This is a genomic window from Sporomusa sphaeroides DSM 2875, from assembly GCF_001941975.2.
GTDB classification, from domain to species: Bacteria; Bacillota; Negativicutes; order Sporomusales; family Sporomusaceae; genus Sporomusa; species Sporomusa sphaeroides.
The window spans coordinates 3,438,700-3,496,370 of the sequence record NZ_CP146991.1 but is presented as its reverse complement, the minus strand read 5'-3'; the positions used below and the strand labels follow the sequence as shown (position 1 = coordinate 3,496,370).

59 protein-coding genes (2 of these 59 only partly in view) are annotated in these 57,671 nt (G+C 42.2%); 53 read left to right on the top strand and 6 right to left on the bottom strand.

Going from position 1 to position 57,671, the window contains the following annotated elements; all coding sequences use genetic code 11:
• Window positions 1-857, top strand: partial view of a lipopolysaccharide heptosyltransferase II gene (gene waaF / locus SPSPH_RS16405; protein ID WP_075757168.1) — the 3' portion only. The gene continues 151 nt to the left of window position 1, outside the view; 857 of the gene's 1,008 nt are visible here — the last part of the coding sequence; its start codon lies beyond the left edge, outside the window; its stop codon occupies window positions 855-857.
• Here waaF and SPSPH_RS16400 read toward each other — a convergent pair.
• On the bottom strand, window positions 848-2,029 hold the full coding sequence (locus SPSPH_RS16400) for a glycosyltransferase family 4 protein (protein ID WP_075757169.1): 1,182 nt from the start codon (window positions 2,027-2,029) through the stop codon (window positions 848-850). The two genes, waaF and SPSPH_RS16400, sit on opposite strands and share 10 nt — an antisense overlap.
• Window positions 2,019-3,443, bottom strand: coding sequence for a DUF7402 domain-containing protein (locus tag SPSPH_RS16395; RefSeq protein WP_075757170.1), 1,425 nt, complete (start codon window positions 3,441-3,443; stop codon window positions 2,019-2,021). Before SPSPH_RS16395 ends, SPSPH_RS16400 begins: the two co-directional genes overlap by 11 nt.
• A 353-nt stretch (window positions 3,444-3,796) precedes the next feature.
• Between SPSPH_RS16395 and SPSPH_RS16390 the strand changes: the two genes are divergently transcribed.
• The 20 genes from SPSPH_RS16390 to SPSPH_RS16295 all read left to right on the top strand — a co-directional run bounded on the left by SPSPH_RS16390 (window position 3,797) and on the right by SPSPH_RS16295 (window position 25,135).
• Entirely contained in the window at window positions 3,797-5,155 is a 1,359-nt protein-coding gene (locus SPSPH_RS16390) for a sugar transferase (RefSeq protein WP_233139153.1), read from the top strand.
• A gap of 76 nt (window positions 5,156-5,231) precedes the next feature.
• Window positions 5,232-6,083, top strand: a complete 852-nt coding sequence (locus tag SPSPH_RS16385) for an ABC transporter permease (protein ID WP_075757172.1) — start codon at window positions 5,232-5,234, stop codon at window positions 6,081-6,083.
• 14 nt (window positions 6,084-6,097) lie between these two features.
• Entirely contained in the window at window positions 6,098-7,402 is a 1,305-nt protein-coding gene (locus tag SPSPH_RS16380) for an ABC transporter ATP-binding protein (RefSeq protein ID WP_075757173.1), read from the top strand.
• Window positions 7,403-7,409: 7 nt separating this feature from the next.
• Entirely contained in the window at window positions 7,410-8,084 is a 675-nt protein-coding gene (locus SPSPH_RS16375; RefSeq protein ID WP_075757174.1) for an FkbM family methyltransferase, read from the top strand.
• Window positions 8,085-8,116: 32 nt separating this feature from the next.
• Window positions 8,117-8,908, top strand: a complete 792-nt coding sequence (locus SPSPH_RS16370; protein WP_075757175.1) for a DUF268 domain-containing protein — start codon at window positions 8,117-8,119, stop codon at window positions 8,906-8,908.
• Window positions 8,908-9,606 (top strand): class I SAM-dependent methyltransferase, encoded by a 699-nt coding sequence (locus tag SPSPH_RS16365; protein ID WP_075757176.1) that lies wholly within the window; start codon window positions 8,908-8,910, stop codon window positions 9,604-9,606. The genes SPSPH_RS16370 and SPSPH_RS16365 overlap by 1 nt, the downstream gene beginning before the upstream one ends.
• 3 nt (window positions 9,607-9,609) lie before the next feature.
• Entirely contained in the window at window positions 9,610-10,488 is an 879-nt protein-coding gene (locus SPSPH_RS16360; protein ID WP_075757177.1) for an alpha-1,2-fucosyltransferase, read from the top strand.
• Window positions 10,489-12,342: an asparagine synthase (glutamine-hydrolyzing) gene (asnB, locus tag SPSPH_RS16355; RefSeq protein ID WP_075757178.1), complete on the top strand. Its 1,854-nt coding sequence runs from the start codon at window positions 10,489-10,491 to the stop codon at window positions 12,340-12,342.
• Window positions 12,343-12,427: 85 nt separating this feature from the next.
• Complete coding sequence (locus SPSPH_RS16350; RefSeq protein WP_075757179.1) at window positions 12,428-13,465, top strand: glycosyltransferase family 2 protein; 1,038 nt, start codon at window positions 12,428-12,430, stop codon at window positions 13,463-13,465.
• A 15-nt stretch (window positions 13,466-13,480) separates the two neighbouring features.
• Entirely contained in the window at window positions 13,481-14,383 is a 903-nt protein-coding gene (locus SPSPH_RS16345; RefSeq protein WP_075757180.1) for a glycosyltransferase family 2 protein, read from the top strand.
• A 78-nt stretch (window positions 14,384-14,461) separates the two neighbouring features.
• Window positions 14,462-15,625, top strand: coding sequence for a glycosyltransferase (locus SPSPH_RS16340; RefSeq protein ID WP_075757181.1), 1,164 nt, complete (start codon window positions 14,462-14,464; stop codon window positions 15,623-15,625).
• Between the two features lie 31 nt (window positions 15,626-15,656).
• Window positions 15,657-16,502, top strand: a complete 846-nt coding sequence (locus tag SPSPH_RS16335) for a glycosyltransferase family 2 protein (protein ID WP_075757182.1) — start codon at window positions 15,657-15,659, stop codon at window positions 16,500-16,502.
• Window positions 16,495-17,085 (top strand): glycosyltransferase family 2 protein, encoded by a 591-nt coding sequence (locus SPSPH_RS16330; protein WP_338735920.1) that lies wholly within the window; start codon window positions 16,495-16,497, stop codon window positions 17,083-17,085. The genes SPSPH_RS16335 and SPSPH_RS16330 overlap by 8 nt, the downstream gene beginning before the upstream one ends.
• A 257-nt stretch (window positions 17,086-17,342) precedes the next feature.
• On the top strand, window positions 17,343-18,365 hold the full coding sequence (locus SPSPH_RS16325) for a glycosyltransferase (RefSeq protein WP_075757184.1): 1,023 nt from the start codon (window positions 17,343-17,345) through the stop codon (window positions 18,363-18,365).
• A 17-nt stretch (window positions 18,366-18,382) separates the two neighbouring features.
• Complete coding sequence (locus SPSPH_RS16320; RefSeq protein ID WP_075757185.1) at window positions 18,383-19,552, top strand: glycosyltransferase; 1,170 nt, start codon at window positions 18,383-18,385, stop codon at window positions 19,550-19,552.
• Window positions 19,553-19,606: 54 nt separating this feature from the next.
• Window positions 19,607-20,365, top strand: coding sequence for a glycosyltransferase family 2 protein (locus tag SPSPH_RS16315; protein WP_075757186.1), 759 nt, complete (start codon window positions 19,607-19,609; stop codon window positions 20,363-20,365).
• A 265-nt stretch (window positions 20,366-20,630) separates the two neighbouring features.
• The gene (gmd, locus tag SPSPH_RS16310; RefSeq protein ID WP_075757187.1) at window positions 20,631-21,719 is read left to right on the top strand and encodes a GDP-mannose 4,6-dehydratase; all 1,089 of its coding nucleotides are present in this window, start codon (window positions 20,631-20,633) and stop codon (window positions 21,717-21,719) included.
• Between the two features lie 16 nt (window positions 21,720-21,735).
• On the top strand, window positions 21,736-22,680 hold the full coding sequence (gene fcl / locus SPSPH_RS16305; protein WP_075757188.1) for a GDP-L-fucose synthase: 945 nt from the start codon (window positions 21,736-21,738) through the stop codon (window positions 22,678-22,680).
• A 69-nt stretch (window positions 22,681-22,749) separates the two neighbouring features.
• Window positions 22,750-24,066 (top strand): UDP-glucose dehydrogenase family protein, encoded by a 1,317-nt coding sequence (locus tag SPSPH_RS16300; RefSeq protein ID WP_075757189.1) that lies wholly within the window; start codon window positions 22,750-22,752, stop codon window positions 24,064-24,066.
• A 25-nt stretch (window positions 24,067-24,091) separates the two neighbouring features.
• Window positions 24,092-25,135 (top strand): GDP-mannose 4,6-dehydratase, encoded by a 1,044-nt coding sequence (locus SPSPH_RS16295; RefSeq protein ID WP_075757190.1) that lies wholly within the window; start codon window positions 24,092-24,094, stop codon window positions 25,133-25,135.
• A gap of 36 nt (window positions 25,136-25,171) precedes the next feature.
• On the opposite strand, the gene SPSPH_RS16290 is transcribed toward SPSPH_RS16295, so the two are convergent.
• A complete protein-coding gene (locus SPSPH_RS16290) occupies window positions 25,172-25,837 on the bottom strand; it encodes a hypothetical protein (protein ID WP_075757191.1) in 666 nt (221 codons plus the stop codon).
• Between the two features lie 175 nt (window positions 25,838-26,012).
• Here SPSPH_RS16290 and SPSPH_RS16285 point away from each other — a divergent pair, with 175 nt between their 5' ends.
• The 6 genes from SPSPH_RS16285 to SPSPH_RS16260 all read left to right on the top strand — a co-directional run bounded on the left by SPSPH_RS16285 (window position 26,013) and on the right by SPSPH_RS16260 (window position 32,585).
• Window positions 26,013-27,395, top strand: a complete 1,383-nt coding sequence (locus SPSPH_RS16285) for a mannose-1-phosphate guanylyltransferase/mannose-6-phosphate isomerase (RefSeq protein ID WP_075757192.1) — start codon at window positions 26,013-26,015, stop codon at window positions 27,393-27,395.
• Between the two features lie 108 nt (window positions 27,396-27,503).
• The gene (locus SPSPH_RS16280; RefSeq protein WP_075757193.1) at window positions 27,504-28,862 is read left to right on the top strand and encodes a phosphomannomutase; all 1,359 of its coding nucleotides are present in this window, start codon (window positions 27,504-27,506) and stop codon (window positions 28,860-28,862) included.
• A gap of 15 nt (window positions 28,863-28,877) precedes the next feature.
• Window positions 28,878-29,798, top strand: a complete 921-nt coding sequence (gene galU, locus SPSPH_RS16275; RefSeq protein ID WP_075757194.1) for a UTP--glucose-1-phosphate uridylyltransferase GalU — start codon at window positions 28,878-28,880, stop codon at window positions 29,796-29,798.
• Between the two features lie 36 nt (window positions 29,799-29,834).
• A complete protein-coding gene (locus tag SPSPH_RS16270; RefSeq protein ID WP_422396912.1) occupies window positions 29,835-31,307 on the top strand; it encodes a glucose-6-phosphate isomerase in 1,473 nt (490 codons plus the stop codon).
• A 55-nt stretch (window positions 31,308-31,362) separates the two neighbouring features.
• Complete coding sequence (locus SPSPH_RS16265; protein ID WP_075757196.1) at window positions 31,363-32,037, top strand: response regulator; 675 nt, start codon at window positions 31,363-31,365, stop codon at window positions 32,035-32,037.
• 65 nt (window positions 32,038-32,102) lie between these two features.
• The gene (locus SPSPH_RS16260) at window positions 32,103-32,585 is read left to right on the top strand and encodes a hypothetical protein (protein ID WP_075757197.1); all 483 of its coding nucleotides are present in this window, start codon (window positions 32,103-32,105) and stop codon (window positions 32,583-32,585) included.
• 33 nt (window positions 32,586-32,618) lie between these two features.
• On the opposite strand, the gene SPSPH_RS16255 is transcribed toward SPSPH_RS16260, so the two are convergent.
• Window positions 32,619-33,248 carry a hypothetical protein gene (locus SPSPH_RS16255; RefSeq protein WP_075757198.1) on the bottom strand — a complete coding sequence of 210 codons (630 nt, stop codon included), beginning with the start codon at window positions 33,246-33,248 and terminating at the stop codon, window positions 32,619-32,621.
• A 171-nt stretch (window positions 33,249-33,419) separates the two neighbouring features.
• Here SPSPH_RS16255 and SPSPH_RS16250 point away from each other — a divergent pair, with 171 nt between their 5' ends.
• The 4 genes from SPSPH_RS16250 (at window position 33,420) to SPSPH_RS16235 (ending at window position 36,964) form a co-directional block, all read left to right on the top strand.
• On the top strand, window positions 33,420-35,339 hold the full coding sequence (locus SPSPH_RS16250; RefSeq protein WP_075757199.1) for an ABC-F family ATP-binding cassette domain-containing protein: 1,920 nt from the start codon (window positions 33,420-33,422) through the stop codon (window positions 35,337-35,339).
• A gap of 495 nt (window positions 35,340-35,834) precedes the next feature.
• A complete protein-coding gene (locus tag SPSPH_RS16245) occupies window positions 35,835-36,431 on the top strand; it encodes an RNA polymerase sigma factor (protein WP_075757200.1) in 597 nt (198 codons plus the stop codon).
• Window positions 36,432-36,477: 46 nt separating this feature from the next.
• Window positions 36,478-36,702 (top strand): DUF1659 domain-containing protein, encoded by a 225-nt coding sequence (locus tag SPSPH_RS16240; RefSeq protein ID WP_075757201.1) that lies wholly within the window; start codon window positions 36,478-36,480, stop codon window positions 36,700-36,702.
• Between the two features lie 49 nt (window positions 36,703-36,751).
• Window positions 36,752-36,964 (top strand): DUF2922 domain-containing protein, encoded by a 213-nt coding sequence (locus tag SPSPH_RS16235; protein WP_075757202.1) that lies wholly within the window; start codon window positions 36,752-36,754, stop codon window positions 36,962-36,964.
• 93 nt (window positions 36,965-37,057) lie between these two features.
• Here the strand turns inward: SPSPH_RS16235 and SPSPH_RS16230 are convergent, their stop codons facing one another.
• A complete protein-coding gene (locus SPSPH_RS16230) occupies window positions 37,058-37,198 on the bottom strand; it encodes a hypothetical protein (protein ID WP_158027104.1) in 141 nt (46 codons plus the stop codon).
• Between the two features lie 179 nt (window positions 37,199-37,377).
• On the opposite strand from SPSPH_RS16230, the gene SPSPH_RS16225 reads away from it, so the two are divergent.
• A complete protein-coding gene (locus tag SPSPH_RS16225) occupies window positions 37,378-39,537 on the top strand; it encodes an ATP-dependent RecD-like DNA helicase (RefSeq protein WP_075757203.1) in 2,160 nt (719 codons plus the stop codon).
• Window positions 39,531-40,190 carry a ComF family protein gene (locus tag SPSPH_RS16220; RefSeq protein ID WP_075757204.1) on the top strand — a complete coding sequence of 220 codons (660 nt, stop codon included), beginning with the start codon at window positions 39,531-39,533 and terminating at the stop codon, window positions 40,188-40,190. The genes SPSPH_RS16225 and SPSPH_RS16220 overlap by 7 nt, the downstream gene beginning before the upstream one ends.
• Before the next feature lies 1 nt (window position 40,191).
• Here SPSPH_RS16220 and SPSPH_RS16215 read toward each other — a convergent pair whose 3' ends face one another.
• On the bottom strand, window positions 40,192-40,824 hold the full coding sequence (locus tag SPSPH_RS16215; protein WP_223226300.1) for an HD-GYP domain-containing protein: 633 nt from the start codon (window positions 40,822-40,824) through the stop codon (window positions 40,192-40,194).
• Between the two features lie 245 nt (window positions 40,825-41,069).
• Here SPSPH_RS16215 and SPSPH_RS16210 point away from each other — a divergent pair, with 245 nt between their 5' ends.
• The 20 genes from SPSPH_RS16210 to SPSPH_RS16115 all read left to right on the top strand — a co-directional run.
• A complete protein-coding gene (locus SPSPH_RS16210; protein WP_075757205.1) occupies window positions 41,070-41,468 on the top strand; it encodes a flagellar protein in 399 nt (132 codons plus the stop codon).
• A 137-nt stretch (window positions 41,469-41,605) separates the two neighbouring features.
• Window positions 41,606-41,899 carry a flagellar biosynthesis anti-sigma factor FlgM gene (gene flgM, locus SPSPH_RS16205; RefSeq protein ID WP_075757206.1) on the top strand — a complete coding sequence of 98 codons (294 nt, stop codon included), beginning with the start codon at window positions 41,606-41,608 and terminating at the stop codon, window positions 41,897-41,899.
• 27 nt (window positions 41,900-41,926) lie between these two features.
• On the top strand, window positions 41,927-42,424 hold the full coding sequence (locus tag SPSPH_RS16200) for a flagellar protein FlgN (protein WP_075757207.1): 498 nt from the start codon (window positions 41,927-41,929) through the stop codon (window positions 42,422-42,424).
• Between the two features lie 31 nt (window positions 42,425-42,455).
• The gene (gene flgK / locus SPSPH_RS16195; RefSeq protein ID WP_075757208.1) at window positions 42,456-44,360 is read left to right on the top strand and encodes a flagellar hook-associated protein FlgK; all 1,905 of its coding nucleotides are present in this window, start codon (window positions 42,456-42,458) and stop codon (window positions 44,358-44,360) included.
• 11 nt (window positions 44,361-44,371) lie between these two features.
• On the top strand, window positions 44,372-45,649 hold the full coding sequence (gene flgL, locus SPSPH_RS16190) for a flagellar hook-associated protein FlgL (protein WP_075757209.1): 1,278 nt from the start codon (window positions 44,372-44,374) through the stop codon (window positions 45,647-45,649).
• Between the two features lie 55 nt (window positions 45,650-45,704).
• Window positions 45,705-46,268, top strand: a complete 564-nt coding sequence (locus SPSPH_RS16185; protein WP_075757210.1) for a DUF6470 family protein — start codon at window positions 45,705-45,707, stop codon at window positions 46,266-46,268.
• Window positions 46,269-46,395: 127 nt separating this feature from the next.
• A complete protein-coding gene (gene fliW, locus SPSPH_RS16180) occupies window positions 46,396-46,854 on the top strand; it encodes a flagellar assembly protein FliW (RefSeq protein WP_075757211.1) in 459 nt (152 codons plus the stop codon).
• A gap of 1 nt (window position 46,855) precedes the next feature.
• Window positions 46,856-47,086 (top strand): carbon storage regulator CsrA, encoded by a 231-nt coding sequence (gene csrA, locus SPSPH_RS16175; RefSeq protein ID WP_075757212.1) that lies wholly within the window; start codon window positions 46,856-46,858, stop codon window positions 47,084-47,086.
• A gap of 90 nt (window positions 47,087-47,176) precedes the next feature.
• Window positions 47,177-47,566 carry a flagellar protein FlaG gene (locus tag SPSPH_RS16170; protein ID WP_075757213.1) on the top strand — a complete coding sequence of 130 codons (390 nt, stop codon included), beginning with the start codon at window positions 47,177-47,179 and terminating at the stop codon, window positions 47,564-47,566.
• A 43-nt stretch (window positions 47,567-47,609) separates the two neighbouring features.
• Window positions 47,610-48,005 carry a flagellar export chaperone FliS gene (gene fliS, locus SPSPH_RS16165; protein ID WP_075757214.1) on the top strand — a complete coding sequence of 132 codons (396 nt, stop codon included), beginning with the start codon at window positions 47,610-47,612 and terminating at the stop codon, window positions 48,003-48,005.
• 41 nt (window positions 48,006-48,046) lie between these two features.
• The gene (locus SPSPH_RS16160; RefSeq protein ID WP_075757215.1) at window positions 48,047-48,547 is read left to right on the top strand and encodes a hypothetical protein; all 501 of its coding nucleotides are present in this window, start codon (window positions 48,047-48,049) and stop codon (window positions 48,545-48,547) included.
• A gap of 276 nt (window positions 48,548-48,823) precedes the next feature.
• Window positions 48,824-49,996, top strand: a complete 1,173-nt coding sequence (locus SPSPH_RS16155; RefSeq protein ID WP_075757216.1) for a flagellin — start codon at window positions 48,824-48,826, stop codon at window positions 49,994-49,996.
• 98 nt (window positions 49,997-50,094) lie between these two features.
• Window positions 50,095-51,903 (top strand): motility associated factor glycosyltransferase family protein, encoded by a 1,809-nt coding sequence (locus tag SPSPH_RS16150; protein WP_075757217.1) that lies wholly within the window; start codon window positions 50,095-50,097, stop codon window positions 51,901-51,903.
• A gap of 43 nt (window positions 51,904-51,946) precedes the next feature.
• Entirely contained in the window at window positions 51,947-52,936 is a 990-nt protein-coding gene (gene pseB / locus SPSPH_RS16145) for a UDP-N-acetylglucosamine 4,6-dehydratase (inverting) (RefSeq protein WP_075757218.1), read from the top strand.
• Window positions 52,933-54,081 carry a UDP-4-amino-4,6-dideoxy-N-acetyl-beta-L-altrosamine transaminase gene (pseC, locus tag SPSPH_RS16140; protein WP_075757219.1) on the top strand — a complete coding sequence of 383 codons (1,149 nt, stop codon included), beginning with the start codon at window positions 52,933-52,935 and terminating at the stop codon, window positions 54,079-54,081. Before pseB ends, pseC begins: the two co-directional genes overlap by 4 nt.
• Entirely contained in the window at window positions 54,078-54,797 is a 720-nt protein-coding gene (gene pseF / locus SPSPH_RS16135; RefSeq protein WP_075757220.1) for a pseudaminic acid cytidylyltransferase, read from the top strand. Before pseC ends, pseF begins: the two co-directional genes overlap by 4 nt.
• Window positions 54,778-55,866 (top strand): UDP-2,4-diacetamido-2,4,6-trideoxy-beta-L-altropyranose hydrolase, encoded by a 1,089-nt coding sequence (gene pseG, locus SPSPH_RS16130; RefSeq protein WP_075757221.1) that lies wholly within the window; start codon window positions 54,778-54,780, stop codon window positions 55,864-55,866. Before pseF ends, pseG begins: the two co-directional genes overlap by 20 nt.
• Window positions 55,850-56,500 carry a formyltransferase family protein gene (locus SPSPH_RS16125; RefSeq protein WP_075757222.1) on the top strand — a complete coding sequence of 217 codons (651 nt, stop codon included), beginning with the start codon at window positions 55,850-55,852 and terminating at the stop codon, window positions 56,498-56,500. The genes pseG and SPSPH_RS16125 overlap by 17 nt, the downstream gene beginning before the upstream one ends.
• 41 nt (window positions 56,501-56,541) lie before the next feature.
• The gene (locus tag SPSPH_RS16120; protein ID WP_075757258.1) at window positions 56,542-57,234 is read left to right on the top strand and encodes a methionyl-tRNA formyltransferase; all 693 of its coding nucleotides are present in this window, start codon (window positions 56,542-56,544) and stop codon (window positions 57,232-57,234) included.
• Window positions 57,221-57,671: the 5' portion of a PIG-L deacetylase family protein gene (locus SPSPH_RS16115; protein ID WP_075757223.1), read on the top strand. The gene runs 245 nt beyond the window's last position; the window shows 451 of its 696 coding nt (coding positions 1-451); the start codon lies at window positions 57,221-57,223; its stop codon lies off the right edge, out of view. The genes SPSPH_RS16120 and SPSPH_RS16115 overlap by 14 nt, the downstream gene beginning before the upstream one ends.

Here is a 57,671-nt window from a genome sequence, read left to right as displayed (position 1 = left end):
TGCCTTTCGTGGATGAGATTATTGCTTATAATAAAAAGAAACATAGTGTATTAAGTATTGTTAAGAAAATTTGGAAGTATGATTTGGCTTTATGTCTGGACTTTAAATATCGTACTGCGCTTATGGCATACTTGGCCCGTATACCGATTCGAGCCGGCCTTAGACATAAAAGGAAATTTTTTATGACCAATCCCGTAGAACGGGATCTCAACTATGAAATGATATATGAACCCTATAATTATAGCAACATTATCAAAAACAGTACTGGAATTACGCTAGAAGGTGATTTATCCAGATTGTACATTGGTCCGGTGGATGAGAAAGACAGAATTTATGCCGAACACCTATTGCAAAAACATGCGATTAACTCAGCACGCGGTTTTATTGCTATTGCTCCATTTACCTCCTGGGCTCCTAAAAACTGGCCACTAAGCTATTATAATGAACTGATACAACGGCTTAAAACTAAAAATCCGTCCTATGAAATTGTTTTGATTGGTGAGGCGGTAGATGCCGCCAGGACTGATGCGATTACGGGTGCAGTCAGCTTCTTGGGGCAGACAACACTCAAACAAATGGCCGAAATCATCAGACGATCAAGTTTGTTTATTGGTGGCTGCAGCGGACCTATCCATATAGCGGCAGCAGTAGATACCCCCATAGTCGGGATTTATGGACCGACTTCGGCAAAGCATTGGGCACCTGTAAAAAAAAGTATTATTTTAGCTCAGTGTGAAAAATGCAGTCCCTGCGACGGACGTATATCCTTTTGTGACAAAGAGACATGTTTAAAAGCCATTACCGTGGATAAGGTATATGAAGCTTGCAACAAACAATTCTCAAAAAATTATTTATAATGGGTTAACTCTCTGTAAAAATTGTCCAAATCCTTGCAGTAGCGCTCTAAAGAAAATTCCTGCACCGCTCTTGCATAAGCGTTATTACCTAATGTGACAGCCAACTCAGGGGTTTGTAAACAGTGAATCACTTTTTCAGCGAGTATTTCAGTGTTGGGTAGTTTGGGTGACCTGAGCTCCTTGGTACGCCCATCTACTACAGCCTTAGGGAGACTATTTGTTCCTTTTTGGCGTTGAATGGGTTCTGTACAATCGACTAAAAAACCGGTCTTGCCGTCAATCACAGTTTCTGCAATTCCGTCAACATTGGAGGCGATTACCGGCTTTTTTGCCAGGGCGGCTTCGATAGCAACATTGCCAAAGGCTTCTCTAAACGATGGAACCACCACGACATCCAGTTGTTTCATTAAATGATAGGCATTTTTCTGATAGCCTAAAAAATATATTTGGTCGTTGATTCCCAGAACTTTTGCTTCCGTTTCCAGGGAAGAACGCATGGGGCCGTCACCAATCACAATAAAGGCAGTGTGCGGAACCGCTTGAATTACTTTTGGAATCATTCTTATAAAAGCTTCCGCCCCTTTAGGGTTGTTTAACCGGCCTACAAACCCGACTATAGCAGTAGTTTCACTAAGCCCCAGTTCAGTTTTCAATTGAGCCGGGGCTTCTGTTTGCTCCGGCGGTAGTGGAATTCCATTGTAGATTACCTTGGCATCAATGTTACATTTTCGCTCTAACATAATTTTGGCAGCATGAGAATTGCAGATGTTGGCATTCACTAATTTATTTGTCCATTTAATCAATTGTGTTGAAGACGTGTTCCAAACCATTCCGTGTTCATGCTCAATGATTAATGGGACTCCGGCCAATTTTGGCAAAATCCTTGAACGCAGCGGGAAACGCAGTTGGTTATGAACATGTAAAATATGAATATCGTGTTTTTTTGCAAAATTTAGAAATGAAAATATATTCCAGGGCCATAGGCGGGTAGTAATCACAGGAATGCCCAGGCTGTTTAATTCTTCATATATCGGCTTGCTAATCCGCAATGCACAGACATGATGGCGGATTTCACTCGAAGTTGATTTTGCGAGTGTCAAATAATCCAATAACTGCTTTTCCGCACCGTATCTAATTGCCAGGTGAGCCATGTGTAATACATTAATTTGCATTGTTCTTCTCCTCATAAACTTCAATCTCAGCTAAGCCTACATTACTTCCTTCAGCTGATTCAACCGTTAATTTAAACCAATTGATTTTTTTAGCAGAAAAACTAATTTCACAAGCGCTGCCATTATTCGGCAGCGGCCCGGTTTTGATCAAACTACCATCGCTGAATGTAAGGACCGCGCCGGTAATATGATCATTCAAATTTGGCCGGTCATAAAGAACAATCTTATTAATGGTATAGGTTTGGAGCCAGCTTAATTGAATCCATGCCCCTGAGGTTTCTCCTTTTGTTGCCCATTCATTAGTGGGAAAGCGTGGATAACCATCGGCAATACCATCAATTGCTTTGATTCCAAGCTGATTGGTTGACTCATTCTCAGAAGAAACGCTAACATTTGCTAAACAGGCAATATTAGAAAAATCCTTTTTCCAGAAAATCTCGTCTCTTTTTACATAGGAGTACAGGTACTTATTATTAGCTGCAGGTTTCTGGCTGCGATACTTACTTATGGTTATATATTTCTTGTTTTTTAACAGCGGAACTTTTTGCATATTCATGGGCAGCAAAAAGATTTCACGTTTTTCCCAATCTAATAATGTATGGGTATCCAATGTATTTGGTTTGGAAAAGGGAGTAAGAAAACCATTTTTAGGGTTGCGTGCCGGCCAATGATCATCGCCGTCATGGGAATGGATGAGATATTCATACATAATTGGCGAAAATTCAGGATTATTGCGTTTAAGGTGAATGATTGACTCAACTGTAAATTTATACAACATGAAATGATCAGGGTGGGTATCATAAAGTGATGTAACGAAAATATAGTCCGGTCTGCATTCCTCAATAATTTCTTCCATGTCCTGACGGAAGGTCGCCCGGTTGTAGGTTCCATGAACACCATGCTTTTGATAATGATATTCCGGGGTCTCAGGGGTACTATATGTTTGAGTGTCGACGTAGGATGAAACCACTGTAGTATCTGTTTCAGCGTTATAAAGCTTGTTCATGAAACTATTGCTGTTCTTTTCCGTATCACCATAGCCTAAAAAGATGATATTAGAAGAAGGCAACCCTAAATATTCCATGGCTTTAAGGGTTTCCCTGATGCGGGTTAGGCCGGCTTTCCGTCCTTTTTTATCACCATTGGAAATTACCGCAACTTTTATGTCAGCACCGTTTGTTAAAGCATGTTCGATAATGCCCGAACACATTAAAGCCTCATCATCTTCATGCGGGGCTAATACCAATATTTTTTTACCTCTGGATAAAATTAAATTTGGATTAGTGAAATCATAAAATAACACCCTTTCGGGTTGTATGTCGTAAGCTGTTTCTTGTGTTTGCTGGCGGTATTTAAAATAAACTAATCCCCCAACAAGTAAAATAGAAATCAAAACCAAGAATATTGTTAACAAAATTTCACTCCTTGCTAAACGGTATATTAGAATAAATTCTTACAAATCATGTAATCTTAATATTCTATATTAATAATGGGAATCCTTTTGCTTTTTTGTAGTATAACAGCCTCATTTTATTGGCAGTTTCTGTGTTTTAGTGTATAATTAAGTCTAACATAAAATACGCCCCATATATAATATATGGGGCGTATGCAATTCAGTTGTGTTGATGGTAGTAATTGCATTTCGAAAATAGGAGGGAACTAATAATAAAATGTAGAAAACACAAGTTATCGTACAGCTTAATTTGCAAAACTACCTAAGAACCGAAATGATTATTGTGAGGCGAAATTATGCAAAGGCGATTTCCAATGTTACGCAAGCTAATACTACTAATAGGCGATATGGGGATATTATTGTTATCAACATATTTGGCTGTTGCTATAGTCTTTTCATATTACACACCTAAACCTGATGCTACGATTTATTATACTATGTCTCCGGTGATGATTATAACAGCAGGTATTTTATTTAATATTAATGGTTTATTCACACTTTCACGAAAAAGATATAGTGAGTTGTTGTTAAGCTTAGCTGTAACAATATTTAATCTTTTCATCATTATGATGGCTGCCAGTTTTTTTCTGCGAGAATTTGCTTATTCACGCAGTGTGTTAGTTGTTACCGCTGTTTTGCAATTCTTACTACTGGCTCTTTGGAAATATATGTTTTGGCGAATTGAAAGGGCGAGAATCAATCCCCGAAATGCACTTCTAATTGGCAGTGAAGCGGAATGTGTTAGGCTTATTACCAGGTTAAACGCCCAACCACAGTTAAATTACAAGGTGAGATATATATGCAATAATTATGAAGATGATCCCTGGCAAAAAATTGCAGAAACCATTGATTTAATTATTGTTTGTTCTGATATGGGATTAAAAGATAAAGCGGAAATAGTCCACTTTTGCCATAAACATGGCAAGCAGGTATTTTTAATTCCTGACGTGTATGAATTGTTTTGCAGTAGTGTGGAACTAGACAAAATTGACGACATTCCTGTGTTTTGCCCCCGATATCTAAAACCCAATCTTGAACAACGCTCTTTAAAACGTATCATGGATATCTTAGTTTCTGCTATAGCACTCTCGGTATTATGTCCGATTATGCTATTGATAGCTATTGCAATAAAACTTGATAGCAGGGGCCCTGTTTTTTACAGCCAAATTCGCACAGGGCGCGATGAGAAACCATTTAAGGTATATAAATTTCGCAGTATGAGACAAGACGCTGAAAAATGGTCAGGTCCGGTTTTGGCAACGGAAAATGACCCTCGCATTACAAAACTAGGAAAATTTTTCCGCACTACTCGCTTAGACGAGCTGCCCCAGCTTTTTAATGTATTAATGGGAGATATGAGCATTGTGGGACCCAGACCGGAGCGACCCTTCTTTGTCGAACAGTTTAAAGCGGAAATCCCGGAATATTTGTATCGCCATAATGTTAAACCAGGCATTACCGGATTGGCACAAGTGAATGGTAAATACAATACCACACCCTATGACAAACTTATTTATGATTTGATTTATATACAAAAGTGCAATATAGTAACAGATTTGGTTATTATGTTGCAGACAATACGAGTTTTGATGATCAAGAGCAGTACAGAGGGTGTAAGAGAGAAGGGTGAAAAAGTTGATTTGTCCAGATACGAGATCAATGAGATAGGATGAGTTTTCGCTGAAAGAAGGATTTGCGATATACTAAACAAAGAATAGGAATTATTCGATTAATTAACAGGAGAATGGAATGCATCTAGAACAGGAACAATGGACAAGTATTATTAAACCAAGTAATGGATGGTTTGATATTGATTTTAAAGGACTTTGGCACTATCGTGATTTAATTGCAATGATGGTAAAACGTGATTTTGTGGCTTTTTATAAACAAACCATCTTAGGGCCACTATGGTTTTTACTGCAGCCGTTACTTACTACTATTGTATTTACTATTGTGTTTGGCCAGATTGCTAAATTGCCAACGAATGGGTTGCCCCAAGTCTTATTTTATTTATCGGGAACAGTTATGTGGAATTACTTTGCGGCTTGTTTAAATACTACCTCTAATACCTTTGTGGCCAATGCTGGTATTTTTGGTAAAGTGTATTTTCCCAGGCTAGTTATACCTATTGGCGTGGTGATTACCAATATGTTATCATTCGGAATTCAATTTGCACTATTTTTAGCGCTACTAATCTTCTTTATGCTCCAGGGGGCAGCAGTTGCTCCTAATTTATGGATCTTAGTTACACCACTTTTGGTACTGCAAATGGGCTGTTTGGGGCTAGGGTGCGGTATTATAGTGTCTTCTATGACGACCAAATACCGTGACTTATCGTTATTAGTTACTTTTGGTGCTCAGCTTTGGATGTATGCCACACCGGTAGTATATCCAGTTTCCATGGCAAGTGGATTCATGAGCTGGGTTTTAGTCCTTAATCCCATGACAGCGATTATCGAAATCTTTCGCTACGCCTTTCTTGGAGGGCAGATGATTCCTTTATGGTACTGGCTTGTTAGCGGTGCAATTACCGTAATTTTATTCATGGTTGGTATTATTCTATTCAGTAAAGTTGAGAAAAACTTTATGGATACAGTGTGATAAGTGAGGATATTATGTCAGATACAGTGATAAAGGTTGAGAATTTGTCAAAGCAATATCAATTAGGTACTATTGGTTCCGGTACGTTGTATCGGGATTTGCAGAGTTGGTGGGCGAGGCTTAAGGGTAAAGAAGACCCGAACTCAAAGCTAGGTCAATGGGATGTGTCACAGATAGGCGAAGATAACAGCTTTTGGGCGCTTAGAGATGTCTCATTTGAGATTAATCAAGGAGATATTGTTGGTATTATTGGTCGCAATGGAGCGGGCAAATCTACGCTTCTTAAGATATTATCGCGTGTGACGGGGCCTACTAGTGGGCAGATAAAAATAAAGGGTAGAGTGGCAAGTTTATTGGAGGTTGGTACAGGTTTTCATCCGGAACTGACTGGGAGAGAAAACGTATATCTAAATGGAGCTATTCTAGGTATGCGTAAGGCTGAGATAGATCGCAAATTTGACGAGATAGTAGACTTCGCGGAAATATCTAAGTTTATAGATACTCCTGTAAAAAGATATTCATCGGGAATGTATGTACGTTTAGCTTTTGCTGTAGCTGCGCATCTAGATCCTGAAATTCTTATTGTCGATGAGGTGCTGGCTGTAGGGGATATAGAGTTTCAAAAAAAATGTTTAGGCAAGATGAAAGATGTAGGCCAACAGGGAAGAACTGTATTATTTGTTAGTCATAACATGGTTGCTATTGAACAATTATGTTCTAGTGCGATTCTGATCGAAAACGGGCAAATAAAAAGCAAATCCTTTACGGTTAGAGATATTATTAAGGATTATTTATATAAAAATGAATATAGCCAATTTACGCTATGGGAGAATAAGGAGAAAGAATTTAGCAATCCTTATTTTTATCCTGTAAAAATGTATATTGGTGATAAAGATGGTAAGTTACTACCAACCCCCATACGGAATGATCAAGATGCTTTCATTTTTATAGAAGCTCAGATTAAGAAGATTGATAAAGCATTGACAGTTGGTTATGCGATATATACAGATAGTGGTGAGTGTTTATATTGGTCATATCAGACTGACGAGAGCGAAGAAGAATGGCCAACACTAATAGTGGGCTCAAATGTTTTGTATTCGAATCTGCCTAAAAGGCTTTTAAATGAAGGGAAATATAGAATTGAATTAATTGGGGGAGTGCATTTTCGAAAGTGGTTATTTCAGCCCTTAAAATCACCGCCAAGTATTTCCTTGGAAATTGTAGGAGGTTTGAGTGATTCTCCTTATCTATTATATAAGAGACCTACAGTTTTAAATCCAATAATTAGATGGAATTCTTTTAACAGAAAGGTAGAGTAACATATATATGAATTCATTTTTTTTAAAAGACAGGCATGGTCAAAAAACCTTTGCTCAGTGTGGTGAAGATATTATAGTAGCATTCATATTTCATAGCCTTAAAATTGATAAACCTACCTATTTTGACATCGGGACTAATCACCCAATTCATTTGAATAACACTTATTACTTTTATAATAAGGGTTCAAGCGGAATATGTATTGAACCTGATCCAGACTTGTTCCCAGCAATAAAAAGAACTAGAGGTAAGGATATATGTTTAAATGCGGGAATTGGGATAGGTGAGGAAACCGAAGCAAATTTTTATGTTATGTCAACTAATACACTGAATACATTTTGTCAAGAAACGGCATTACGTTATGCTTCATACGGAAAGCAACAGATAAAAAAGGTTATTCCAATTTCACTCATTACAATTAGTGAAATATCAAAGAAGTATTTTGTTCCAGATTTTATATCGCTGGATGTAGAGGGGTATGAGTTAAGTATTTTGAAGTCGATTGACTTTAATATAATTCGCCCCAAAGTGTTTTGCATAGAGACTCTTTCATATACTGAGGACAAAACTGAAAAAAAATTGGATGATATTATTGATTATATGTTGCAGCAAAGGTATTTTGTTTATGCTGATACTTATATTAATACGATATTTGTAGATGAGAGTATTTGGAAAAATAGATAGAATCTGCGGATGGGAACGAAAGAGGGAATGTTATGGAATGGGAATATGCTAAGGCGCAAGTAAAAAAAGTACCAGGAATTAGCTTAGTTTATCAGAAACTTTTGTCTATGATATTACCTATAAAGAAAGCATGCCGCTTCTATTATGAATTCTCCCATTACAACAAAAAACTCTTTCAACAAAATGGAAACAAACTTCGTTGGTCAGAGAGACATCCATGTTTAAATGATTGGACATCAACAACTGGCTTCGATTCTCATTATATTTACCATCCTGCATGGGCAGCTAGAATTCTAGCTGTACAAAAGCCAGAAAAACATATTGATATATCCTCAAGTCTGGCTTTTATCAGTATAGTTTCGGCGTTTATTCCTGTGGATTTTTATGATTATCGGCAAGCAATTTTACAGTTAGGCAATTTACAGTCAAAAAAAGGCGATTTACTAAACTTACCTTTCGAAGATAAGACTGTACATTCTCTATCGTGTATGCATGTAGTAGAGCATATTGGTCTAGGGCGATATGGAGATATGATTGATCCATGTGGTGACTTAAAAGCTATTTCGGAACTGAAACGAGTATTAGCTGTAAACGGTGACCTTCTTTTTGTTGTTCCTATAGGGAAGCCTAAAACTATGTTTAATGCGCATCGAATATATTCATATGACCAAATTATTGAAGTATTTTCTGAATTTGAGTTAAAGGAGTTTTCGCTTGTGCCAGACTTGCATATTAAGTACGGCTTTATTAGAAATGCTACAAAGGAAATGGCAAATCAACAGAACTACGGATGTGGGTGCTTCTGGTTTAGGAGGAAAAATTAATGGCACTGGTTGGTTTACAAAACGAGACAAATCGTAAAACATGGATTGAGACGAAGTTGCAAGAGATCCCAGATGGATGCCTTATACTCGATGCCGGAGCTGGTGAACGAAAGTTTAAGCCGTATTGCACACACCTTCGCTATGTTTCGCAGGACTTCGGGCAATACAACGGTTCCGGAGATAACAAAGGTTTACAGACTGGTTCATGGAATCAGGATAATTTGGATATTGTTTCTGACATTATCAGTATACCAAGACCTGATGCATCCTTTGATGCTATTATGTGCACAGAGGTATTTGAGCATCTTCCGGATCCTTTATTAGCGTTGAAAGAGTTCTCACGATTAATTAAACCACAAGGTGTACTATTACTTACTGCTCCGTTTTGTAGTCTAACACATTTTGCTCCTTTTCATTTCGTGTCTGGGTTTAATAGCTATTGGTATGAAAAACATTTGCCTGCATATGGATTTCATATTATTGAACTTGAAAAGAATGGAAATTATTTTGAGTTTTTAGCTCAGGAAGTGCGAAGAATTGATGGAGTCGCAAATAAATACACAAACTGCAAAGCTAATCTATTGGAACGTTGGATTGAAAAGCAACTGTTGAAACGGCTTGATAGATTAAGTCGCCAGGATACGGGGTCAAACGAAATGTTGTATTTTGGCTGTCATGTGTTTGCTAGAAAGGAATAGTAGATGGTAATTGTCCAGTTAAACGGCGGATTAGGAAATCAGATGTTTCAGTATGCTTTAGGTAGGTACTTATCTATTAAACTAAATACTACTTTTAAACTCGATACCTATACATTTCGGGGGGACAAGCTTCGTAAGTATGAGCTTGACTGTTTTAATATTTCTGAGGGATTTGCAACTGCAAGCGAACTTGCAGCACTTCGACTTGATGGATGGAAGCAAAAACTAAGAGTATTGATGGGAAAAATTGGAATTGATAAAAAAACAATTGATTTAACAGTTGTAAGAGAAAGGCAATTTCACTTTGATTCTCTTGTTTTGGAGATGGAAGGAAATTTATATTTAGCAGGTTATTGGCAAAGTGAGAAATATTTTAAGGCGATAGAGGATGTTATCCGACAGGATTTTTCTTTAAAAGCGGAAATGAGTTATGAGAGTCGAAGCTTAGCAGAAGAAATTACTAGAAATGAATCTATATCACTTCATATTCGGCGTAGCGATTATGTAACAAATCCAGAAGCTAATAAAGTACATGGCGTAATGCCAATAGAGTATTACAATAAAGCGATGGACTATATAGCGAGAAATAAAAGCGATGTAAAATATTATATCTTTTCTGACTGTCTTGCGTGGGTACGTCACCATTTTAGTAGCAGCTCTAATATAGTTATTGTTGATCATAATGATGGAGAACATTCTTATGAAGATATGATACTGATGAGTATATGTAAACATAATATCATTGCTAATAGTTCATTTAGCTGGTGGGGGGCTTGGTTAAATCAAAATTCTAAAAAAATAGTAATTTCTCCGGAGCAATGGTTTAGAGTAAAGGACTATGATACTAGGGATTTAATTCCTGATAAGTGGGTGAAGCTATAGGTGTGTGGAATAGCTGGAATCATTAGCAATAATACTCGGATCGAGCTATATGAGGGAGTCTTACGCAAAATGCTTACGTCTATTCATCACCGTGGCCCAGATGATGAGGGGATAGCACTTATTGGGAATTGTGCATTGGGACATCGGCGATTAAGTATTGTAGATTTGTCTACGGGAAAGCAGCCGATGAAATGTGCTAAATGTGCTAATCATATTGTTTTTAACGGAGAAATTTACGGTTATAAGAATATTAAGACTGAAGTGCTTGAGTATCCCTTTAAAACCCAATCAGATACCGAAGTAATTTTAGCTTTATATGCAAGAGATAATGTTGCTTGTTTAAAAAAAATACCGGGTATGTACGCGTTTGCTTTATGGGATGAAGAAAACAGAACACTTTTTGCGGCCCGGGATCGTTTCGGTGAAAAACCATTTTTTTACGCCATGGGCGAAAGTGGAGAATTTATTTTTGCATCTGAGATCAAAGCGATTTTGGCTTCTGGCTTAGTGCAACCCAGAATAGACTATCACTCTCTAGCACATTATTTACAGCACTTGTACGTTCACCCATATCAAACGATATATGAAAATATTTATACATTGCCTCCGGCACACTACTTGAAATATCGTCAAGGAAACTTAGAAATCCAGCGTTATTGGAACTTGCCAACAACTGATAATTCAATAACCTTGGACGATGCCTGTAGTGAATTTAAGCGTTTGTTTTCTTGTGCTATTGAGAAGCAACTGGTGGCTGATGTGCCAGTAGGGGCATTTTTAAGCGGTGGATTAGATTCTAGTACAGTGGTTGCTGTTGCTAGTAAATATAAAAAAGATTTACATACATTTTCTTTTGGCTTTGAGGATGGTTTTAATGAAGGACCATATGCGATGGAAATTGCTAACAAATATAGGACAAAACATCAAGAATTAACTGCTAAAAATGTAGATATTGGCGAAATGCTCTTAAAGATGAATGAAGTGTATGATGAACCTTTCGCGGACTCTTCCAATATTCCTACTTATTTACTATCGAAATTGGCGAGTCAACATATGAAAGTGATTCTTACCGGTGATGGGGGAGATGAGTTACTAGGAGGATACAGTTGGTATAAGTCATTATTAGGTTTGGATAAGGCTAAGGGTGATCATTTGCGTTATTTTACGCTACGAATTGCAGCTAGAATAGCTGCACAATTGAAGCTTAAGCAATATCAACGATTGTCTATGAATCTACAATGTGAAGTATTCAAAAGAAAGTATGATAATATAATAACTGCTCATGCAGCACAAAACACATATTTTAGCGATGATGAGTTAAAGAGAATTTTTAGACCGGTGTCACGGGAAAAATTAAATGATGATAATTACGATCGAATTAAGTGTGAACAAAATATATGTAGTCCAGAAAAGAATATCAATGATGTATTAAAAATGGATTTGCTTGATTATATGCCAGGAGATATTTTAGTTAAAATCGACCGTGCATCAATGGCCAATAGCCTTGAATTAAGAGCACCGTTTCTAGATGTGGATTTTGCTTCATTTTGTATTTTATTGCCACATTCCATGAAGCTAACCAAGGATGAAGATAAGATAGTATTAAGGAAAGCCTATCAGGCAGAATGGACGGAAGCTATAAGAACCAGATCAAAGCAAGGATTTGGTGCTCCCGTAGGACAATGGCTTAAACGCTCATCAGTAATCAAATTAAGAAAAGAATATTTAAATAATAATAAATCTAAGATATTTGAAGCTGTAGATTATAATGAAACGCAAAAATTGGCACAGGAAGACAATTACAAAACTTGGATATTATTAGTAACGGCGCTTTGGTTTGATAAGAACAGTTAGATTAGAAAGCGAATGCTTTCGACATTGAAAGGTGATTTTTTCTTTGACCTGCGAAACATTTATAAACGTAATGAGGTGGAGCAGTGTGGAACAGTATATGTTAGAATGGGAAACTGACCTTGCAAGTAAATGTCCAAAAGTAACTGTACTTATGTCAGTTTACAATGGAGAACAATATTTAAGAGAAGCTATTGAGAGTATTTTAAAACAGTCGTACAAAAATTTTGAGTTATTGATAATTAATGATGCAAGCACTGATACTAGCAGAAGCATTATTCAGTCATATTCTGACCCTCGTATTCGATTGATAGATAACGAAGTTAACTTAGGACTGACAGTATCCCTTAATAAGGGGATTGCGTTATCACAAGGAGAATATATCGCACGAATGGATAGTGACGATATTAGTCTGGACGAACGTCTGGAAAAACAGGTTCAGTTTATGAAAGAGCATTCGGATATTGGTGTTTGCGGGAGTTGGGTCGAAACTTTTGGTGTAAGACATGAGATATGGCAATATCCTATTGAACATAATGAAATTACCAGTAGGCTTTTATTTTATAATAGCTTAGCTCATTCTACGGTTATTTTCCGTCGTAATCTGTTGTGCAAATTGGGATTATGCTATAACGAAGAGTATCGATATTCGCAAGATTATGAACTATGGATTCGTTGTTCAGGAGTTGTTAGGTTGGCAAACATTCCAGAACCATTGGTAAAATATCGTTTATCAGAAAACCAAATAGGAAGAAAGCACAATGATGCTCAAATCCACTTTGCTGATAGGGCTCGTAAATTGCTTTTATCTCAGTTGGGAGTTGAATTAACTGACGAATTTTACGAAATTCACAAAAACATATGTAATAGAAAGTTTCCCGTGAGTTTGGTAACTCTAAAACGTACACAAAAATGGTTGAGAATTTTATCAATAAAGAGTTTTAGCGTTGGTTCTGAAACTGTACATGTTAGAACGCTTGTAGATGTTTGGTTTTCCTGTTGTATAAATGCTATTGGAACAAGATGGCTCGCTTTGTGGGGATTCTTGACGTTGGGATTAAGTGAGCAAAAGAGAGCGACTTTTTATAAACGTAGTATACAGTTGCTATTAAACTGTATTAGGTGAGTAGGGAGAGTTTATATGGATAAGGTACAATTATCTGTAGTCGTTTGTACTTTCAATCGGGTTAACCTATTGGAAACATGTATAAAGTCTCTAGTATCTCAAACTTTAGCTCAACAAATATACGAAGTTATAATTGTTGATAATAATTCAACTGACGATACTAAATTAGTGTCCCAAAGTTTTTGTGACCAATACCCTAACGTCAGAATGGTTACAGAGTTTCATCAAGGTCTTAGTCACGCCAGAAATAGAGGGTGGCTTGAGGCTAAGGGAGAATACATCGCTTATATTGATGATGACGCTAAGGCATTTCCAGATTGGTGTGAACAAATTGTAAGCTTTACTCAAAGACAGCCTAGCATTAAAGTTTTTGGAGGCCCTTACTACCCATTTACCTTAAAATTACCTCCAGATTGGTTTCCACCTGAATATGGAAAATTTGAAATTTGTTATGAGGAGCGAGAAATTGATGTAAAGTATGAATGGATCTGCGGTAGCAATATGACATACCATCGTAGTATATTTAATAATGGAATATCTTTCGATGTTAATCTTGGTATGAAAGGCAGTGCACTTGCATATGGAGAAGAAACTCACTTAATGTTAGTGTTAGCCAACAGTGGACATACGATTTATTACGTCCCAAGTATTAAAGTATATCACCTTATTGCTTCATATAAAATGGCGCTATGCTGGTTATTGAAATCTGAGTATAACTGTGGGAAATGTTCTAATAAAATATTTTCTTTAGAACATTCAGTGTGGGACTATCTGTTAATTCTATTAAGGAGTTTTGTTAGTTCTTTTCGGCTTTATATAAGATATCGCCGGGAACCTTTTAGAAGAAGAGTTTACTATTCTTTTCGGAATTTTTTTTATACTGTAGGCGGGATTGCGGACAAATTATTTTCGAAGTAATTTCATAATATATGAAATGATTTTTAGATAGATAGGATTTATAGATTAAATAAATTTATACAATCACGTAGGTGAAAAATGAAAAAATTACTTTTTTTAACAGGAAATATTTTTCCTTGTATCGCTGGAGATTCGATTTTCTCTGCTGGAATTGTAGATATTTTATCTGAATTATATTCTATAGATGTTCTTGCGTTTGGTGAAAAAGAAAAGATAGAAAAGGACGAAAATTATCTTAGAATAAAAGATAAACTTTCTTCAATCAGAATAGTTAAATACTCAACTACTCTAAAACATGACTATTTATTGTATTTCAAATATGGAAATCGAATACATATGGATACAAAGAATATGCAAGATCAGTTCCAATATTTACTAAATAGTAATAATTACGATTATATTATCATAGATCATCTACGTATGTATTCTATATTTAAGTCTGCAGAGTACCTGATTGATCGAACCCAAACTAAAATAATCCTATTAGCCCATAATGTAGAATACAAGAATTTAATAGAAAACATAAAGTATGTAAATAACTGCAAAGAAAAACTAAAAATGGGAATTTTTAATTTTAATTTAAAATCATATGAAAAAAAAGCAATTAAGAATGTAGATTATTTATGGGGATTATGTCAAGAAGATGTTCTAGAGCTTAAAGCGCTTTCAAATGAAAACAATAAGGTTTCAAGTATTATTCGTCCTTATTTTGCATTTCCTCAAATTAAAAATGAGGAAGAACTATTACAGCCAACTTTTAATCTTTTATTTCTTGGAAGTATGTCCTGGTATCCTAATGTTCAGGGCGTTCAATATTTTATTGAGAATATATTCAATAAATTATTGGAATTAGATAATAGATATAAATTATATATTGTCGGAGCAAACCCAGACTATAGAATAAGGCAATATAATTCAGATAGGATAATTGTTACAGGCTCAGTTAAGTCAGTAGATGAATATATAAAAAAAAGCGATTTAGTAATTGTGCCTAACAAGTTAGGAAGTGGAGTGAAGATAAAAGTATTAGAAAGTATTGTAAAAGGGATACCCGTCATTCTTTTTAAAGAAAGTATGGTTGGTTATCCTAATGAATTATTTGCTGGTGGTTTTTGTGTTGAAGATGATAATGAATTTATAAAAAATATTATAGAATTAAACAGTGTTCCAAACCGAAAAGTAAGCTTTATTAAAAATGCCAGAAAGGTTTTACTCCATAAACCCGATATTTATATTGACTGAAAGAAATCATGGAAGTTAAGGTAATACATATATGATACGGAAACAGTATTTTTGGAAAATTAGCATTATCACAGTATGCTATAATGCTGTAAAAACGATAGAACAGACAATTTATAGTGTAGTAAATCAAACGTATCCTAATATCGAATATATTATTATTGATGGTAATTCGACGGACGGAACAATTGATATTATAAAAAAATATGAAGATAAAATTGCTTATTGGATTAGCGAGCCGGATAATGGAATTTATGATGCTATGAATAAGGGCATTGATATTGCGACAGGAGATTATATTCAATTTTTAGGTGCAGATGATGCATTAGTTAACGATTATATTATTGATGAAATAGTTTCAATGATTCATGGAGAAGATATTTTATCTGCTAATATTTTAAACATCAATGATACATTATTTATACAGGCGAAATCGAATAATCATGTTAGCCGAGATAACTTGAACTATAATGGAGAAATGATTCCACATCCAGGGATGTTTTGCAAGAGAAAATTATTTTCAAAGAAAAAGTTTAATATAAATTACAAGATTGCTGCCGATTATGACTTTTTTCTCTTTTTTTTATTTGATCAAAATGTTTCTTTTAAATTTATAGATATTCCTGTTGTGTTTTTTAGTATGATGGGGGTTAGTTCTACAAATAAGAATGGAAATATAGAACATAAAAATATTATGACTAAATATGGCATAAACGTAAATAAAATAGCTAAAAACATTTACATAAAGGGATATATAAAAAGATTATTATCTATATTAGGAATCATTAGACCCATATTACTAAAATGTAATTGGGAAGAACATATATGTACTAACCCTTATTGTAGATGGTGTAAGGGAAAAGGTGAAAAGTATGATTAGTGTAATTATCCATACTTTAAATGAGGAAAAAAATATAAGAAATTGTTTAGAGTGCGTCAAATGGGTAGATGAAATTATTATTATTGATATGCATAGTAAGGACAAAACAGTTCAAATTGCAAAAGAATATACTGATAAAATATTTTTTTTCGAACAAATGGAATATGCTGATCCAGCTAGAAGTTACGGATTAAGTTTAGCAACCAATGAATGGATATTATCAGTAGATGCAGATGAAATTGTTCCTGTCGACTTAAAAAATATATTAATTAAAATCATGAAAGAAAATTATTATGATGCAGTTTCGATACCACATTTCAATTATTTTTTTGGGCATGCTATAATAGGCGGAGACTGCGCACCTCTAGAAAATCCACATATACGGTTTTTCAAAAGAAATATTGTTAGCTATTCTGATAATATACATTCGTTTTTTCAAATTGATTATAAGGCAAAAATTTATTTTATTGAAAATAAGGAGTTATCCTTTATTCATTTTGGCTATATTGATGTTGAACACTTTCTGGAAAAACTTAACAGGTATACTACGATTGAGGCAAAAGCATTATATTTAAAACAATGAAAAAAATATTTTTTATAAATTAGTTATTAAAAATATTAAAGAAGTTTTAAAATTTTTTTTAAAGAAAGGATATAAGGATAAAACATATGGATTAATATATACGTTACTCAAATGTGGATATAATATTTGTGTAGGAGCAAAATATTTTTTAATGAAACAAAGCAAAACGATTGTACCTAGGAATTCAATTATATGTGAATATGATAAAATCGCACAAAAATGTATACAAGAGCATAAAAAAAGGAATAAAAAATATAATGAAGATAAAAGTACTAACTAGATATCCTTGGTCTGTTGTTTATGGTGGAGCCGAGATTCAAGCCCAAAAGTATGTTGAGTATGTATCAAAACAAGGTATTGACATTTCTTTTTTGAATTCACATAATATGGAAGAAAAATATGAAATATTACATATTGTTGGAATGAATTATGCAACAAAAAATATTATTAATTATGCTCATTTGAAAAATATAAAAGTTGTTTTGTCGCCTGTCTTTTTTTATGATGATAAAATAAAAAGATTAGCAAAAATATATATGACCTTATTAAATTTTATAGGCGGGGGCAGAGCGAGAGAGATTCTTTGTAAAGATGCTCTTGACTTAGCAGATGTTATTTTGCCTAATAGTATTTCAGAATTAAATCAGATTAAATATTTATATGGGATAAAAGACTCTAAAAAATTTAAAGTTATTTATAACGGTATTGACTTTGTAAAAAAAGAAGATGTATCTCCTACGCTATTTAAAAACATTTATAATATTAAATCAGAATATATTATAAATGTTGGAATGATTGATGAAAGGAAAAATACACTCAATTTGATAAAAGGATTTTTGTTATCAAAAATCAAAGTTCCTTTGGTTATTATTGGGGATTTTCGCACTGAAAGCGAAGAATATAAAAAAGAAGTGATATCACTTTTTAACAGACACAGTGAAAAAATTATACATATTCCGTTTATTGATGATAGAAATATAATTTATTCTGCGTATAAAGGTGCATTATTTCACGCTATGCCCAGTAAACTTGAAACCCCAGGCTTATCTAATTTAGAGGCTGTGAGTTTAGGTTGCAATGTTTTGGTTGGAGATTGTCCCCCGATTAGAGAATATTTAAACGATATTCCATATTATGTTGATCATAAAGATGTAAATGATATAGCTAAATCTATGCTTAAAATTGTAAATGAAAAACGAACAATAAGAGATGGAGTTGTAAGTCAATATTATTGGAATTCCATAGCTAAAAATCTTATTGACATATATTCAAAATTGTAGTTTTAGGATGATTGAACATGTATGGATTTAAAATGGTTATAATTGCACATGATTTCCCGTATCCACCTAATAATGGTGGTAGGGTTGATATGTGGACGAGAATAAAAGCCTTACATTCTCGTGGAGTTAAAATTTTTTTGATAACATGGTTGGATCGTGAACCTAGTCAACAAGAATATCAAGAAATAGGAAAATATGTAGAACGGATAATAGTGTATAGGCGTTGCCATAATATCGCTAATATTATATTAAGTAAATATCCATCTTATATTGTGGATCGACGAATATCGGGTTTAGATATGGAAAATTTGAAAAGTGAACTGTTATTATTTTCACCACAAGTTTTATTATTAGATGGAATTGCAGGAAGCATATGTGCGTTGGAAATAATGAATTTATTTAGTGAAAAAATAATATTTGTATATAGATCCCATAATGTAGAGTATTTATATGCAAAAGCCTTGTATATGTCAGAGAAAAATTTGGCGTATAAAGCAGTAAGATATATTAACATAGACAGAGTTAAAAAAATAGAAAAGTTTATTAGAAATCAGAGCCATATAATATTTGAAATATCTCAAGATGATTATGAGCGTTTAGATATGCCCAATAATGTTTTTTTACAAAATCCTATTATAGATGATAAGTTTACTGAGTCTAAAAGTTATGAATTTGACATCCTGTTTATTGGTGGACTATGTTGGCCTAACAATATATATGGGTTGAAATGGTTTGTAATAAATTGTATTCCTTATTTGGAAAAAGAGTATAAAATTGTTTTTGCTGGAAGTAATCCTTCAAAAGAATTTATTAAGTTTTGTGAAACTTATAAAATTGAAGTGTTACCTAATCCCAAAGATATAAAAGAGGTTTTATCAAAAGGAAAAGTCCTAATAAATCCGATTTTTCATGGCAGTGGCGTGAACATTAAAATATTAGAGATGTTATCAACAGGGAAGTCAATTGTATCAACAAATAAAGGTGTTAGAGGAATTTCTAAAGATATACTTTCATTTATCAAGTATACAGATAATGCGGAACAATTTTCTGGGTATATAGAAGAAGCATTAAAAAAACCAGTTTATGATTTATTGCAAGTTCAAAAGTTTCGCAAAATATATTCCTCTGATAATATAGACAATATGTTGGAAATGATAAGTCTATATGCAAGGGATGAAAAAGAATGAATATAAATTTATCTTACAATAAACTAATATTTTAATTTTAGGTGTGGTCTTTTCATGAAACACTTTGAAGCTGACTTAGTCTCTGTTGTTATGCCCATGTATGATAGTGAGGACTATATTGAAAAAAGTATTCAATCAGTAATTAATCAAACGTATCCATTTTGGGAATTGATTATTATCGATGATCAATCAAAGGATAAATCTGTAAGTATTGTTGAACGCTATACTAAAGCAGATAAAAGGATAAAATTAGTACAAATGGCTGCAAATGTAGGTGTAGCTGAAGCGCGAAATAAAGGAATTCAGTCAGCTAAAGGGAGATACATTGCCTTTTTAGACAGCGATGATCTATGGCTGACAAGTAAATTAGCGCAACAAGTTGAATTTATGCGAACTTATCAGGTGCCTATGTCGTATACGCAATACCGCCAATTTACAGATACGGCAGATAAACCGGGAAAGCTTATTGATGTGGAAGCTCGAATTGGTTATAGAGAATTGTTAAAGGGAAATTTAATCGGCTGTTTAACTGTTATGATTGATAGAAAGTTTGTGCCGGATATTCACATGCCGTCACAACGACATGAAGATTATATTACCTGGCTTAGCATACTAAAAAAAGGATTATATGCTTATGGTTTGAAAGAAGATTTAGCAAGATATAGGAAAAACTTGAATTCTTTAAGCGGGAATAAGTTTAAAAGTTTAAAATGGACATGGAATGTGTATCGAAAAAGTGAAAAGCTGTCCTTTGCAAAGTCTTTCTACTATTTTTGTTACTATGCACTAAAAGGATTAAGGAAGCATTTTTAATTGGCCTTACCACGTGACAGTTTAAAACCTGCTCATAAAGCATGATAATGTCGTGCCAAGGCTGGCGATTGTTATGTATATTTACCAATGAGTGTAGGGGTAAGCGGAAAGAGTTCCATGGACATAGCTGAAATTATAGGGCGCATTCAGTTGGGCGAAGATAGTAGTCCGCAAATTAGAGTGACGATTTAGCGTAGTGTGTGAAGGTATGATGCTATTTGGCCGAAGTACTTTGTTAAATACAATGATTGGGGAGAAGAATTTTATGCAAAAAAGAGCACTTATCACTGGCATTACTGGTCAAGACGGAGCCTACTTAGCGGAATTTTTACTGGAAAAAGGCTATGAAGTACACGGTATCAAGCGTCGCACTTCACTATTTAATACCGATCGTATCGATCATATTTACAAGGATCAGCATGAGGATGATGTGAAATTTTTCCTGCATTACGGTGATATGACTGATTCCACTAATCTCATTCGGATTATCCAGCAGGTACAGCCGGATGAAATCTACAACTTGGCTGCTCAAAGTCATGTGCAGGTGTCTTTTGACACACCTGAATATACGGCCAATGCGGATGCGCTGGGAACGCTGCGTATACTGGAAGCCATTCGTATCCTTGGCTTAGAGAAGAAAACAAAATTTTACCAGGCTTCCACCAGCGAACTCTATGGCCTGGTTCAGGAGACTCCGCAAAAGGAAACTACGCCATTTTATCCGCGCAGCCCGTATGCGGCAGCAAAACTATATGCCTATTGGATTACTGTGAACTATCGTGAGGCCTATGGTATGTATGCCTGTAATGGTATCTTGTTTAACCATGAGTCACCGCTGCGTGGAGAGACGTTTGTTACACGTAAAATAACCCGTGCTGTTGCGCGGATTAAGCTGGGTATGCAGAATAAACTATATCTTGGCAACCTGGATGCCAAACGCGACTGGGGCTTTGCCAAAGATTATGTAGAAGCTATGTGGCTGATTTTGCAGCAGGAGCAGGCTGAAGACTTTGTCATTGCGACAGGACAAACGACGAAGGTTCGCGATTTTGTGGAACTGGCATTCCAAGAAATCGGTATAGAGATACTATGGCAGGGCAGCGGTGTCGAGGAGAAAGGGATAGATAAAGCCACTGGCAAAGTTCTTGTTGAGGTGGATCCTCGTTATTTTCGTCCTACAGAAGTAGAGTTGTTGTTAGGCGATCCTAGTAAAGCCAAAGTTAAATTAGGCTGGGAGCCAAAGACTACTTTGGATGAACTTGTATCAATGATGGTACGGGAAGATTTGAAAAGTGCGGAGCGGGATGTTCTTTGCGAAAAAAATGGTTTTGAAGTACGGCAATATAATGAATAGTCAGGTGAGTAATCGTATGGATAAACAAGCAAAAATTTATGTGGCTGGACATCGCGGGCTTGTCGGTTCAGCCATTGTCCGTGCTCTGGAAAAAGAAGGATATACTAATCTATTGACAGTTACCAGGCAGGCGGTGGATTTACTTGAACAGCGGGCTGTAGCTGATTTCTTTGCCAGCGAGAAGCCGGATTATGTTTTTTTAGCTGCAGCAAAAGTCGGTGGTATTCTGGCTAACTCCACAGCTCCTGCCGATTTTATTTATGAAAACCTGATGATTGAAACCAATATAATTCATAATGCCTGGAGAAACAAAGTACAAAAGCTACTGTTTTTAGGCAGCTCTTGTATTTATCCTCAGATGGCTGAGCAGCCGATAAAAGAAGAGTCTTTACTGACTGGTCCATTAGAACCGACAAATGATGCCTATGCAATAGCGAAAATTGCGGGGATAAAATTATGTCAAGCTTATAATCAGCAGTATGACACCAAGTATATATCTGTAATGCCGACGAATCTTTATGGGCCTAATGATAATTTCAACTTACAAACATCTCATGTTCTTCCGGCGTTAATTCGCAAGTTTCATGAGGCTAAGGTCAGTCAAGCTCCTTTTGTTACTATATGGGGGACCGGTACCCCTGTGCGGGAATTTTTGTATGTCGATGATCTGGCAGACGCCTGTGTGTATCTTATGAATCATTATGAGGATAGTAAAATTATCAATATTGGTACTGGCGTAGGGATTACAATTCAGGAACTGGCAACTACTATTAAAGAAGTTACCGGCTATCAAGGCGACATATGCTTTGATCCTTCAAAACCGGATGGAACACCGGTCAAGATTAATGATGTGACATATATAAATAGTCTTGGCTGGACTGCCAAGACTAATTTGCATATAGGCATACAGGCAACGTATGAATGGTTTTGCCAGAATTACAAAAACGGAGTTTTAGTTTAATAGACAGGCTGACTTAAACTGAAAAAGAAATGTGACATAATATTTGAGCAAAAGTAAAGGAAGATAACTATGTATAAAATCGCAGTAGCAGGGACCGGCTATGTCGGCTTGGTTGCAGGCGTATGTTTTGCCGAAGTCGGTCATCAAGTAACCTGTGTTGATATTGATGAACATAAGGTTGAGATTATGAAGCGAGGGCTCTCCCCCATTTATGAGGCTGGGCTTGAAGAGTTGATGCAAAAAAACTATGCAGCCGGTAGATTGCACTACACCTGTGATTATGCTGCAGCCTATCGGGAGGCAGACGCAATCTTCATTGGTGTAGGAACGCCGGAGCAGCCGGACGGCTCTGCCGACCTTTCCTATATAGCTACAGTTGCAAGGCAGATTGCGGAGAATGTGGACAAAGACTGCCTGGTTGTAGTAAAATCGACAGTTCCTGTCGGAACTAATGATAAAGTAGAACAGTTTATTAGAGATTTCCTGGTTAATGACGTAAAAATAGAGGTGGCATCTAACCCTGAATTTTTGGCGCAAGGTACGGCTGTATATGATACCATGCAGGCAGCGAGAATTATTATAGGGACGGAGAGCAAATGGGCGGAAGCAATGCTTATGAAGATATATGAACCGTTCCAGCTACCGATTGTTTCGGTAAGCAGAAGATCGGCCGAGATGATTAAGTATGCTTCTAATGATTTTCTTGCACTCAAGATTTCTTATATGAATGACATCGCCAACCTTTGTGAGTTGGTGGGTGCCAATGTTCAGGATGTGGCTAAAGGCATGAGCTATGATGAGCGTATTGGCAATAAATTTCTTAATGCCGGTATTGGTTATGGCGGCTCTTGTTTTCCTAAGGACACCAAAGCGCTGGAGTATCTTGCCAGGCAGAATGGCTATGAGCTCAAGACAGTCAAAGCGGCTATTGATGTAAATACGGCTCAGAAGACTATATTATTTAAGAAAGCCAGCCAACGCCTTATTACCTTTAATGGTTTGAAGGTGGCTATTCTAGGACTTACCTTTAAGCCAGGGACTGATGACTTACGGGAAGCGCCGTCGCTTGAAAATGTGCCATTATTGTTATCGCAGGGGGCCGATATTTGGGCGTATGACCCTGTTGGCCTGGATAATTTCAAACAAAAATATCCTGAAGGAAAAAATGGCAGGGGAAGTATAAAGTACGTTGAGAATGTGGAGGACGCGCTTAGTGGTGCTAATGTCTGCTTTATATTTACCGAGTGGGGCGAAATAAAAGCTGTGAACCCTGAGGCATATAAGAAGTTAATGAGAACTCCTTTGGTGTATGATGGCCGAAACATCTATGAAACTGTAGCAATGAAAGCTGCGGGAGTAGAGTATCACTCAATTGGGAGAAAGTAAAATCTAAGAGTGGGGAGCTCAGGAAATGAAAGCAGATTATGAACCTTTGGATAGAGCTAAAACCTACCTCATTACCGGTGCAGCAGGGTTTATCGGATACTTCTTGGCTAAAAAACTGCTGGAACAAGGTTGCCGTGTGATTGGTATTGATAATATAAATGATTATTATGATGTTAAGCTTAAGTACGCTCGCTTAGAGCAACTTACTCCCTTTGAAAAGTTTATCTTCATCAAGGAAAATATTGCTGATAAGTCTGTAATTATGCAGACTTTTGCAGCGTACAAGCCCGATATTGTAGTCAATCTCGCAGCCCAGGCCGGTGTGCGTTATTCTATTGAGAACCCGGATGCTTATATGCAAAGCAATGTCATCGGGTTTTATAATATCCTTGAAGCTTGCAGGTTTAATCCGGTAAAGCACCTGGTCTATGCATCTTCGAGTTCTGTTTATGGTGCAAATAAGAAGGTGCCATTTTCTGAAGCTGATTTTGTGGACAATCCTGTGTCACTTTATGCGGCTACGAAAAAATCGAACGAGTTAATGGCATATACATACAGTCATCTTTATCAGATTCCGGCTACCGGGCTACGATTCTTCACCGTGTACGGTCCAATGGGGCGTCCTGATATGGCGTATTTTGGTTTTACGCAAAAATATTTTGCCGGTGAACCAATTAGGATATTCAATAATGGTGATCTGGCAAACGATCTTTATCGGGATTTTACCTATATTGATGATATTGTCGAAGGGATTGAACGGCTTTTGGCTAACCCTCCCAGTGGCGGTACTACTTCGCTGCACCGGGTTTTCAATATCGGCAACAATCGTCCTGAGAAGCTGATGGTATTTATTGCAACGCTGGAGAAATGTTTAAGCAAGGCTACAGGCAGAGAGATAGTCTTTGATAAGATATTTGAGCCTATTAAGCCAGGCGACGTGCCTGCTACCTACGCCTCTACCGACTTATTGCAGCAAGCTGTGGGATTTAAGCCGGAAACAACGATTGAAGACGGCTTACAGCAGTTTGTCGATTGGTACTGTAAGTATTATAATTTGGACAAAGGCTAAGGAGCAGGCTATAATCAGCGCTGCTCCTTAGTTTCTTCAGATCCACCTTCCTCTCCGTTTAAACACATACAATGGCTGGTTATGCCGAAACTGTTTATTTAAAACCACATCAATCATAAAACAAAGTATGGCAACATACGCCGCTAATTCTCCCAGTTCCTCAAAAAGCTCTATTTTTGCACCAAACAGACCGCTGCTATGGTGCTCGATTATATCGGCAGTTACCGCAGCGACTAGAAGGATGACAAAATCCAGGGCAGGGAGTATGCCTTGCTTAAGCCAAGGCACCAGTTCCCTGTGCAAGCCTTTGGCGAAGAAATACCCGAAAGCGGCAACGAGGATAATGGCAATGGTTGGGTAGACATAGGGCCCGAACCAGATATCTTTCAGACGCAGGAAGCCGCCGGTGCCGTTCGGATAAAAAACCCGGCCCCAGCTTAGCTCACGGGCGATGTTCAGCAGCCAGAGGATGCTTGTCCAGGCAAATAGCCGGCGGCGGGTTGGGGATAGACCGGTTTGAAACAGCGCGCTTATGGAGACCAGGGCTGCAACACCCAGCACGACGACTTGCAGCCATTCTATTGGCCCATTTTCATTGCCATACTCTGCCGGCAGCAGCCAGCCCAGGCTGATAGAAACCAGAAATACAGCTAAACAAAGACAAGACGCTGGTGTAACCCAGCGGAACCGATGTGTGTTCAAAATATTACCTCCAAGTAAATAGCGATAGGATAATAATTACATGATAACTCTTTCTGACAAGTCTGACAAGTGGATACCTTTTACTCATGGCAGCGGTGTTGTTTTAACAAGAATATGGTATAATAAGGCTATATTTTGCCATTTATTTCAGAAGCAAAAAGGAGACCAATTGTCGATGAAACTTATCATTCTTGCCGGCGGCGGTGGTACGCGCCTGTTTCCCTTATCCCGTACCTGCCTGCCTAAGCAGTTTTTAAAACTGGGTGACTCTGATTCACTCTTAACGCAAACAGTAAAGCGTTTTCTGCCTTTGCTCAAACCAGCTGACATTGTTGTCGTAACCAATAAGGAATATATTCACCATGTCAAGACCGAACTGGCGGCCTGTGGCGCAAGCGGTGCCCACATACTGCTTGAGCCTGTTGCCCGCAATACGGCACCGGCAATCGCGCTGGCGGCAAAGTTTTGCGAGGCTGAACTGGGGACTGCTGCCGGTGAGGTGTTATTCGTTACTCCGGCCGACCATATTATCCAGCCTGTCGATATTTTCATTAAAAATATACGGCAGGCCGTTGACCTGGCAGCGCAGGAAAAGGTGGTTACCCTGGGGATTAAACCGGATAAACCTGAGACAGGCTACGGTTATATTCAGACAGGCGGAGCTTTTGGCTTAGGCTATCGGGTAGATTCTTTCCGGGAAAAGCCAGATAAAGCGACGGCTGAGAGCTATCTTGCTGCAGGCAATTATTATTGGAACTCCGGGATGTTCGCCTTTACTGCAGGGTGCCTTATGGAGGAACTGTGTGAACATGCCCCGGAAATCTATCAACTGATGTCGGCACCGTTGCCGGAAGTCCTTGACCATTTTGCGGACATGCCTGGTATCTCGATTGACTATGCGGTAGCTGAAAAGTCGGCGCGGGTGGTTATGGCGCCGCTTACCGCTTACTGGAATGACATTGGTTCCTGGGACGCCATTTATGATGTGCTGGAAAAAGATCACTCCGGCAATGCACTCAAAGGCGATTGCCTGCCCATTGACTGCGCCAATACACTGATGCTGGGCAAGAGCCGACTGATTGCCGGCATTGGCCTGGAAGATGTGCTGGTGGTGGAAACCGATGATGTTATTGTTGTCGCCAAGCGCGGCGAGTCGCAGAAGGTCAAGGATGTGGTTACTGAATTGAGGGAGCGCGGACGGCGCGAAGTGGATGAGCATACCACCATGTACCGGCCTTGGGGCAGTTACACGGTACTGGGTGAAGGCATCGGCTACAAAATGAAAAAGATTGTTGTTATGCCTGGTCAGCAGCTCAGTCTGCAATTGCACTATCATCGCAGCGAACACTGGATTGTTATCGGTGGTACGGCCAAGGTTACCATCGGTGAGCAGGAGCAGATGGTGCATGTCAATGAAAGTGTATATATTCCGCCTTCTACTAAGCATCGCTTGGTGAATCCCGGCAGGCTGCCGCTGGAGATTATTGAGGTGCAAAACGGCAGTTATCTTGAGGAAGATGATATTGTACGGTTTGACGATGTGTACGGGCGGACATAATCGGATAAAAATAAATTAATATTCCTGACAGCTTCTGGCTGTACAGGAATATTTTTATTCAATGTAGTATATAACATATAGTTGGAATTATAAGGAGGCGTGAAGGATATGGAAATTAAACGTGATGCATTTAAAGCGTATGATATTCGGGGCAAGGTTCCGGAAGAGTTGAACGAAGAGATGGCATATCGCATTGGTCGCGCCTTTGTTGATATTTTTAAGGCTAAAAAGGTGGTTGTCGGCAATGATATCCGCTTGTCAGGGCCTGCGTTTAAAAGCGCCGTGATCAAAGGTCTTACGGAAGTTGGCTGTGATGTTGTGGATATTGGCATGTGCGGTACGGAGCAGATTTATTTTGCCACCGCTCATTTGAAACTGGATGGTGGCATTATGATTACGGCCAGCCATAATCCGAAAGACTACAATGGCATGAAGCTGGTGCGGTCAGAGTCCAGACCCATTAGCAGTGACAGCGGTCTTAAGGAAATCGAGGAACAGGTGGTTACCGGTGAGTTTGCTCCTGTCAGGGATATCACTCCCGGTACCGTCACGCATGTGAATATTATGCGGGACTATGTCGCCCATTTACTTACCTATGTGGACAGGACCGCCCTGGCACCGCTGAAGGTGGTGGTTAATGCCGGCAATGGCGCTGCCGGCGCGGTCATTGATGCGATGGAGTCTGAACTGCCGTTTACTTTTATCAAGGTAAATCACAACCCTGACGGCACGTTTCCCAATGGGGTGCCTAATCCTTTGCTGCTGGAAAACCGGGAGGCAACCGCTCAGGTTGTCCGTGAACACGGGGCCGATATTGGTATCGCCTGGGATGGGGATTTTGACCGGTGCTTCCTGTTTGATGAAAAAGGAGAATTTATTGAAGGCTATTATCTTGTCGGCTTTTTGGCCCAGGCTTTTCTCCGGCGCTATTCCGGGGCCAAGATTATCTATGACCCGCGTCTGACCTGGAATACCATCGAAATAGTGGAGAAGGCGGGCGGTGTGCCGGTGCTGTCCAAGAGCGGTCATGCGTTTATCAAAGAACGGATGCGCAAGGAAGATGCCGTGTATGGCGGGGAAATGTCGGCCCACCATTATTTTAAAGAGTTTTCTTATTGTGACAGTGGCATGATTCCCTGGCTGCTGGTGCTGGAGATTCTTTGCCGTGAAGGCAAGCCGTTATCAGAGCTTATGCGGGAAAGAGTGGCCTGCTATCCGGTTAGCGGCGAAATTAACAGCACGGTGGCCGATGCTAAGGCTGTCATCCAAAAGATTGAGGAAAAATATGCGCCAGGGGCACTGAAGCTGGACCGGGTCGACGGTCTGAGCATTGAGTATGAAAATTGGCGGTTCAATGTCCGGATGTCGAATACGGAGCCGGTATTGCGCCTGAATGTGGAATCCCGGTGCGATGTCAGGCTAATGGAAGAAAAGACGGCAGAATTGCTGTCGCTGATACATGCCTAGAAAGGATCAAATCCTATGCCAAAAAATCATAAAACAATAAAGAAGGCCATTATTCCGGCGGCTGGCCTTGGGACCCGGTTTTTGCCGGCCACCAAGGCGCAGCCGAAGGAGATGCTGCCGATTGTGGATAAACCGGCTATTCAGTTTATTATTGAAGAAGCCATTCAGTCGGGAATTGAGGAAATTCTCATTATCACCGGGCGAAATAAGCGGGCCATTGAGGATCATTTTGACCGGGCAGTTGAGCTGGAGCTTACCTTAAAAGCACAGGGTAAATATGACCTGCTGGGCCTGGTGGAAGAGTTGTCAGAGGTAACGCTCCACTATATACGGCAAAAGGAAGCCAAGGGGCTGGGGCATGCCGTGTTATGTGCCAAGCAATTTGTCGGCAATGAACCGTTTGCCGTGCTGCTGGGTGATGATATTATCGATGCCAATGTACCTTGTTTGCGGCAGTTGATAGATGCCTATGAGGATTTCGGGGGCAGTATTCTTGGCGTACAGGAAGTGCCCAGGGAAAAGGTGTCAAGCTATGGCATTGTAGAGCCTGAGCCGGTGAAAGATAATGTTTGGCGGGCGGTTGATTTAGTGGAAAAGCCGTCAGTGGAGGAAGCGCCTTCCCGGCTTGCCGTGCTGGGCCGTTATATTATTGAGCCGGAGATTTTTTATCTATTGGAAGATACGCCGCCAGGCCGGGGTGGTGAGATACAACTGACAGATGCGTTGCGCCGGCTGGCTGCTTTTAAACCGGTGTATGCCTATAATTTTGAGGGGCGGCGCTATGATATCGGCGATAAGCAGGGGTATCTTGAGGCCACCGTGGAGTATGCCCTGAAGCGTCCTGATCTTAGGGATAAGTTTCTGCGGTATTTGCTGAGGACTGTGGGGCCGCTGGGGACAGACTATGCTGCGACGGAGGCGGAGATGGAAGACTGAGAGCTAAGTGAACAAGGTGAAGCAGGAGGGATGATTGTGGAAAGAACACATCTGGTTTTATCGTCAGGCTTTACTTTTGATTATACGAATCTTTACGGTCAGGGTCTGGTGACGCAGACCGATGTGGCTGCTATCGGCGAACGCCTTATGGCGGCTCATCAGGCCATGGAACATATGCGTTCTACCGGCGAAATACGCGGTCATTTATCCAAAGACGGTGCACCGGAGAAGGTGCTGTTCAGCCAGCTGCCTTATGTGCAGGCAGACCATCTGAATAGTCCGGCCTCTATTGCCAGGCTTAAGGAGTTCGGACAATCGCTGAGAAACAAGGTGGATGCGGTCGTCTCTTTTGGCATCGGCGGGTCTTATCTGGGCAACAAGGTACTGTTTGATGTTCACTGCGGCGAGTTCTGGAATAGCAGGGGGGCTGAAGAACGGCAAGGATATCCCCGGCTGTACTTCAGCGGCAATAATATTGATCCGCGCCGGACGGTGGAGCTTATTGAGCAGATTAAGTATGAGGCCAGGCTCAAGGCGGTGCACGCCGGGCCGCACGACGGGGCTTACCGTGCCCAGCTTGTCGTTATCTCGAAATCCGGTTCCACCCTTGATACTATGTCTACCTTTATGGCAGTCTATGATGCGCTGCGCCGGGAAACGCCGGCCGTCGAGGTGCAGGTGGTGGCTGTTACCGACCTGGCGGAGGGGGCCGGTGAAACCCTGCTGCACAAGCTGGCCGCAGAGCAGGGGTGGCCGATGTTCTCTGTGCCTGACGGTGTGGGCGGACGGTTCAGTATTTTTTCAGAAGTGGGGCTGGTTACGGCTGCCTGTATCGGCTTTGATATTGATGCCTTTCTAGCCGGGGCACGGGCAATGGACGAAGCCTGCAGGCAGGAGGATATCTGGCGCAATCCGGCTATGCTTAATGCGGCGCTTAAGTATCTGGCTGCCGAAAAGTATGGGCAGGATATTGAGGTATTTATGCCCTACGCCGATAATCTTAAGTCTGTTGCCGAATGGTATGTGCAGCTTCTGGCCGAATCGCTGGGCAAGCGGACCGACCGTGCGGGCCGTGAAGTATTCTATGGCCGGACGCCTATCGTGGCTGTAGGCACAACCGATATGCATGCGCAAACACAACAGCATCAGGATGGCAGGAAAGATAAAGTGGTGCAGTTTGTCAAAGTAGCTGCCTGGGAGAATGACCCGGTGATACCGGATGTTTTCCCGTCGGCCGGCAAGTTGTCCGAGATTTCCGGCTTGCGGCTCAGTCAGGCGCTTGACGCCGCCCGGGAGGCCAATGCTGCTGCCCTCCGGAGTGACGGCCGGTTTAATGCTACGTTTGTGCTGCCTGAAATGACGGCATATCATTTGGGTGAATTGCTGTACCTGTTAGCGTTATCGGTGGCTTATGAAGGTGAACTGGCTGATGTGGATGCTTTTGACCAGCCTGGAGTTGAGGCGTATAAACGCCTGCTAGGGCCTATGCTTAAACAACATTCTCCCTGAAAGAAGTAAATGCAGCTAATCCACTTAGTGTTGTACCCAGTAGGAGGTGGCATTTTTGCCAATCAGAATTGTAATTGCCGACGATCATGCGCTGCTTAGACAAGGAATTAAAAATGTACTGTCTTTGGAACCGGACCTTGAGGTGGTAGGCGAAGCGGCTGACGGTGATGAGGCTATCAGCAAGGTGGAGAGTCTTGCACCGGATATCCTGTTGCTTGATGTTAATATGCCCCGGATGACCGGATTGGAAGTGACAAAACGGTTGAAAAAAACCGCCAAGTCACCGGTAAAAGTAATTATTCTCACGATTCATGATGATGAAAGCTATGTAATTGAAGTTATTAAATCAGGGGCGGTTGGTTATCTCTTAAAAGATATTGAGCCAGGCATGCTGGTCAAGGCCATCCGGATGGTACATGAGGGTCATTCCTTTATTTATCCAACGCTGGCCACGCAATTATTTGGCGAACTTTCCCGCCAGGACGAGAAACGTAACGGGGCTCTGGTCATGCTGGAACGCCCCAAGGAAGAACGTCTGACCTACCGTGAAGTGGAAGTGCTGCAATTGATCGGACAGGGAATGAATAATCAGGAAATAGCCCAGACGTTATATTTAAGCGAAAAGACAGTCAAGAACCATTTGACCAATATTTTTCGCAAGATTAATGTCGTTGACCGGACACAGGCGGTATTGTACGCCATTAAGCATAAGATTGTGATCTTAGAGTAAATGATAACATTTTAACCCTATGGTGCATACACTATCCTATCCCAAAGCAAAGGGGGTAGGATAGTTTGTTTTTGTCCTATTCGGTAAGTGTCATTATGGTATCGCTGGCACTATATGGTTTGTGGCATCTTATCAGAGATATCCGGAACTGGGTGACTACCTTTGCCTTTGTACGTTTGCCCGGAGCCAGCCTGGTTATTTTGGTGCGTAATCTGGAATATGAAGTCGAGGATTTGATACGGTATTTGGCAAATGAAATGGCAGATGGCGGACAGGAATGCGACGCTGTTGTGGTAGATTGTGGCTCTGACGACCTGACACCCATTATTTTATCGCGGCTGGCAGTGGAAATACCGGCGCTGACGGTGGTAAGCACTGAGCGGGCGGCGCGCCCGGTAACTGAGGTCTTGCCGCTTTGCCGGGGAGCGGTAGTACATGTGCTTGATTTGACCAGCAGGCTGCAGATTGAACAATTTACGGCAGTTGTGGCGTCACTGCTGCGGCAAAACCACCGGGAAGTGGTAATTCGAGGGAAAGCAGAAGGCTGAATGAGAGCAGGGGAGACAGGGTACCGGAACACTTTATTGGTCACTACGAGGCAGGGTAGTCCCAGGGTGCTCGCTGCCCTGCTTTATATTTATGATTTCATGGAAGACATCTACCAGCTTGACTGCCAGGGAAAAAAGCTCAGGGGTGTAGCCGGGAAAGGATTCCTGAAAAGCACCTGCAGGCAGTGGCAGCTGCAGGGTGGAGGCGGTGCTGGCAGCCAGGCGCGCCAGTGCCAGTTGGCGGTTGACGGTAGCTGTTGTCCAGATAACCGGGATTTCAGTCTTGCCGGACAGTCTGATGGTTGTCTGGTAAGGCGTATTTGGGTTGGCACAGACGGCAGTAATGGCATGAAAATTGACATAGCCGGTGGTGCTGTCGCCGGTTACCCGGGGCTTACGGACTTTAACCGGCACCAGGACAAGGCCGGGTGCCAGTGGCAGCGGCTCCAGGTTTTTCCGTTCAGTGTCCGCCCGGGTTCTGGCTCTCAGCGCTGCTAGGTCGACGGCCCGGCTTCTGGCCAGCCGTCCAATAACGGCGCGAACCCGGCAGGCAAGGGTTGTGCTGCTGCCGTCACAGGCAATGATGGTAGTATTGTCGCCTGCGGCGTTATAACAGGGTATAATGGCGGCAATCCGCGCAGGTGCAGGCAGAGGGTTAGTCATAATAAAATACCTCCTGTAACTCACGAACATATGTTCTGTAATTAATACTATATTAACAGAAAAGTAATTTATTAACAAGTGCCATTCCGGGAAAGGCCGGGGAGAAGCCGCCCTCTTGTGTATTTACCGGTGAATCGGTACAATAGTAGGAGGCAGACAGGGAGGTAAGACATGAGCTTATTGGAAGTTAGCGGCCTGAGCAAGGCCTATGGTATACAAAATATTTTTAGCGATATCCAGTTTCAAATCAGGCGTGGGGAAAAGGTGGGTTTGATTGGACCTAACGGTGTGGGCAAAACAACCCTGGTACGCTGTTTACTGGGATTTGAGAAGCCTGACAGCGGGCATGTGGCGTTAACACCGGGCGAGCGGATCGGGTATGTGGAACAGGACACCGGCCTGGGTAACAATACACTGTATGATGAACTGGTGGGAGCTTATGGTGATGTGCTGGGGTGGCAGCAGGATATGCGCCGCCTGGAGGCCGATATTGCTGTAACAAAAGATCCGGACAAGCTTGACAAGCTGATGAAGGACTATGCGCAGGTTGTTGAACGGTTTGAACGGGGCGGCGGATATGAATATGAAAATACTGTGCGGCGGGTGGCGTTTGGCCTGGGATTTGCCGCCGAGGACCTGATGCGCCAGACCCATGAGTTTTCCGGTGGGCAAAAAACACGGATCTGCCTGGCGCGGGCGCTGATCCGGCAGCCGGATTTCCTGTTTTTGGACGAACCAACTAACCACTTGGATTTGGGCATGGTTGAGTGGCTGGAGGAATTTTTGCTAAGCTATTCCGGCGCTGTGCTGGTGATTTCGCATGACCGTTATTTTCTCGATAAAGTGGCTGAACGAATCCTGGCCATTGAGAGCGGCGGTATTGCCGATTATAGCGGTAATTACAGTGAGTATTTAGAGAAGAAGGCGGAAAAGCTGGCAGCCCAGGAAAAGGCTTATGGCAAGCAGCAGGCCTTGATTGCCAAAACCGAGGCCTATATTGACCGTTACCGGGCAGGCATCAAGTCAAAGCAGGCACGCGGGCGGCAAAGTCAGCTCAACCGGCTGGCACGTCTGGCCCGTCCGGGAGATGTGACTGGCTTTGACTTTTTCGCCTTTAATCCACCGGCTGAATGTGCGGACCGTGTTGCCGAACTGGGAGAAACGGTGGCAGGCTATGGGGATAAGACGGTGCTTGCCGGCGTGTCGCTGTTAATCCGCCGCGGTGACGGGGTGGCTCTGGTCGGGCCGAACGGCGCAGGCAAGACCACTTTGTTAAAGCTGCTCACCGGTGAGCTGGAACCAACCGGTGGCAGGGTCAAGCTGGGCAGCCGGGTGCGGCTGGGATATTTTGCCCAGGAGCATGAGACGCTGACTGACACGAATCGTGTGTTGGATGAGATTATGCGTGAATTTGCTTTTAGTGAAGAGCGAACACGCCATTATCTTGGCGCCTTTTTGTTTCGCGGTGATGATGTGTACAAGCTGGTGGGCGATCTCTCCGGCGGTGAAAAGGCGCGGCTGGCGTTATTGAAACTTATGCTGGCAGGGGCTAACTTCCTCATACTGGACGAGCCGACCAACCATTTGGATATTGCGGCGCGGGAAGCTGTGGAAGAGGCCATTATGAATTTTCCCGGTACTTTTTTGACGGTGTCGCATGACCGGTATTTTCTTGATAAGGTGGCTAACCGTATTGTCGAGCTTGAGGGCGGACAACTGACCGAGTATGCCGGCAACTATAGTTACTATCGTGATAAAAAGGCGGCAACAGAAAAGGAGGCTGCGCAGGCGGCCAGCCAGTCTGTTGCCAGGGAAAAGAAACAGAACGGCGGGAAGCAGGAACGCCCGGTGCAAGCCGACACCGGCAAAGGCAACAGCTGGCGCAAACCGGATACGGCGAAACAGACTAAAAAGCTGGAAGAAGAGATTGCTTTGCTGGAGCATGAGTTAGCAGCCCTGGAAGCCAGGCTGAATGACCCGTCCAGTCATGCTGACGCTGCGCTGAGCCGGGAACTGTCTGACGAATATGCGGTCAGGCAGGCTGAGCTTGATGAAAAGTATATCGCCTGGGTGGAGCTTACCGGGGAGTAGGCTGAAATAAAACGATTAAAATAAAACTTTTAAAATTAGTATAAATCGGTTATAATGAACATAGATACTAAATGAACGCCCCTGTTCCAGCAGGGACGTTCGGAGAATAGGGAGGCTAATTATTGAGCTGCTCAATAATCCAACAGATTATTAAAGCAAACTCGCTTGAGACTGTCAGGCTGAACCATCTAGTCTTTAAGCGCATAGCACTCACCTCCTTATTCAGTTTAGGACGGGGCTCTATTCCCGTCCTAATTTCATTATAAGGGAAAATCGGTAAAAATCCAGCACTAAAATTATGATTTTTCTGATAATACCATAACAACTAATTCTTTGCGCATAAAGCGTCCTTCGTGGACGCTTTATGCAGCAAGCCGTCCTGGCTCGGGTATTGACCTGAGCCAGGACGGCTTTTGTTTTTTCCTCACCGGCCATGCTACTCTGTAGCCAGCGCTAATATAAGAGGGACCGGTTCCTCGCCAACAGGTGAGGATAATGAATATAGAACAGTTGGTTATACAGGCCCAGGCCGGGAATGAGGGCGGAGAGGCTTTTGCGGAAGTTTGCCGGCGGTTTGCCGGCTTGGTGAAAAAGTATGCCAATCAGCCGCATGTGGCTGGAATTAAAGAAGAGGCTGCCGCCGAAGGGTGGCTGGCAGTGGCGGCGGCGGTACGAACCTATGATCCGGCCGCCGGGGTCCGGTTTGCCGGCTATGTTGAGAGCCGGGTCAGGTATGCGGTATGGAATTTGTTCAAACGCGAACGGCGGCGCTGGCAGCAGGAACTGTTTCTGACCGGCGGTGCGGAGGAGGAAGCCAAAGAAAGGCCGGGTTTACTGGACACTCTGGCAGCAGCCGACAATGTGGAGGCCGAGGCAGAGGCCAATTTTTCTGTCATAGCTGTCCGGGAAGCGTTAGCCTTGCTGCCGGCTAAACAGCAGACAGCCGTAGCCAGGACGTTACTGGGAGAAGCGCGGCTGGCAGATATAGCGGCAGAGCTTGGAATTACGCCCCAGGCGGTCTATAGTCTGAGGCAGCGCGGCTTAGCCCGCTTAAAAAAGGAATTGGCGAAAAATCTTTTGTTACCCATTTAAAACCAAACATGACCGGAATGTATGAGAGCATAAGGAGGTGAGCAGCATGGCAGTAGTAAAAATGCCGCAAAGCGGCAAACTGGTGCTCAAGGTGCAGACCGGTGTAAACGCTTCCGGCAATCCGGTTTACCGGAACCGGACATTCGCTAATGTCAATCCAGGCGCGACCGACAGCGATTTGTTTGCAGTGGCCGAAGGGGTGGCAGGTCTGCAGGAGCACACCCTGGCAGACATTGTCCGCCAGGACCTGAACAATCTCGTAAACCAGTAACAGGGGGGCAAGCTTCCCCCGCAGTACTGTAAGAAAGGAGGAGTAACCTATGACTAAGACGCTGCAAATGGTGTTTCTCAACAGTGCCGGCAAAGAGACGGTTATCAGTGTGGCCGACCCCAAAGATGACCTGACATTGGCTCAGGTGCAGGCTGTGATGCAGGACATCATCGACAAAAATATTTTTGTCGTCAAAGGCAACACCTTGGCCGGGCAGGTAGAAGCCCGCATCAGCAACCGGGAAACTGTGGCACTGGTGTAAGACTCTGAACAACATAGCAATGCCCTGTTTACCGGTATTCGGTAAACAGGGCATTCGTTTGTGCCTATTGCCTGCGGTGGTGAAAATCTTATCTTATGGTTTAAGATAAAGTGCAGCAATACTATACACAATGGAAGACAAAAGTACCAATTGGAAGACAAGACCGGCAATGCGGGACGGGCGCTTAATGGCGCGATTTTGAAAGTAATGGTAGGTGTACATGTTTTCTTTCATCGTTCTGCCTCACAATTTGTAAATCGTTGTTGCAAATGCAATATCTATGTATATAGTACTTTGTCTGTGACGAAAATCCTTCCTTTTCAGTGAAAAAATATGCAGGACTTTTCTCAAGGGGTGCGAATTAAGAAAAAGGAACTTATGTTTGGATGTACTAAGCAGTGGGAGTTATAACCGTGGATAATAATCTAGAAGGTATTGTAGAGAATATAACATTTCAGGCAGCCGATGGCAGCTTTACGGTATTTCGCCTTAAGCCGGGCAATGAAACGGCAACCGTGGCCGTAACCGGCAGTTTTCCTCCGCCGCTTGTCGGTGAACAAGTGAAGCTGACCGGAGAATGGGTGGAGCATGCCCGTTACGGACGGCAGTTCAAAGCCGCAGCCTGCCGGCGTATTCAGCCAACCTCCGAGCAGGGCATAGAGCGGTTTCTGGCATCAGGGGCCGTCAAAGGCGTTGGCCCGGCTATGGCTGCCCGGCTGATCAAGCATTTTGGCGTGCGGACGCTGGAGATTATTGAACTTTACCCCCACCGCTTAGCCGAAGTAGAGGGGATCGGCAGCAAGAAGCTGGAACAAATCCGCCAGTCCTATGCCGAGCAGGCCGAGCTGAAGGAAGTTATGCTATTTTTAGAAATGCATGGTGTCACCAGCGCCTACGCTGTCCGAATTTTTGCCTGTTACGGCTCAGACTCGGTTGCCGTGCTTCAGACAGACCCCTATAGAATGGCGGAAGAGGTAAAAGGTATTGGCTTTCGTATTGCCGACCAGATTGCCGGCGCCTTAGGCTTTGACCGGGACCATCCTTCACGGCTGGCGGCAGGAGTGCAGTTTGCGCTGCTCATGACCGGGCAGGCCGGTCACTGCTGCGTGCCGGAGGAGGTACTTACCGAAGAAACGGCCAAACTCCTCAATATTGAGCAAACCGAGATCGCCGCCGTTGTCAGACAGCAAATTGAGCGCGGGAAGTTGTATACCGAGGATTTCCATGGTGTGACCCTGATATACCCGCGTTATCTCTACCGGGCCGAAAAGCTGGTGACAGACCGCCTGCTCCTGCTCAAGGAGAAAGCCAAGCCCCTGGAGGGCATTGACCCGGAGGCGTTGGTGGACCAGTGGGAGGCAGCTGCCGGAGTTACCCTGGCAGCGGCGCAGCGCCAGGCACTGGCGGCCGCTATGACCCATGGGGTGCTGGTATTAACCGGTGGACCGGGAACAGGGAAGACGACGACCGTTAAAGGCATTTTAGCGCTGCTGGAACAGCAGGGATTAAAAATCGTATTAGGCGCACCCACCGGCCGGGCTGCCAAACGGCTGGCCGAGACCAGCGGGCGCGGGGCTATGACCATCCACCGCTTGCTCGAAGCTGGGGGTGGGGCCGATGATGAGCCGATATTTGCCCGGGATGAGCTAAACCCGCTGGATGCGGATGCCGTAATTGTCGATGAGACCTCCATGATGGATATGCTTTTAACCAGTTATTTTCTGCAGGCTGTACCGGACGGCTGCCGGGTGGTGCTGGTGGGTGATGTTGATCAGCTGCCGGCGGTTGGACCAGGCTCGGTACTCAAGGATATCATCCGGTCGGGCGCCATCCCGGTGGTGCGGCTCACTGAAGTCTTCCGCCAGGCAGGCGAAAGCATGATCGTGCTCAACGCCCACCGGATTAACCGGGCACGTTTGCCTGAATTCGGCAGTAATGATTTTCAGTTTCGCGAAATGCCTGACAGTGAGTCGGCCGCCAAGGCCATTGTCGAGCTCTGCCAAACCGAGCTGACTCAGGAAGGCTTTGATAGCTGGCGCGATGTTCAGGTGCTTTCCCCCATGCACCGCCAGCCCTGCGGGGTCGAGAATCTGAACCGGCTGCTGCAGGCGGCGCTCAATCCGCCTAAGGACGGCAAGGACTACATCCAGAGTGTCAACCAGGTGCTGCGGGAAGGCGATAAAGTCATGCAGGTTCGCAACAATTATACCAAACGGGTTTTTAACGGCGATATTGGCTACATCCTGGCCATTGCCGATGGCAAGGTGCTTGTCCGCTATCCGGAAGATGATGTAGTGTACGACAAAGGCGAACATGATGAGCTAACCCTGGCCTATGCCATGAGTGTTCACAAGAGTCAGGGCAGCGAGTATCCGGTTGTCGTCATGCCGCTTACGCCGGGCCATCATATTATGCTGCAGCGCAATCTCTTATACACCGCCGTTACCCGGGCCAAAGAGCGGGTCATATTGCTGGGCACCAAGGCAGCGCTTAACACCGCGGTCATGAGTGACCGGACCCGCCGCCGCTATTCGCTGCTGGCCGAACGCCTCCAGGGTGAAGCCTTATGCTAACCGATTGGCTGGAAGCTCTGCTCGAATTGATTTTCCCCAGGCGCTGTCCGTCCTGCCGGCAATGGGCCGGCAGCAGCTACGGCTGGTGCCAGGTGTGTCTTGATAAGATCGTTACCATCAGGCAGGTTTCACTGGCTATACATAAGCTGCAGTGGCTGGATGCCTGCCTGACGGTGACCGACTATAGCGGTCAGGTGCAGCGCCTGATCCGTGACATGAAATTTCGCCGCATCACCCGCCAGGCTACTAAGCTGGGATACCTGCTGGACTATGGCGTAACGGCAGAGCGATACCGCGGTATTGATGCAGTAGTGCCTGTGCCGCTCCACTTCGGCCGTCTCAAAGAGCGCGGCTTCAACCAGACCGCCCTTATTTTCAAACCCTGGGCACTAAGGCGAAACCTGGCCTGGGTCGAGGCACTTGCCCGTACAACTCCTACCCTGCCCCAATGGGAGCTTCGCCTAAAAGAACGCCGCAAAAACATAAAAGGCGCGTTTACCGTAACGCGCCCTAAATTAGTAGCGGGGAAAAGTATCCTGTTGGTTGATGATATCTTCACAAGCGGACTGACTATGGATGAATGTGCAAAAGCGCTCAAAAAATCCGGGGCGCTGGCGGTTACGGGACTGGCACTGGCCAGCGGGGCGCGGTGACTTATCCCAGCGCGTCAATAAACGCCCGGACAACCTCCGGATCAAAGGCCATACCGGACAGGCTTAAGAGCTCGCGGACCGCTTCGCCCTTGGTCTTAACCCAATGCTGTGTGCACGGGTTAATAAACCGGTCATAGTGATTGGCTACCGCGATAATGCGTGCACCGAGCGGGATGTTTACGCCTTTTAGCCGCTTAGGATAGCCTGTGCCGTCAAAACGTTCATGGTGAAAACGGATATAGGGAATAAGCTCCTGGCAGGAAGGGATATTTTCCAACATGCAACTGCCGGCATTGCAATGATTTTTATACACACTCATCTCACGGGTCGACAAATAAGGCACTTTGGCCAGCACCTGATTGGGCACGGTAATCTGCCCCACATCATGTAACAATGCGGCCAAACGGATGCGCTCAATTTCTTCCCGCGGAAGCCTCATTTTTGCGGCAACACTGACCGCATAATTGGCTACCTGATGGCTGTGCAAAAATAGTTTGGCATTCTTTAATTGAATAAGCTGCATAAAATTGGCAATTATGCCATTGACTGTTTCAGTATCAGTGGCATAAATTTCGGGGTCCTGCATCAGCGTTAGCATATACACGACAAACTGCCTTTCCTTGGAGATCAGCATCAATAGTCACTATCTTGTCTGATTTCCATAATTTAAACAACGAAAAATACGATATAAGCACGTATTTTTCAAACCAAAGGGTAAAAAACCGTAAAATAAGCAATAAAGTAATTAGCCAAAAACCGTCATAATCCTGCTTGGTTTTATAAAAAAATGTCCAATATCTTAGAAATGAGTCTAAAGGCCTAGGCTATAGCATGAAAATGCTATATAATAACGATAACGAGAAAAAGGGGGGCCAACTCATGGGACTTGCGAATTGTTCGGAATGTGGCAAGGTTTATGTCGAAAATGCAGCAAGGGTTTGTCCGGAATGTTACCGCAGGCAAGAAGATGATGCAGAAAAGGTAGTAGAGTATCTGCGCGATATAGACAAAGCTACTCTCGAAGAAATCCACCAAGCCACCGGCGTGAAACACAAGATTATATTGCGCCTGCTGCGCAGTGGCCGCATCATGGGCAGTGCGATTTCTTATCCCTGTGAAACCTGTGGAACCTTGATTGACGAGGGACGCTTGTGCGATAAATGCAGTAAAAATATCCTGGATCAGATACATACGGACGACCAGCACGAAAAGCATGAACCGCAAAATTCACAGCGCCAGCGTTCGCGGATGTATGGAAAAGTCTTGGGAGATAAATAACGTTGATATCTTGAGTAAAACAGTGAAACAAAGCGATATAGCTTAATAATTCATTCTAATTGCTTGTGGCGGGGATTAATAACCCCGCCATTTTTGACGATAATAAAATAAGAATTCCTGAGTTGTGAGGTGCTCGTATGAATATAAAAAATATCCAAAATATTGCCAAAGTCTATGGTGAACAAACCAAAGTGTCCAAAGGCGCTAAGAGCCAGGGCGTAAGTCCGACTCAGCGTCCGGATGAAGTCATTTTGTCCAGTCATGCTCAGGAAGTAAGCCAGCATCTCCGGGCGATAAAAAACATGCCTGAAGTCCGGGAGGCCAAAGTGCAGGAATTCTCGGATAAGATAGCTACAGGTCAGTATAAGGTCGACTCGCGGGAGCTTGCCGAAAGAATCATTGCCTATTCGAAAAATGAGCGCGTGTTTTAGTCGAATAAAAAGGAGGCTGTTTAATTCGTGACAGCTGTGTGGGATAAACTTATACTTCTTTTAACCCAGAATCTTCAAATCTACCAGGCGTTGCTGCGACTGAGTCAGAAAAAACGCGAAGTTCTGGTAGCGGTCAACCCGCAGGACCTTGAGCAACTGACCAAACAGGAGGAAATGCTCATCATTGAAGCCGGCAAATTGGAGAAACTGCGCCAAACGCTGACCGGCGAGCTTGCGGCGGCTCTGGGACTGCCTCCCGGCCAGACGGCCCTGGCAGTGCTTATTGAGCAGGCCGAAGTGGAAACTGCCGCTAAACTGAGAGCCATCAGCGAGACTTTTACCGAAGTGACTGCCGAACTGGTAGAACTCAATGCGGTTAATGAAAAACTGATTAAACAATCCCTGGATTATATTAACTATAACATCAATATCCTAAGCCAAAGCACAGCCGAGCCCACCTATGCGCCCAAAGGGCAGCCGGATACCGGCAGGGCGGGTAAGTCCATGTTTGATGCCAAGGCATAGGAAAACGAGAGACACATAATGGAGGAATTATATGCGCTCAACATTTAGCGGTCTGAATACTGTGGTACTAGGGCTTAACGCTCAGAAGATGTCCCTTGACACCGTTGGGCATAACATCGCCAATGCCAATACCCCTGGTTATTCCCGGCAGCGAGTCAACCTTGTCACCTCAGCCCCGCAAGCCGTCTATACCGGTATTGGCAAGGTGCAGATCGGCACCGGTGTTCTCACCGAGTCGATTGTACGAATCCGGAACAGCTTTATCGATCAGCAGATGTGGAAAGAGACTTCCACGCTGGGCTATGGTCAGACTATATTAGATACCCTGGGGCAGGTGGAAGGCGTATTCCAGGAGCCTACTGAAACCGGCATGCAAACCGTGCTTGATAAATTTTGGAAGGCGTGGAATACTTTATCGACCAACGGGTCGGATAATGGTGCCAGAACCGCCTTGCGCGAACGGGGCGTTGAAGTGGTGGATGCCATTCAGCAAGCCAATACGCAACTAAGAAGCATGGTAGGCGATATCAATACCGTTATTGGTATCCGGGTGGACACAATTAATCAAATCACCGAAGAGATGTTGTCCTTAAACAAGCAGATTGTCCGCGTCGAAATGGGCGGCAGCGCACATGCCAATGACTTGCGTGACCGGCGGGATTATCTTGTGGACCAGTTATCGCAGATTATCAACGTCCGGGTAACGGAAGACAAGGCAGGAAACTATACGGTGCAATCCTCCGGCCTGGTATTGGTGGACGGTTATGCCAACAATAAACTGAAAGCCGAATCACGCAAGGATCCGGATTATGGCTATGAAGTGGTCGATGTTAAAGATGCGGCAACCAGCACCGTCATTAACTTTACCGGCGGTGAACTTAAAGGGCTGATCGATTCCCGAGATAAGACGTCGGCAGATTCGGCAGGCGATGCCCGCGACAGCGATATCAGCGTCAAAGCGTATCTGAACAAGTTGTCCACGATGAGTCAGTTTCTGCTGCAGGAATTTAACGCCGTACACCGGGACGGTTACGGCATAAACAATGACCCTAATGATAACACCGGCTATAACTTCTTTGGCGCAGCAGGCAATGGTGCTGCAACCGACTACAATAACTCCAACAACTATGACGCGCTGTTTGGTCCCGGCTATGATAGTGTTGACCATCCGGGTGTACCCAGGGCGCAGCTCTGGATTGACGCACTGACAATGAATGCCGATCTGTTTAATCCAGCTGACGGACTGAGCCGGATTGCTGCTAAGACCATGGTGGGAAGCCTTGATATTACGCAAGGCAATCCTGCGGGCGGTAAAGCGGTTATTGGCGGGAATTATACCGGCAGTGCTGTTACTCCCAGCTATGAAGTACGGATTGACGGCCGTGATCCCGTTACCGGGGCTGTCACTCAAATAAGCTATCAGATTAAAGATACAGACGGAACAATATTGGGCAACGGTACTTTGAGTGCCGACCCCAATCAGGTGGCAGAACCCAAACAGTTCGTTCTGGGCGATGGCATTACCATCCGGATTAATTCTGACAGCGATAATGCTGTTGGTGATACATATACTTTCACCATCCCCAAAGAGCCACAGGGCAATGCCGCCGGCGATAATGCAATCAATTTAGGTAATCGCTTAAAAGTAGATGTTTCTTCCCTGCTGGGCGGTTCCTCGCTGGATACCTTTTACGGTTCGATGATCGGTGCTCTGGGCGTTCAAACGCAAAATGCCGAACGCCTTACCGAGAATCAGTTAACTCTGGTCAACCAGATCAATAACTGGCGCCAATCGGTATCCGGCGTTAACATGGATGAAGAAATAAGTGATATGATTCGCTTCCAAAAAGGCTATAATGCGGCCGCCAGGGTACTGACCACCATGGATGAAATGCTTGACAAACTTATTAACGGCACAGGCGTTGTCGGAAGGTAGGGAACTAACATATGCGAGTAAGCACTAACATGCTGTCCTTCAATTTCATGATTAGCTTAAATAAAAACCTCGGACGTCAAAACAAAATTCAGCAGCAGCTTTCCGATGGCAAAGCCCTGCACCGCCCGTCCGATGATCCTGTTAAAACCATCAGGAGCCTCAGGTTTAATATTAACCTCAAGGAAAATGAACAATATACCCAGCATGTCAAAGACTCTATTTCCTGGATGGAAACAACCGATGGCGCCATGAGTGATCTGAGCTCGCTGACTATTAGGGCCAAAGAACTGGTTGTTAAATCCGTATCGGTCAACCCTGATATGGCGCTGGATGCTATTGCCAATGAGCTTGACGGCATTATCAACCAGATGATTGAAATCGGCAACACCAAGATCGGTGATCGCTATGTTTTTGCCGGACAGAACGATAAAATTCAGCCTTTTCAGCGGCGTATGGTGACAGCCGCTGACGGAACACAGACAGAAGCTGTTGTGTATTCCGGTGATACCAACAAAATATCCATGCGTATTCAACCAGGTGTTGTTACCCCCTCGCAGGACAGCGTAAATCTTACCGGAGAAGATGTTTTCGGTTTTCATACGATTACGGAGAATGGCAAAGAAATACAAACCGCCCAGGTGCTGAACGATCTTATCAGAGTTAAAGAAGCCTTGAAAGGCCAGACCTCGGCAAAAAGCAATCCGTCAGGCGGGGATATTAGCCAAACCTCTGCTGATGCGCATAATGCATTTACTTTGAGAATTGAAGAAGTGGATGGGGCCGGTCTGCCAACAAAAGTGTCCTATTCTATTGACGGGGGCGTTACCTGGGAGAGCAGCGGCGGTATTCCTCCTAATCCTAAAATCGCAATTGACGGAACGGGCAAGGTCACCATAACCGATACAGATGGTTTGGGGACAGCAACTGTTGAGTATCAATTGACTGCAGCTGCTGCCAACAAAACCGGTGACACCTACACTCTCCCGCATACTGCTTCAGACCGGGATTTGCAGTGGCTCTCCAAATCAGGCCTATACCTGGTAGATAATGCCCACAGCCATATCCTTCAGGCCCAGACCGAAATGGGAGCCCGGATGTCCATGTACATCCAAGCCCAGGCGTTGCTGGAAAAAAACAATGTTGTTATTACCGAGGATGTATCGGCTAATGAGGATCTTGACATTGCCAAAGCCATTATTGATTTCAAAACCAGTGAAAGCATTTATCGCGCCGCTTTGTCGGTCGGTGCCAAGCTTATGCCGCCGTCGCTTGTTGATTTTATGAGCTAAATTGCTGCCGCCAGCGGGCATAGTATGACCGAATCTATCACAGGGAGCGATTTATATGCTTACCCTTAACATTTCTACCCAGCCTGCCAAAACAAGCATAACGACAACCCGCGCCGATATGGGGTTGACTACCACCCGGCCGCAGCTTCGTATCGACACCGAACCGGCAACTGTCGAAATCAGTCAGCCAAAAGGTGAGCTGGAAATTGACTGGGAAGCTTTTCGCGCTTCGTACGGTAAGAAAACCAACATACGGCTGGCGCGGGATAATGCCGATTTAGGCCGCCAGACGGCTTTTGATACCATTGCCCGTATAGCACAGGAAGGGGATCGCCTGATGAACGCCGAAGTATCCGGTGAAGACCCTATACCGGCCATGGCGGCAGAGGCTAACACCCAGCTCCCACCGGAGGTTACCTGGGCTCGCCTGGAACCGCCGGTCATTCGCTACACAGCTCACCAGCCCATTTTTAAGCCAACGCCCGGGCGTCTTACCATTGACGTAATTCCAGGCAAGGTCAACATGGACTTCCGGCCGGCGACCGTCGATATCCGGATGGTTCAATACCCCAGCATCAAAATGTGGGTGACAGATAACTCGGTAGATATTAGCGCGTAGTAAAAATAAGGATTGTTACCAGCGGATAGATTAGCTATAATATAAGCAGACATACCATTGGGCAGAGCGTGGAGAACTCTGCCCAATTCGCTATTATTTATTATGAAAGAAAATAGGAGGCTTACCCATGCGCATCAAGTCCACCCGCTTTGGCGAATTAGATATTACTGAGAGCCAGCTTATCCAGTTTCCCCATGCCCTTCCCGGCTTTCCCGAAGAAAAGGAGTTTGCCCTCCTGCCCTATCAGCCGGACAGTCCTTTTTTCTTTCTCCAGTCGCTCAGTGAGCCTGATTTGACCTTTGTTATTGCCGAGCCCTTTAGTTTTTTCCCTGATTACAGCTTTGCTCTGGACGATGCAGTTGCAGCCGAATTGGGAATAGCTGACGATAACAAGCCCAAAATCTTCAATATCATCCGTATTCCTGAAAAAGCTGAGGAAATGACTGCCAATCTTCTGGCACCTATTCTGATTAACACCCATGCCCGCCAAGCAATCCAAATTGTCCTGGAAAAGTCCCACTACACGGTGCGCCACCGTCTCTTTCCCCGGGGACTTCCCGCTCCAACCGGGAAAGGGGGCGAGTAGCATGCTGGCTCTCACTCGCAAAGTCGGTGAACGTATTGTAATTGACAATAATATTATCCTGACAATTGTTGATATCAAAGGCGACAGCATTCGTCTGGCCATAGACGCTCCCAAAGAAGTGAGAATATACCGCGGGGAGCTTTATGACGCTATTGTCGCTGAAAATAGGCAATCCGCCAGCCCGGCTGTTTTGCCCGGAAGCGACATATTACAGAAGATTAAGCTGCCGTAAGCTTTGGCTGTATTTTCCGAAATCTGTTAAAGATTTTGAGGTTTTATTCGATACTATAAATATAGAATAAACACGGCGAGGTGCTTACATATGGATATTCAGACCACTACCCTGGGCAAAGGAAGCCATACCTCATTATCTTTTGCTGCAGCCAAAACCACCGGCGAAGCAGGCGTGAATACGAAGCCCGAATTACAGACTGAGCTCATTGCGGATGAGGCAAATAAACAGCCTGGGACCCAAGTTCAGACAAAACTTGAGCAGGATGTTGCCAAGGCAACAGATAATCTCAATAAAATCATGCAGTTGATTAACGCCGACCTTAAGTTTGAAATTCATGAAAAAACTCAGCGGCTGATGGTGCGTCTTGTGGATACCAAAACAGACAAAGTGCTGAAGGAATTCCCGCCGCATGAACTTTTGGATACTCTTGGGGCAATCCGGGAGTATATAGGAATCTTGCTGGATAAAAAGGCGTAACCGACAGCCGGATACATATAGAGAAGAGCAGGAGGATACACCTATGAATGCGGCAAACACCGCCAATGTGTACAAAAATCAGCAAATCATGACAGCTTCGCCTGAGGAACTGACATTGATGCTATATAACGGAGCCATTCGTTTTATCACGGAGAGCATGCAGGCCATTGAGCAAGGCAACCTGGAAAGAGCCAATGCCGCCAATCTGAGGGCCCAGGATATTGTGCGTGAATTTATGTGCACACTGGATATGCAGTACGAGATATCCCAGAACTATTATAAGCTATATGATTATATTGAATACCGCTTGATTCAGGCCAATATCAAAAAGGATAAAAGCCAGCTGGAAGAGGCAAAAAGTCTGCTGACAGAGCTGCGCGATACCTGGATGCAAGCCATGAAGCTGGCCCGGGGGCAGCAGCAGGCTGCTGCTAAATAAAATAGCCGTACATGCGATAATAATTACGGGGAGGTGATAATGTGAAAGAATTATTAACAGAAATACTAATTGAAATCAAAGGCCTGAAAGCCGGCCAGACTGCGATGCAGAGTGATATTACTGCAATGCAGGGTGATATTAAAGGCCTGAAAGACGGCCAGATTGCGATGCAGGATGATATTAAAGGCCTGAAAGACGGCCAGATTGCGATGCAGGATGAAATTAAAAGCCTGAAAGACGGCCAGACTGCGATGCAGGATGAAATTAAAAGCCTGAAAGACGGCCAGACTGCGATGCAGACTGATATTATTGTGATGCGGGCTGATATCAAAGACCTCAAAGACGGCCAGGCTGCTATTCATTCCGAAATTAAGAACCTTAAAGAGTCTGATGCTGCTATATTGGATATGCTTGAAAAAACCTACAGGAAAGTCGAAGAGGTAGAAGACAATCAGGACAGAATGAGCGAAAGCACTAGATACCTTATGCGACAAGGTGTGCAGCATGAGGAGGATATCAAGAGAATACGAAAAGCCTTATAGCCGCTGTTGCGGTTTCTTTTTTTTATTTATTAGAAATTTATTAAGTTTTTTATAAACAGTCGAATAATGGAGAAAAACGGAGAATTAGTTCATAACAAAGCAATAATGCAAAGAAATGACAGAATGGAGCTCTAAACTAATAACCGGTATTGCCGATAATACTAGCAGAAGGTCAGTAAACTATTCCTGTACCGGCCGGACAGGAGTTCATACTGAAGTATATTTTGCCGGGCATGGATGCCCAGGCATACTAAAATTCAAGGAGGAACAAAAACCATGATTATTAATCACAATATTGCGGCTCTGAATACTTATAACAGACTGTCTGCCAACAATGGTGCTACCAGCAAATCCCTGGAAAAATTGTCTTCCGGTCTTCGCATCAACCGTGCCGGTGACGATGCAGCCGGTCTTGCAATCTCCGAAAAAATGCGCGGTCAGATTCGTGGACTTGACCAAGCTGGTCGTAACGCTCAGGACTCCATCTCCATGATTCAGACTGCAGAAGGTGCGCTGACTGAAACTCATAACATTCTCCAACGTATGCGTGAACTGGCTGTTCAAGCTGGTAATGATACCAATACCAGTGTTGACCGTGGAGAAATCCAAAAAGAAATTAATGAGTTAACTAACGAAATTGACCGTATCGCCAATACTACCGAGTTCAATACCCAAAAACTTATCGATGGTACTCGCGCTGGTCTTCGTGATGAAATTAAAGGCAAAGTTACAGTTCAGTTGAATACTCAAGCTACAGTTACTATCGCTTTAAGCGCTGCTTCTACCACTAGCGCTCTGACTGTTACTGGTACCATAGTTATTACTCGTACAAAAACTGGTACTGCAACAAGTGCAGGGAACTACACTATCGGCGATCCGAATGCTGTAGGCATTTCTAACGCTGACATTACCGGTGCTGCTCTTTCTGCTTTGGCTGTAGGTGGTGCTACACTTGACGTAACAGGCCTGGAAAACTTAAAAGTTGGTGAAAGCATTACTGTAAGCTTCCGTAAATATGAAGCTGCAGTCACTGATGCTTCCAAATCCTTCTCCATGCAAATTGGTGCAAACAGCGGACAAAATATCCTTGTAGGTATCAATAGCATGAAGGCTGAGGCTATTGGCGTACGTTCAGCCGCTGGTGATGCTTTAAATGTACTTGATTATCAAAACGCTACTGCTGCTGTTACCAGCATCAACAATGCAATTGAGCTTGTTTCTGCAGAAAGATCCAAGCTAGGTGCTACGCAAAACCGTCTGGAGCATACCATTGCTAACCTTGGTACTTCCAGCGAAAACTTAACTGCAGCTGAATCCCGTGTGCGTGATGTAGATATGGCAAAAGAAATGATGAACTTCCAAAAGAACAACATCCTTTCCCAAGCTGCTCAAGCAATGCTGGCTCAAGCCAATCAACAGCCTCAAGGTGTGCTTCAACTCTTACGGTAAGAATAGTAAGTAACTTAATACATACAAAATGCCCTCTCGCGTTGAGGGCATTTTGTATATTTATAATAACCTCTCAAATAATGAAATGGGGGAACAAAGTGAACCTTTTTGAGGATAATTTTGCTGTAATTACAAAACGCAATATGCCAGATTTCATTGCAGAAATAGAACCAGGAGAAGCACCTTTTTATTATGTAGGTACAGACGAGGACGGAACTAAAATATTTTGTCGAAATGATGATAAACCTTTTATACTAGAGTCTACTATTGATGAAACAAATTTGCCTAACTCAGATATCAAACAGCTCGTTTTTTTATTTGGGGTTGCATCTTTACATGAAATTCAAAAAGTTGCACAAACGGCCCACAAAGAATCACTGATTGTTATTATAGAGCCTAATCCGTATTTTTTACAGCATGCTATGTTTTACGAGAACTTCGAGTTATTAAACAATGTAAATTACATTATAGTTACTGAAAAGCCTGACAAGCTAACAGACTTATTTAAGCTTCTTTTCTCAAGTAAGTTTTTTTATTTGGTTAAAAATGTTACATTTTATCTAAATTCTTACTATCGAAAATACGATAGCGGTTCCATTAAAGAATATATATTGGAGATAGGAGCAGCTATTAAAAATAGATACTTTAGTATCGGCAATTCCATACATGATTCTCTCATCGGACTTATAAACAACCTAAATAATATTAAAGCCCTATCAGAAAATGTTGATGTTGCTAAATTGAAAGATGCTTTTGTTGGAATCCCCGCCTTTGTTGTTGCGGCAGGCCCATCATTGGATAAGAATATTGGTAAGTTAAAAGAAGCCCAAGGAAAAGGCATTATTATTGCGGTAGATACTATTGTGCAGAAACTTCTGCAAAATGGTATTACACCTGATTTCGTTTGTACAGTAGAACGTGGAGCTATTGTATGGGAATATTTCTATGAGAATCAGGATTTTCCACCTAATATGCATCTTGTATCATCACTTGTTGCCGATCCGAGAATTGTTGAAAAATTTAAGCATAGAGCGGTCCTGCCACTTCGTTCAAGTGTACGTGAGTACTTTTGGCTTGGTGAAAAACTAGGAGCTTCACTTAATCACTATATGTGGATGGGGGCTTCTTGCGCCCATTTGGCAGTAGGTTTGGCTCTTCATGTCGGAGCTTCTCCTATTGTTATGGTGGGACAGGATTTGGCTTATGGTGAAAAGGGTACCCATGCGGATGGTACTGTATATGACAAAAAGCCAATAAATGAAGAGACTGAAGTGTTAACCGTTCCCGGATATTATGGTGGCTTAGTAAAAACTCGAAAAATTTGGCTGGAGTTTAAGCAAATTTTTGAAAACATGTTTAGGACAACTGATAGAATGATAATCAATGCGACAGAAGGCGGCGCAAAAATTGCAGGAACAAGTCAGCAAAGTCTAACTAATGTTATAGCTGAGTACTGTACAAAAGAATTTAGTGTTTTGGAAATAATGAAGGGTGTTCCTGTTAACACTATTGATTGGGATGAAGTCGAAAAGAAGATCAGAGATTATCTTAAGGACTTGGAGGAACTTCGGAAAAATGTTTCAAGTCACTTAGATATACTTAGACTGTATAGCAAAGAGTGGACAGACTCAATGCCCGAGAAAAAAGTTCAAAAGTTGTATGAAACCATGAAAAAAACCGATTTATATTATAAGTTAATAAACACAGACCAACTTTTATATCATAATATTCAAGGGCCAATGGCTATATTGGTGCAAAAATTTCATGCTATCGCAGAAACAGATTCATTGGAGAGTTTAAAACAGAATTTGCTGGTACAGATCGAGCTTTGTGAAATGCTTGAAAATACTTCATGGTTGATTATTCAGGTTATTGAGGAAAATTTCCCGTGGAATAATACAAGATAATTTTAGCAAGAAGAATAGATGAATGAAATATTGGAGTGAGCGGATGTTTAATGATAAATCGGTTTTAATAACAGGTGGCACAGGCTCGTTTGGCAAGAAGTTTATTGAGCTTTTATTAAAAAAATATAATCCGAAAAAGATCATCGTTTTTTCCCGTGATGAATTGAAACAGTTTGAAATGCAACAGGTCTTTAATCAGCCGTGTATGCGTTATTTTATCGGTGATGTACGTGATGAATATAGATTGGAACAGGCTATGTACGGCTTGGATTATGTAGTGCATGCCGCTGCCTTAAAACAGGTACCAGCAGCAGAATACAATCCCATGGAATGTATTAAGACCAATGTAAATGGCGCGCAAAATGTCATAAATGCGGCGATAAAATGCGGCGTAAAAAAAGTGATCGCCCTTTCTACCGATAAGGCTGCGAATCCTATTAATCTGTATGGGGCAACCAAGCTTTGTTCGGATAAATTATTTACGGCTGCTAATAATCTTGTAGGAGATCGTCCAACAAGATTTTCGGTGGTACGCTATGGAAATGTTGTTGGCTCACGTGGTTCAGTCGTACCTTTTTTTAAGAATCTTATCAAACAAGGTGCCACAGAGCTCCCGATCACAGATGAACGAATGACACGGTTTTGGCTCAAATTAGAAGACGGTGTGGAATTTGTTTTGAAGAGCTTTGAACGGATGCAGGGGGGAGAAGTCTTTATTCCGAAGATACCTTCCATGCGTATTATGGACTTGGCAGAAGCAATTGCGCCAGGCGTGCGAACAAAAATTATTGGCATTCGTCCCGGAGAAAAATTACATGAAATTATGTGTCCGTCCGATTCTTACTATGAGACACTGGAATTTGCAGACCATTATGTCATTCAACCGAGTATTAATTTTGCTCATGACACTGATTATACGAAAAATGTAATGGGTGAAACGGGCAAGCCGGTACCAGATGGATTTGAGTATAATTCGGGGACAAATCCTCATTTCTTGACAATAGAAGAATTAAGAGAGATGAATAATTTATGATATTCTATGGAAAGCAGAATGTAAATCAGCAGGATATTCAGGCAGTTATTGATGTTTTACGATCAGACTTTCTTACGCAAGGTCCTGCTATTGAAATGTTTGAAAAACGTGTAGCGGAATATTGCGGCGTAAAATATGCCGTAGCTGTGACCAATGCCACAGCGGCGCTTCATATAGCCTGTCTGGCGGCAGGTCTTAAAAAAGGTGACGTTCTCTGGACAAGTCCAAACACCTTTGTTGCATCCGCTAACTGTGGGCGTTACTGCGGAGCTGATGTAGACTTTGTTGATATTGATAATGATACCTATAATATGAGTGTTGATACGCTTGCAGAAAAATTGGCAGAGGCACAGGTAAAGCCTAAAGTTGTGATTCCGGTGCATTTTTCCGGGCAATCCTGTGAGATGGAACGAATTTACACGTTATCCAAGCAATATGGGTTTATTGTTATCGAAGATGCCTCTCATGCCATTGGTGCGGACTATCAGGACACAAAGGTCGGTTCGTGCAAGTATTCCGATATGACGGTATTTAGTTTTCATCCGGTAAAAATCATCACAACCGGGGAAGGTGGCATGGTATTAACGAATAGTGAAGCGTTATACCAGAAATTGCAACTGCTCCGCAGTCACGGCATTACCCGGGATGAATCCATGTTACAAGGTGAATCGGACGGCCCCTGGTATTATCAGCAAATTGACTTAGGTTTTAATTATCGGATGACCGATATGCAGGCTGCTTTGGGATACAGTCAGATGGATAGATTAGATGAATTTATTGCCAGACGCAGATATCTGGCAGATAGATATAATGAGTTGTTGAAGGGTTTACCACTGACACTGCCGTATCAGAGTTCAGAAACAAATTCATCCTGGCATATCTATGTAGTAAGGCTGGATTTGACGAAAGTCAAATTATCTAAGGAAAATATTTTTGCCAGGATGCGGGAAAAGGGAATAATGTTAAATCTGCATTATATTCCGGTACATACGCAGCCGTATTATCAGCAACTTGGCTTTAAGATTGGCGATTTCCCCAATAGTGAGCAATATTATAAAGAGGTATTTACATTGCCGCTTTATTATGGCTTAACGGATGAACAGCAGGATGAAGTGGTAAAAGCCTTGCAAGAGGTTTTTCAATGAGCAGTATTGCAATTATAACCGCACGCGGCGGCAGTAAGCGTATACCACGAAAGAATATCAAAGAATTTTGCGGGCAACCGATTTTAGCGTATTCTATACAAGCGGCATTAGAGAGTAAGCTTTTTAATGAAGTTATGGTATCGACCGATGATAAAGAAATTGCAGAGGTTGCACTAGCTTATGGCGCAAAAGTTCCTTTTTATCGCAGTGAAAAAACATCGGATGATTATGCAACAACAGCAGATGTGCTGCGGGAAGTGCTGGAAGAATATAAAAAAATTGGTAAGACTTATGAGTGGATGTGCTGTATTTATCCTACAGCCCCCTTTGTGACAGCCGCTAAATTACAGGCTGCTTTTACCGACCTCCAGGCAGCAGGTGCAGATGCCTTGGTTCCAGTTGTAAAATTTACTTATCCACCGCAACGATGTTTTGTTATAAAAAACAATAAATTAGTGTATAAATGGCCGGAATATACAAGAGCAAGATCACAGGATTTAGAACCGTTTTTTCATGATGCAGGGCAATATTATTTCGTTAAAACAAAAATTTTTGAAGATAAATTGACACTATTTCCAGAAGGCACAATTCCATATCTTCTGGACGAGATGGCAGTACAAGATATAGATACTATTGATGACTGGAAAATTGCTGAAATCAAATATCAGGCAATGAAAACAAAAGCAGGCGGTAAGTATGATAGTTTTTCGTGTTGATTCTTCCGAGTTAATTGGCAGTGGGCATCTGATGCGCTGCTTAACTTTGGCAGGACAATTGAAAAAAGAAAAACAAGAAGAAATTGTATTTATTTCGCGTGATTTAGCTGGGAGTCTGAATCATTTAATTGAGAAGAATGGATACCGTTTATTGTTGCTGCCAAGTGCTGCATCTAAGGAAGAATTGACTGGCTATGAACAATGGCTGACAGTCCGGCAGGCTGTTGATGCTGATCAGACCAGGCAGCTTTTGCAGGGATTAGCGGTAGAGTATTTGATTATTGATAGTTATGCAATCGATGAAACCTGGGAGAATATAGTCCGCCCTTACGTGGACGAAATTATGGTCATTGATGATTTGGCGAATCGTAAGCATAATTGTGATATATTACTTGATCAGAATTATTACTGTGAAGGGGAGTATCGCTATACAGGTTTTGTGCCCCCCCACTGCAAGCTGCTGTTAGGCCCGCAGTATGCATTACTGCGTGAGGAATTTTATGAGGCGCGGAAAAAAATGCGTACCCGTGATGGGACTATCAAAAACATTCTTGTCTTTTTCGGCGGCAGTGATTTGACGAATGAGACCATGAAGGCACTGCAAGCGATGGAAGCGTTGCAACGGACTGACATCCAGGTAAATGTAGTTGTTGGTGCAAGTAACAAAAATAAAGAAAGTATCGAAGCCTATTGCTTGCAGCATGATAATATGCACTATTTTTGCCAGGTCAGTAATATGGCAGAGCTGATGAATGAAGCAGACTTAGCCATCGGTGCCGGTGGAACCGCGACTTGGGAGCGGTGCTTTTTGAGATTGCCAGCCCTTGTAATCACGATTGCAGAAAATCAAGTCGAAATAGCAAAGAATTGTAAACGCAGAGGGGTTATTGAATATTTAGGGCAAAATGAAATGGTCACCTGTAAAATGATTGAAGATAATCTTAGGATTCTTATACAGGATTGTGCACATGTAAAAAAGATAGAGAAGAATATGGAATCCTTATTGATGAATGAAAATCAGCCAATATTTTTGTTTTTTAATAGGAGAAGACATGAAAAAAATATATAAAATAGCGGTAATTTCAGATAAAGAGTCATGGATTAATCCATATTTATGTTGTTTTGTTCAACAGTTACAAAATAAAGGATACGAAGTTTTTCGGGGATATGAATTTGATAAGAAAAATAGCTACGATTTCGTGTTTTTATTGAGTTATTCACAAATTATAATGAAAGAAGATTTAGAAAGAAATCGGCATAATTTAGTTGTACATGAAAGTGATTTACCTAAAGGTAAAGGGTGGTCTCCATTAACATGGCAAATTTTAGAAGGAAAAAGTAACTGTGTGATTACTCTTTTTGAAGCTGATCAAAAGGTAGATAATGGAAAAATATATTTACAAAAGATAATGAATTTTGTAGGAAATGAACTGATTGATGAATTAAGAGAGATTCAAGCACGCTACACTATTGAAATGTGTATCGAATTTATTTGTAATTATGAAAATATTGTTAGGAGTGCGCGTACTCAAGTCGGGACTGCTACATATTATCCAAGGAGAACACCTCGAGATAGTGAACTTAATGTCCATAAAACAATAGAAGAACAGTTCAACTTATTACGTGTAGTTGATAACGAAAAGTATCCAGCATATTTTTATATGTATGGACAAAAATATATTATAAAAATTAGTAAAGTATAATAGTTAAAAAAGTATAGTCGGAAAATGAGATGGGAAAAAACATGCTAAATATTATTGTTTCAAACAAAAAATGGCATAAAAATTATATTAATGAAATAGAAACTCAAACAAACGCTACTATTATTTATATTGATAATGAATTATTACTAACATATGAGAATTTGAAAAAGTATTCGCCTAAATATGTTTTTTTTCCACATTGGTCGAATATTATTTCGGAAGAAATATACAAAAATTTTGAATGTGTCATTTTTCATATGACAGATTTGCCATTTGGTCGTGGTGGAAGCCCATTACAGAATCTTATAGCAAGAGGGATTTATGAAACAAAATTGGCTGCATTGCGTTGTGAAAAAGAATTAGATGCAGGAGATATTTATTTAAAAATGCCTTTATCTTTGCAAGGTGCGGCTGAGGAGATTTATTTGAGAGCAGCAGATTTGACAAAAGATATGATGATAGAAATTATAAATAAAAATCTGCAACCGAAGAAGCAAGAGGGAGAAGTTGTAACCTTCGAACGACGCAAGCCAGAAGATGGGGATATAGGAAATCTGCAGGATTTGCAAAAGATTTTTGATTATATAAGAATGTTAGATGCGGATAGTTATCCTAGAGCATTTTTGAGTACGGAAAATTTACATTTAGAATTTGAACGCGCAACGTTAAAGCATGGCTATATTAAAGCTGATGTAAAAATTGCATTGAGGATTGGTAACAATGAAAAAAAATAAAAAAATTTTAATTGTGGCAGCACATCCGGATGATGAGATATTAGGATGTGGCGGAACGATTATAAAGCATGTTCTAAACGGCGATGAAGTACATGTTTTAATAATGGCAGAAGGTTTGACAAGCCGGGATGTTAGGCGAGATGTATCGCTGCGAAACAAAGAATTAAGCCAACTTTATGCGAATACTTATCAAGCTGCAAAAATAATGGGCGTAAAAAGCTTGAAAATATGTGATTTTCCAGACAATAGGATGGATGGTGTGGAGTTACTCGATGTAGTAAAAAAAGTTGAAGAAATGGTAGAAACTATAAAGCCAGATATGGTTTATACGCACCATGCCGGAGATGTAAATGTAGATCATACAGTAACACATAATGCAGTTATTACGGCATGCCGTCCACTTCCTGGACAGACAGTAAAAACAATATTGTTTTTTG

What these genes read in the sequence shown, in the direction of transcription:
- SPSPH_RS16155 (WP_075757216.1), top strand. Translation starts at nt 48,824, where the DNA reads ATGATTATTAATCACAATATTGCGGCTCTGAATACTTATAACAGACTG.
- flgM (WP_075757206.1), top strand. Translation starts at nt 41,606, where the DNA reads ATGAATATAAAAAATATCCAAAATATTGCCAAAGTCTATGGTGAACAA.
- gmd (WP_075757187.1), top strand. Translation starts at nt 20,631, where the DNA reads ATGCAAAAAAGAGCACTTATCACTGGCATTACTGGTCAAGACGGAGCC.
- SPSPH_RS16170 (WP_075757213.1), top strand. Translation starts at nt 47,177, where the DNA reads ATGGATATTCAGACCACTACCCTGGGCAAAGGAAGCCATACCTCATTA.
- SPSPH_RS16210 (WP_075757205.1), top strand. Translation starts at nt 41,070, where the DNA reads ATGGGACTTGCGAATTGTTCGGAATGTGGCAAGGTTTATGTCGAAAAT.
- SPSPH_RS16345 (WP_075757180.1), top strand. Translation starts at nt 13,481, where the DNA reads ATGGATAAGGTACAATTATCTGTAGTCGTTTGTACTTTCAATCGGGTT.
- pseF (WP_075757220.1), top strand. Translation starts at nt 54,078, where the DNA reads ATGAGCAGTATTGCAATTATAACCGCACGCGGCGGCAGTAAGCGTATA.
- SPSPH_RS16120 (WP_075757258.1), top strand. Translation starts at nt 56,542, where the DNA reads ATGCTAAATATTATTGTTTCAAACAAAAAATGGCATAAAAATTATATT.
- SPSPH_RS16220 (WP_075757204.1), top strand. Translation starts at nt 39,531, where the DNA reads ATGCTAACCGATTGGCTGGAAGCTCTGCTCGAATTGATTTTCCCCAGG.
- SPSPH_RS16280 (WP_075757193.1), top strand. Translation starts at nt 27,504, where the DNA reads ATGGAAATTAAACGTGATGCATTTAAAGCGTATGATATTCGGGGCAAG.
- csrA (WP_075757212.1), top strand. Translation starts at nt 46,856, where the DNA reads ATGCTGGCTCTCACTCGCAAAGTCGGTGAACGTATTGTAATTGACAAT.
- SPSPH_RS16365 (WP_075757176.1), top strand. Translation starts at nt 8,908, where the DNA reads ATGGCACTGGTTGGTTTACAAAACGAGACAAATCGTAAAACATGGATT.
- SPSPH_RS16295 (WP_075757190.1), top strand. Translation starts at nt 24,092, where the DNA reads ATGAAAGCAGATTATGAACCTTTGGATAGAGCTAAAACCTACCTCATT.
- SPSPH_RS16235 (WP_075757202.1), top strand. Translation starts at nt 36,752, where the DNA reads ATGACTAAGACGCTGCAAATGGTGTTTCTCAACAGTGCCGGCAAAGAG.
- fliW (WP_075757211.1), top strand. Translation starts at nt 46,396, where the DNA reads ATGCGCATCAAGTCCACCCGCTTTGGCGAATTAGATATTACTGAGAGC.
- SPSPH_RS16330 (WP_338735920.1), top strand. Translation starts at nt 16,495, where the DNA reads ATGATTAGTGTAATTATCCATACTTTAAATGAGGAAAAAAATATAAGA.
- SPSPH_RS16315 (WP_075757186.1), top strand. Translation starts at nt 19,607, where the DNA reads ATGAAACACTTTGAAGCTGACTTAGTCTCTGTTGTTATGCCCATGTAT.
- flgL (WP_075757209.1), top strand. Translation starts at nt 44,372, where the DNA reads ATGCGAGTAAGCACTAACATGCTGTCCTTCAATTTCATGATTAGCTTA.
- SPSPH_RS16285 (WP_075757192.1), top strand. Translation starts at nt 26,013, where the DNA reads ATGAAACTTATCATTCTTGCCGGCGGCGGTGGTACGCGCCTGTTTCCC.
- SPSPH_RS16360 (WP_075757177.1), top strand. Translation starts at nt 9,610, where the DNA reads ATGGTAATTGTCCAGTTAAACGGCGGATTAGGAAATCAGATGTTTCAG.
- SPSPH_RS16385 (WP_075757172.1), top strand. Translation starts at nt 5,232, where the DNA reads ATGCATCTAGAACAGGAACAATGGACAAGTATTATTAAACCAAGTAAT.
- SPSPH_RS16340 (WP_075757181.1), top strand. Translation starts at nt 14,462, where the DNA reads ATGAAAAAATTACTTTTTTTAACAGGAAATATTTTTCCTTGTATCGCT.
- flgK (WP_075757208.1), top strand. Translation starts at nt 42,456, where the DNA reads ATGCGCTCAACATTTAGCGGTCTGAATACTGTGGTACTAGGGCTTAAC.
- SPSPH_RS16250 (WP_075757199.1), top strand. Translation starts at nt 33,420, where the DNA reads ATGAGCTTATTGGAAGTTAGCGGCCTGAGCAAGGCCTATGGTATACAA.
- SPSPH_RS16125 (WP_075757222.1), top strand. Translation starts at nt 55,850, where the DNA reads ATGAAAAAAATATATAAAATAGCGGTAATTTCAGATAAAGAGTCATGG.
- SPSPH_RS16245 (WP_075757200.1), top strand. Translation starts at nt 35,835, where the DNA reads ATGAATATAGAACAGTTGGTTATACAGGCCCAGGCCGGGAATGAGGGC.
- SPSPH_RS16300 (WP_075757189.1), top strand. Translation starts at nt 22,750, where the DNA reads ATGTATAAAATCGCAGTAGCAGGGACCGGCTATGTCGGCTTGGTTGCA.
- SPSPH_RS16320 (WP_075757185.1), top strand. Translation starts at nt 18,383, where the DNA reads ATGTATGGATTTAAAATGGTTATAATTGCACATGATTTCCCGTATCCA.
- SPSPH_RS16375 (WP_075757174.1), top strand. Translation starts at nt 7,410, where the DNA reads ATGAATTCATTTTTTTTAAAAGACAGGCATGGTCAAAAAACCTTTGCT.
- SPSPH_RS16380 (WP_075757173.1), top strand. Translation starts at nt 6,098, where the DNA reads ATGTCAGATACAGTGATAAAGGTTGAGAATTTGTCAAAGCAATATCAA.
- SPSPH_RS16230 (WP_158027104.1), bottom strand. Translation starts at nt 37,198, where the DNA reads ATGAAAGAAAACATGTACACCTACCATTACTTTCAAAATCGCGCCATT.
- SPSPH_RS16240 (WP_075757201.1), top strand. Translation starts at nt 36,478, where the DNA reads ATGGCAGTAGTAAAAATGCCGCAAAGCGGCAAACTGGTGCTCAAGGTG.
- SPSPH_RS16215 (WP_223226300.1), bottom strand. Translation starts at nt 40,824, where the DNA reads ATGCTGATCTCCAAGGAAAGGCAGTTTGTCGTGTATATGCTAACGCTG.
- galU (WP_075757194.1), top strand. Translation starts at nt 28,878, where the DNA reads ATGCCAAAAAATCATAAAACAATAAAGAAGGCCATTATTCCGGCGGCT.
- SPSPH_RS16255 (WP_075757198.1), bottom strand. Translation starts at nt 33,248, where the DNA reads ATGACTAACCCTCTGCCTGCACCTGCGCGGATTGCCGCCATTATACCC.
- pseB (WP_075757218.1), top strand. Translation starts at nt 51,947, where the DNA reads ATGTTTAATGATAAATCGGTTTTAATAACAGGTGGCACAGGCTCGTTT.
- pseG (WP_075757221.1), top strand. Translation starts at nt 54,778, where the DNA reads ATGATAGTTTTTCGTGTTGATTCTTCCGAGTTAATTGGCAGTGGGCAT.
- fliS (WP_075757214.1), top strand. Translation starts at nt 47,610, where the DNA reads ATGAATGCGGCAAACACCGCCAATGTGTACAAAAATCAGCAAATCATG.
- fcl (WP_075757188.1), top strand. Translation starts at nt 21,736, where the DNA reads ATGGATAAACAAGCAAAAATTTATGTGGCTGGACATCGCGGGCTTGTC.
- SPSPH_RS16370 (WP_075757175.1), top strand. Translation starts at nt 8,117, where the DNA reads ATGGAATGGGAATATGCTAAGGCGCAAGTAAAAAAAGTACCAGGAATT.
- SPSPH_RS16400 (WP_075757169.1), bottom strand. Translation starts at nt 2,029, where the DNA reads ATGCAAATTAATGTATTACACATGGCTCACCTGGCAATTAGATACGGT.
- SPSPH_RS16325 (WP_075757184.1), top strand. Translation starts at nt 17,343, where the DNA reads ATGAAGATAAAAGTACTAACTAGATATCCTTGGTCTGTTGTTTATGGT.
- SPSPH_RS16185 (WP_075757210.1), top strand. Translation starts at nt 45,705, where the DNA reads ATGCTTACCCTTAACATTTCTACCCAGCCTGCCAAAACAAGCATAACG.
- SPSPH_RS16390 (WP_233139153.1), top strand. Translation starts at nt 3,797, where the DNA reads ATGTTACGCAAGCTAATACTACTAATAGGCGATATGGGGATATTATTG.
- SPSPH_RS16335 (WP_075757182.1), top strand. Translation starts at nt 15,657, where the DNA reads ATGATACGGAAACAGTATTTTTGGAAAATTAGCATTATCACAGTATGC.
- pseC (WP_075757219.1), top strand. Translation starts at nt 52,933, where the DNA reads ATGATATTCTATGGAAAGCAGAATGTAAATCAGCAGGATATTCAGGCA.